This is a genomic window from Delftia tsuruhatensis NBRC 16741, from assembly GCF_001571325.1.
In the GTDB taxonomy this organism is placed as follows: domain Bacteria; phylum Pseudomonadota; class Gammaproteobacteria; order Burkholderiales; family Burkholderiaceae_C; genus Comamonas; species Comamonas tsuruhatensis.
Genome location: NZ_BCTO01000046.1, coordinates 1 through 54,020 on the forward strand (window position 1 = coordinate 1; position 54,020 = coordinate 54,020).

The 54,020-nt window shown below is 63.0% G+C and carries 49 protein-coding genes; 24 read left to right on the plus strand and 25 right to left on the minus strand.

All coding sequences use genetic code 11. The features are described from left to right. The first annotated feature begins 119 nt into the window (after window positions 1–119). The gene (locus DTS01S_RS21365; RefSeq protein ID WP_061288707.1) at window positions 120–1,073 is read left to right on the plus strand and encodes a LysR substrate-binding domain-containing protein; all 954 of its coding nucleotides are present in this window, start codon (window positions 120–122) and stop codon (window positions 1,071–1,073) included. Here the strand turns inward: DTS01S_RS21365 and DTS01S_RS29890 are convergent. From DTS01S_RS29890 to DTS01S_RS21375, 3 genes are all read right to left on the minus strand, one after another. Continuing rightward, window positions 1,054–1,386, minus strand: coding sequence for a hypothetical protein (locus DTS01S_RS29890; protein WP_074932011.1), 333 nt, complete (start codon window positions 1,384–1,386; stop codon window positions 1,054–1,056). The two genes, DTS01S_RS21365 and DTS01S_RS29890, sit on opposite strands and share 20 nt — an antisense overlap. A gap of 185 nt (window positions 1,387–1,571) precedes the next feature. Next, entirely contained in the window at window positions 1,572–2,249 is a 678-nt protein-coding gene (locus tag DTS01S_RS29895; RefSeq protein WP_241150406.1) for a hypothetical protein, read from the minus strand. Window positions 2,250–2,722: 473 nt separating this feature from the next. Then, entirely contained in the window at window positions 2,723–5,215 is a 2,493-nt protein-coding gene (locus DTS01S_RS21375; protein WP_061288709.1) for a hybrid sensor histidine kinase/response regulator, read from the minus strand. Between the two features lie 597 nt (window positions 5,216–5,812). Here DTS01S_RS21375 and DTS01S_RS21380 point away from each other — a divergent pair. The 3 genes from DTS01S_RS21380 to DTS01S_RS21390 all read left to right on the plus strand — a co-directional run bounded on the left by DTS01S_RS21380 (window position 5,813) and on the right by DTS01S_RS21390 (window position 10,893). After that, a complete protein-coding gene (locus DTS01S_RS21380; protein WP_017405727.1) occupies window positions 5,813–6,913 on the plus strand; it encodes a porin in 1,101 nt (366 codons plus the stop codon). Window positions 6,914–7,043: 130 nt separating this feature from the next. Further along, window positions 7,044–8,624 (plus strand): esterase-like activity of phytase family protein, encoded by a 1,581-nt coding sequence (locus tag DTS01S_RS21385; RefSeq protein WP_026062469.1) that lies wholly within the window; start codon window positions 7,044–7,046, stop codon window positions 8,622–8,624. A gap of 505 nt (window positions 8,625–9,129) precedes the next feature. Continuing rightward, window positions 9,130–10,893, plus strand: coding sequence for a DEAD/DEAH box helicase (locus DTS01S_RS21390; protein WP_061288711.1), 1,764 nt, complete (start codon window positions 9,130–9,132; stop codon window positions 10,891–10,893). A 28-nt stretch (window positions 10,894–10,921) separates the two neighbouring features. Here DTS01S_RS21390 and DTS01S_RS29900 read toward each other — a convergent pair whose 3' ends face one another. Continuing rightward, window positions 10,922–11,482 (minus strand): SEL1-like repeat protein, encoded by a 561-nt coding sequence (locus tag DTS01S_RS29900; protein ID WP_370671643.1) that lies wholly within the window; start codon window positions 11,480–11,482, stop codon window positions 10,922–10,924. Window positions 11,483–11,863: 381 nt separating this feature from the next. Here DTS01S_RS29900 and DTS01S_RS30635 point away from each other — a divergent pair, with 381 nt between their 5' ends. The 7 genes from DTS01S_RS30635 (at window position 11,864) to DTS01S_RS21420 (ending at window position 19,102) form a co-directional block, all read left to right on the plus strand. Beyond that, window positions 11,864–12,208: a hypothetical protein gene (locus tag DTS01S_RS30635; RefSeq protein ID WP_139223885.1), complete on the plus strand. Its 345-nt coding sequence runs from the start codon at window positions 11,864–11,866 to the stop codon at window positions 12,206–12,208. Between the two features lie 679 nt (window positions 12,209–12,887). Beyond that, window positions 12,888–14,258, plus strand: a complete 1,371-nt coding sequence (locus DTS01S_RS21395) for a hypothetical protein (protein ID WP_026062471.1) — start codon at window positions 12,888–12,890, stop codon at window positions 14,256–14,258. A gap of 3 nt (window positions 14,259–14,261) precedes the next feature. Continuing rightward, window positions 14,262–15,263, plus strand: a complete 1,002-nt coding sequence (locus DTS01S_RS21400; RefSeq protein ID WP_017405732.1) for a serine protease family protein — start codon at window positions 14,262–14,264, stop codon at window positions 15,261–15,263. A 58-nt stretch (window positions 15,264–15,321) separates the two neighbouring features. Continuing rightward, window positions 15,322–16,257 carry an integrase core domain-containing protein gene (locus DTS01S_RS21405; protein WP_017405733.1) on the plus strand — a complete coding sequence of 312 codons (936 nt, stop codon included), beginning with the start codon at window positions 15,322–15,324 and terminating at the stop codon, window positions 16,255–16,257. 395 nt (window positions 16,258–16,652) lie between these two features. Beyond that, a complete protein-coding gene (locus tag DTS01S_RS29905) occupies window positions 16,653–17,636 on the plus strand; it encodes a DGQHR domain-containing protein (protein ID WP_074932004.1) in 984 nt (327 codons plus the stop codon). Between the two features lie 92 nt (window positions 17,637–17,728). Further along, on the plus strand, window positions 17,729–18,544 hold the full coding sequence (locus DTS01S_RS30640; RefSeq protein ID WP_139223884.1) for a hypothetical protein: 816 nt from the start codon (window positions 17,729–17,731) through the stop codon (window positions 18,542–18,544). 180 nt (window positions 18,545–18,724) lie between these two features. After that, complete coding sequence (locus tag DTS01S_RS21420) at window positions 18,725–19,102, plus strand: hypothetical protein (RefSeq protein ID WP_061288713.1); 378 nt, start codon at window positions 18,725–18,727, stop codon at window positions 19,100–19,102. Window positions 19,103–19,212: 110 nt separating this feature from the next. Here DTS01S_RS21420 and DTS01S_RS21425 read toward each other — a convergent pair whose 3' ends face one another. From DTS01S_RS21425 to DTS01S_RS21465, 9 genes are all read right to left on the minus strand, one after another. Beyond that, entirely contained in the window at window positions 19,213–19,758 is a 546-nt protein-coding gene (locus DTS01S_RS21425; RefSeq protein ID WP_017407921.1) for a PepSY domain-containing protein, read from the minus strand. A gap of 142 nt (window positions 19,759–19,900) precedes the next feature. Continuing rightward, window positions 19,901–21,112 (minus strand): tryptophan synthase subunit beta, encoded by a 1,212-nt coding sequence (trpB, locus tag DTS01S_RS21430; RefSeq protein ID WP_061288715.1) that lies wholly within the window; start codon window positions 21,110–21,112, stop codon window positions 19,901–19,903. 469 nt (window positions 21,113–21,581) lie between these two features. After that, window positions 21,582–22,478, minus strand: coding sequence for a 3-hydroxyisobutyrate dehydrogenase (gene mmsB, locus DTS01S_RS21435; RefSeq protein WP_017404772.1), 897 nt, complete (start codon window positions 22,476–22,478; stop codon window positions 21,582–21,584). A 37-nt stretch (window positions 22,479–22,515) separates the two neighbouring features. Further along, window positions 22,516–22,995, minus strand: coding sequence for a DUF488 domain-containing protein (locus DTS01S_RS21440; RefSeq protein ID WP_017404773.1), 480 nt, complete (start codon window positions 22,993–22,995; stop codon window positions 22,516–22,518). A 22-nt stretch (window positions 22,996–23,017) separates the two neighbouring features. Next, the gene (locus tag DTS01S_RS21445) at window positions 23,018–23,482 is read right to left on the minus strand and encodes a TfoX/Sxy family protein (protein ID WP_017404774.1); all 465 of its coding nucleotides are present in this window, start codon (window positions 23,480–23,482) and stop codon (window positions 23,018–23,020) included. Between the two features lie 23 nt (window positions 23,483–23,505). Further along, complete coding sequence (locus DTS01S_RS21450; protein WP_016446004.1) at window positions 23,506–24,672, minus strand: acyl-CoA dehydrogenase family protein; 1,167 nt, start codon at window positions 24,670–24,672, stop codon at window positions 23,506–23,508. 84 nt (window positions 24,673–24,756) lie between these two features. After that, entirely contained in the window at window positions 24,757–25,158 is a 402-nt protein-coding gene (locus DTS01S_RS21455) for a lysozyme inhibitor LprI family protein (protein WP_026062212.1), read from the minus strand. Window positions 25,159–25,219: 61 nt separating this feature from the next. Next, a complete protein-coding gene (locus DTS01S_RS21460) occupies window positions 25,220–26,743 on the minus strand; it encodes a CoA-acylating methylmalonate-semialdehyde dehydrogenase (RefSeq protein WP_017404776.1) in 1,524 nt (507 codons plus the stop codon). Between the two features lie 203 nt (window positions 26,744–26,946). Further along, the gene (locus DTS01S_RS21465; protein ID WP_223275353.1) at window positions 26,947–27,486 is read right to left on the minus strand and encodes a MarR family winged helix-turn-helix transcriptional regulator; all 540 of its coding nucleotides are present in this window, start codon (window positions 27,484–27,486) and stop codon (window positions 26,947–26,949) included. Window positions 27,487–27,608: 122 nt separating this feature from the next. Between DTS01S_RS21465 and DTS01S_RS21470 the strand changes: the two genes are divergently transcribed. Then, window positions 27,609–28,589: a tripartite tricarboxylate transporter substrate binding protein gene (locus DTS01S_RS21470; RefSeq protein WP_016446007.1), complete on the plus strand. Its 981-nt coding sequence runs from the start codon at window positions 27,609–27,611 to the stop codon at window positions 28,587–28,589. A 50-nt stretch (window positions 28,590–28,639) separates the two neighbouring features. After that, window positions 28,640–29,878 carry a flavin-dependent oxidoreductase gene (locus tag DTS01S_RS21475; protein WP_017404779.1) on the plus strand — a complete coding sequence of 413 codons (1,239 nt, stop codon included), beginning with the start codon at window positions 28,640–28,642 and terminating at the stop codon, window positions 29,876–29,878. Between the two features lie 413 nt (window positions 29,879–30,291). On the opposite strand, the gene DTS01S_RS21480 is transcribed toward DTS01S_RS21475, so the two are convergent. The 5 genes from DTS01S_RS21480 to DTS01S_RS21500 all read right to left on the minus strand — a co-directional run bounded on the left by DTS01S_RS21480 (window position 30,292) and on the right by DTS01S_RS21500 (window position 35,115). After that, entirely contained in the window at window positions 30,292–31,329 is a 1,038-nt protein-coding gene (locus tag DTS01S_RS21480; RefSeq protein WP_017407801.1) for a Bug family tripartite tricarboxylate transporter substrate binding protein, read from the minus strand. Window positions 31,330–31,445: 116 nt separating this feature from the next. Further along, a complete protein-coding gene (gene maiA, locus DTS01S_RS21485; RefSeq protein ID WP_017407800.1) occupies window positions 31,446–32,087 on the minus strand; it encodes a maleylacetoacetate isomerase in 642 nt (213 codons plus the stop codon). A gap of 19 nt (window positions 32,088–32,106) precedes the next feature. After that, entirely contained in the window at window positions 32,107–32,814 is a 708-nt protein-coding gene (locus tag DTS01S_RS21490; protein ID WP_017407799.1) for a fumarylacetoacetate hydrolase family protein, read from the minus strand. 38 nt (window positions 32,815–32,852) lie between these two features. After that, window positions 32,853–33,890: a cupin domain-containing protein gene (locus DTS01S_RS21495; RefSeq protein ID WP_061288717.1), complete on the minus strand. Its 1,038-nt coding sequence runs from the start codon at window positions 33,888–33,890 to the stop codon at window positions 32,853–32,855. A 16-nt stretch (window positions 33,891–33,906) separates the two neighbouring features. Beyond that, window positions 33,907–35,115 carry a 3-hydroxybenzoate 6-monooxygenase gene (locus tag DTS01S_RS21500; protein WP_026063007.1) on the minus strand — a complete coding sequence of 403 codons (1,209 nt, stop codon included), beginning with the start codon at window positions 35,113–35,115 and terminating at the stop codon, window positions 33,907–33,909. Window positions 35,116–35,319: 204 nt separating this feature from the next. Here DTS01S_RS21500 and DTS01S_RS21505 point away from each other — a divergent pair, with 204 nt between their 5' ends. The 3 genes from DTS01S_RS21505 (at window position 35,320) to DTS01S_RS21515 (ending at window position 37,908) form a co-directional block, all read left to right on the plus strand. After that, window positions 35,320–35,856 carry a MarR family winged helix-turn-helix transcriptional regulator gene (locus DTS01S_RS21505; protein WP_012205532.1) on the plus strand — a complete coding sequence of 179 codons (537 nt, stop codon included), beginning with the start codon at window positions 35,320–35,322 and terminating at the stop codon, window positions 35,854–35,856. Window positions 35,857–35,870: 14 nt separating this feature from the next. Next, window positions 35,871–36,773: a LysR family transcriptional regulator gene (locus DTS01S_RS21510; protein ID WP_016446014.1), complete on the plus strand. Its 903-nt coding sequence runs from the start codon at window positions 35,871–35,873 to the stop codon at window positions 36,771–36,773. A 76-nt stretch (window positions 36,774–36,849) separates the two neighbouring features. After that, complete coding sequence (locus tag DTS01S_RS21515; RefSeq protein WP_061288719.1) at window positions 36,850–37,908, plus strand: patatin-like phospholipase family protein; 1,059 nt, start codon at window positions 36,850–36,852, stop codon at window positions 37,906–37,908. Window positions 37,909–37,929: 21 nt separating this feature from the next. Here the strand turns inward: DTS01S_RS21515 and glyA are convergent, their stop codons facing one another. Genes glyA through DTS01S_RS21535 form a run of 4 tightly spaced genes read right to left on the minus strand, consistent with a single transcriptional unit; the run spans window position 37,930 to window position 42,659 of the window. Continuing rightward, the gene (gene glyA, locus DTS01S_RS21520) at window positions 37,930–39,204 is read right to left on the minus strand and encodes a serine hydroxymethyltransferase (protein WP_061288721.1); all 1,275 of its coding nucleotides are present in this window, start codon (window positions 39,202–39,204) and stop codon (window positions 37,930–37,932) included. A gap of 46 nt (window positions 39,205–39,250) precedes the next feature. Continuing rightward, entirely contained in the window at window positions 39,251–40,489 is a 1,239-nt protein-coding gene (locus DTS01S_RS21525; protein ID WP_082774935.1) for an aspartate aminotransferase family protein, read from the minus strand. 57 nt (window positions 40,490–40,546) lie between these two features. Continuing rightward, the gene (locus DTS01S_RS21530) at window positions 40,547–41,398 is read right to left on the minus strand and encodes a YggS family pyridoxal phosphate-dependent enzyme (RefSeq protein ID WP_061288725.1); all 852 of its coding nucleotides are present in this window, start codon (window positions 41,396–41,398) and stop codon (window positions 40,547–40,549) included. Between the two features lie 4 nt (window positions 41,399–41,402). After that, the gene (locus DTS01S_RS21535) at window positions 41,403–42,659 is read right to left on the minus strand and encodes a benzoate/H(+) symporter BenE family transporter (RefSeq protein WP_061288727.1); all 1,257 of its coding nucleotides are present in this window, start codon (window positions 42,657–42,659) and stop codon (window positions 41,403–41,405) included. A 191-nt stretch (window positions 42,660–42,850) separates the two neighbouring features. Between DTS01S_RS21535 and pdxR the strand changes: the two genes are divergently transcribed. Then, on the plus strand, window positions 42,851–44,383 hold the full coding sequence (gene pdxR / locus DTS01S_RS21540) for a MocR-like pyridoxine biosynthesis transcription factor PdxR (protein WP_061288729.1): 1,533 nt from the start codon (window positions 42,851–42,853) through the stop codon (window positions 44,381–44,383). Window positions 44,384–44,413: 30 nt separating this feature from the next. Here pdxR and DTS01S_RS21545 read toward each other — a convergent pair whose 3' ends face one another. Further along, window positions 44,414–45,694 (minus strand): serine hydroxymethyltransferase, encoded by a 1,281-nt coding sequence (locus DTS01S_RS21545; RefSeq protein ID WP_174538920.1) that lies wholly within the window; start codon window positions 45,692–45,694, stop codon window positions 44,414–44,416. A 495-nt stretch (window positions 45,695–46,189) separates the two neighbouring features. Here DTS01S_RS21545 and DTS01S_RS21550 point away from each other — a divergent pair, with 495 nt between their 5' ends. The 4 genes from DTS01S_RS21550 (at window position 46,190) to DTS01S_RS21565 (ending at window position 49,447) form a co-directional block, all read left to right on the plus strand. Next, window positions 46,190–47,152, plus strand: coding sequence for an AurF N-oxygenase family protein (locus DTS01S_RS21550; protein WP_012205541.1), 963 nt, complete (start codon window positions 46,190–46,192; stop codon window positions 47,150–47,152). Next, window positions 47,149–48,228, plus strand: a complete 1,080-nt coding sequence (locus DTS01S_RS21555) for a 2Fe-2S iron-sulfur cluster-binding protein (protein WP_061288733.1) — start codon at window positions 47,149–47,151, stop codon at window positions 48,226–48,228. The genes DTS01S_RS21550 and DTS01S_RS21555 overlap by 4 nt, the downstream gene beginning before the upstream one ends. Window positions 48,229–48,279: 51 nt before the next feature. Beyond that, window positions 48,280–48,984 carry a glutamine amidotransferase gene (locus DTS01S_RS21560; RefSeq protein WP_016446024.1) on the plus strand — a complete coding sequence of 235 codons (705 nt, stop codon included), beginning with the start codon at window positions 48,280–48,282 and terminating at the stop codon, window positions 48,982–48,984. A gap of 94 nt (window positions 48,985–49,078) precedes the next feature. Beyond that, the gene (locus DTS01S_RS21565; protein WP_012205544.1) at window positions 49,079–49,447 is read left to right on the plus strand and encodes an antibiotic biosynthesis monooxygenase family protein; all 369 of its coding nucleotides are present in this window, start codon (window positions 49,079–49,081) and stop codon (window positions 49,445–49,447) included. Window positions 49,448–49,661: 214 nt separating this feature from the next. On the opposite strand, the gene DTS01S_RS21570 is transcribed toward DTS01S_RS21565, so the two are convergent. Further along, on the minus strand, window positions 49,662–50,003 hold the full coding sequence (locus DTS01S_RS21570; RefSeq protein ID WP_046238950.1) for an H-NS histone family protein: 342 nt from the start codon (window positions 50,001–50,003) through the stop codon (window positions 49,662–49,664). A gap of 96 nt (window positions 50,004–50,099) precedes the next feature. After that, the gene (locus DTS01S_RS31430; protein WP_287142377.1) at window positions 50,100–50,651 is read right to left on the minus strand and encodes an LbetaH domain-containing protein; all 552 of its coding nucleotides are present in this window, start codon (window positions 50,649–50,651) and stop codon (window positions 50,100–50,102) included. A gap of 781 nt (window positions 50,652–51,432) precedes the next feature. Between DTS01S_RS31430 and DTS01S_RS30650 the strand changes: the two genes are divergently transcribed. From DTS01S_RS30650 to DTS01S_RS21585, 3 genes are all read left to right on the plus strand, one after another. Then, window positions 51,433–51,870 (plus strand): hypothetical protein, encoded by a 438-nt coding sequence (locus DTS01S_RS30650; protein WP_139223882.1) that lies wholly within the window; start codon window positions 51,433–51,435, stop codon window positions 51,868–51,870. A gap of 115 nt (window positions 51,871–51,985) precedes the next feature. Continuing rightward, a complete protein-coding gene (locus DTS01S_RS30655) occupies window positions 51,986–53,593 on the plus strand; it encodes an RHS repeat domain-containing protein (RefSeq protein ID WP_139223881.1) in 1,608 nt (535 codons plus the stop codon). Beyond that, on the plus strand, window positions 53,487–54,020 hold a 534-nt coding region (locus DTS01S_RS21585; RefSeq protein WP_169804701.1), incomplete at its 3' end, for a hypothetical protein. The genes DTS01S_RS30655 and DTS01S_RS21585, both read left to right, overlap by 107 nt.

A 54,020-nucleotide genomic window follows, 5' to 3' on the forward strand; every position in this document is an offset into this window, starting at 1 on the left:
ACGACACCCTCGGTGCGGGGCGGCCCTTCCTCGGTGTCTCAAAGTTGAGGTGCGCGGGTTTTGTGGCTGCGAACCATCTGAAGTCCCATGATTTATCAATCTGTATTTCAGAGGTAGCCATGGTGCAAGATGCCATCTCGCTTGCTCCCCATCCGCCGCCTCTCATGAAGACCCACCTGCTGCGCTATTTCGTCGCCCTGGCCGAGGAACGTCACTTCGGCCGCGCGGCCCAGCGGCTGTGCATCACCCAGCCGCCGCTGAGCATGGCGCTCAAGACCCTGGAGCAGGACCTGGGCGCCAGCCTCATGGACCGCGACGCCAAGAACGTGCGCCTCACCCCTGCGGGCGAGGCCTTCCTGGTCGAGGCACGCAAGGTGCTCGCCCAGCTGCAGCATGCGGCCGACGTGGTGCGCGGCGTGGCCGAAGGCATGCAGGGCCGGCTGGACGTGGGCATCACCGGCTCCATGGTCTACCGCCAGGTGCCCGACTTCTGCCGCGCCTTCCGCGCAGAACGCCCCCTGGTCGAAGTCTGCCTGCATGAAATGTCCACGCGCGAGCAACTGCAGGCCATTGCCAGCGGCCAGATCGACTGCGGCTTTCTCAACATAGCGACCCCGCCAGACGGCCTGCAGACCCTGTCGATCGGCGAGGAACCCTTTGTCTGCTGCCTGCCCGCCACGCATGTGCTGGCGCAGCAGCCCGACATCGACCTGCGCGAACTGGCCCGCGACACCTTCGTCATGTTCGCCCGCGAAGTGGCCCCGGCCAACTACGACAACGTCATCGCCTGCCTGCAGCAGGCCGGCATCCACCCCCACACACGCCACGCCGCGCGCCAGTGGCTCACCGTCATGGCCCTGGTCTCGGCAGAGCAGGGCGTGGCCCTGGTGCCCAGCTGCATGCAGCGCGTGGGCATGAACGGCGTGGTGTTCGTGCCGCTGCGCGGTCCGCAGCAGGCCATGACGCCCGCCGTTATGGCCTGGCGGGCGGACCAGCCTGCGGCGGTGCTGCAGGCTTTCATTGAGAGGGTGAGGGCGATGGCCTCCACCGCCGTCAAGGGTGGTAGGGGTTGAGGGCTGTCACCTCTACAGACCCTTCGCAATAGTGCATGGCGAAAACCACCAGCTCCTTACCATTCGATTGGGTGATGGCCTCCACGTGCCAAAAAGGCACTTTTTCTCCCGGAGAAAACGTCACCTTGGTGATATCGAATACGTACTGAGGAAATTTCTCTTTCAGTTTTTTCAGTACATTCTTTCGAACCAGATTAAGGTCATGGTTTTCGCAAGCGGTTGCGTTTTTTGCGTCCCCGCATGCGGTGATCAGCAAGACTGCGCCAGCCAGCAAACTGCGCAAAAAGCTGGATCTTGTCAGAGCTTTTTTCATATCAACGGCCTGTGAAGTAATTGACCAAGGCCGTTGATGGACGAATGCCGGCTGAAATTATGCGCGGATGTGCGGTGTTGTGCGGGCACCATCATCCAAGACGGGTTGCCATGGTACTTTCTTCTGTTTTAGGCTGAAGAAGGCGCCATGGCTTCCTGGGGTCATAAACCTGGTTTACTATTGCTTCAATAGATTTCCATTATCCCATTCTCACTGGCCGAGTATTTGCTTTCCGAAACTGCTCGAGCAGAAACGGCCTTTCCCCCTGTGCCGGCCAAATGTGGGTACATGTAGCATAGAACTGCAACTTGCAGATTTGCGACTGGAATGCTACCAGCCATGGTGAAACCATTATTATAGCAATTTGGAATCCCTCGAACTCCAACGGCAAGTGAAAGATCGCCGCCTTTTGGTACAGAAAAGTCAACGCCTGCACTTGCAGATACTCTTGTGTATGAGCCAGCACGCGGGTAAGGGTCATAGCTTAGAGATAGAACAGGTCTGTAGTTCCATTGGCCACCAGGCATGTAATAGTAGTCAGATTGTTGTTTGAATGACATTTCCTTTTGAGGGGACGCTGGTTCGCAGTGAAGAGGTATATTCCTTTCATCGCTACCAATTACCATTTTTCCGGGAGATTCTGGATGCTTGTCTCCGTATATCTCGCACAGCCTCTTGTTGAATTCAATCGCTTCATCATTTTGATTGGTGGTTTCGTAGAGATATGATCCATTTGATAGCTTGACTAGATTGATGGTCACGGTACCACTCATTCCAGCCATGCTGCCAGAAATACTTCTGGCGACCATTGGCATGCCGTTCTTTTCAATTTCCTCATTCCCTATCAGAAAATCTTGAGCCATTGCAGAGATTGATACGAGAAAAAGTATAGATCCGGTCAGAATTTTACTTGGCATAGTTCCCTCTGTGCTGAAATGTTAATAGGCCTTTGCTGCCACATGGCAGTGACTGGCGCTATCAGTCTAAGTTCTTTCGAATTTTCAGATCAAGTGGAGACTGCTGTCGTTTTCTATTTTTTCTGAAAAATAAGATACTTCCTAGGAATTTGCGTGAATTGACGATCAGCGGTCTAAACACAAGCATTCGGATTCAAGATGAGCAAGGCTTTTGCTGGTTCGCAGGCTTGATGAATCCGTAAGTTTCTGGGGCCGTACATCTGAGTGCTCTTGCCGCTTTGGCAGTACCCCTGCGTCGTCGCCGATCGAGTCTGCCCACATTGCCACTACGCGGGCCGAGGGAGATGCGATGTGACGGGGTTTGAACTGCGAGACAGGCGCCCGGAATCTGCCGGTCACCACGGCCCCAGCCACACGACTCAGTCCAATGGCACAGCGTCTGTACTGCCCAGAATCTCCGCCACCTTGAGCGCCAGCGCCTCCAATGTGAACGGCTTGGTCAGAAGCTGCGTACCGGGGTGCAGGTTTTCCTGGCTGAGCGGAGATGCCTCGGTGAACCCGGTGATGAAGAGCACCGGCAGGTCGGAACGGGCCAGGCGTGCCTCGTCGGCCAGCTGCTTGCCGTTCATTCCGCCGCGAAGCCTCATGTCCGTGATCAGCATGTCCACCCGGGTTCCGGCGCGCAGTACCTGCAGTGCGGCGGCTGCATCGGCCACGGCAAGCACCGTGTAGCCCAGGTCGACAAGCGCCTCGTCGATGAGATGGCGGATCGGGGCTTCGTCATCCACGACCAGCAAGGTCCTTTGGGCAGGAACCACCACCTGCCTTGCCGCATCGACCGCGCGTTCTGCAACGGGCGCGGCGTCGCACCTGGGCAGATACAGGCAGACCGTGGTGCCCTGGCCCGGCTGGGAGAAGATCCTGACCGCTCCTCCCGATTGCCGCGCGAAGCCGTAGATCATCGACAGCCCCAACCCCGTTCCATGGCCCACCGGCTTGGTGGTGTAGAACGGCTCGAAGGCGCGCGCAATGGTCTGCTCCGACATGCCGGTGCCCGTATCGGTGACGCACAGCGACACATAGCCGCCCGGCGGAAGGTCCCACTCCCGGGCTGCCGCCTCTTCAAGCTCGATATTGGCTGTCCTGATGGTCAGCCGGCCGCCTTCGGGCATGGCATCGCGGGCGTTGATGCACAGGTTCAGGATGGCGTTCTCCAGCTGCGTCCCATCGATTTGCGCATGCCACAGATGGGCTGCCGGCACGATGTCGATGTCCACGCTGGCGCCCACCGTCCTGCGCAGCAGGTCCTCCCAGTCGGCCAGGAGCGCGGCCATATCGGTGGGCTTGGAGTCCAGAATCTGCCGGCGCGAGAACGCAAGCAGCCGCTGCGTGAGCGTGGCGGCGCGCCGCACCGCCCCCTGCGCTCCATGGATGAAGCGCGTGAGGTTGTCCACCTGGCCGCGTGCCAGCATCCGCTGCAGCAGCTCCAGATTGCCCATGACGGCCGCCAGCAGGTTGTTGAAGTCGTGTGCAAGACCGCCCGTCAACTGGCCCACGGCCTCCATCTTCTGCGACTGGCGCAGTTGCTCCTGCACCTTGGCCAGCGCTTCGGCCTTGGCCATTTCGGAGGTGATGTCGCGGCCCACTGCGTTGATGCGGCCTGCCGCCGAACGGGTGGACCAGGAGATCCAGCGGTAGCTCCCGTCCCGATGGCGATACCGGTTGTCAAACCGGGCATGCGCCATGCCTGTGGCCAGCTCTTGCGTGTCCTGGATGGTGCGCGCTAGATCCTCGGGATGGATGAGATGAAAAAGCGTGGTGCCGAGCAGCTCGTCTTCACGCCAGCCCAATACCTCGGTCCAGGCCGGGTTGACCGCAGTGATGATGCCCTCGAACGTGCAGCGCATCATGATGTCGGATGACAGCTGCCACAGCGCGTTGCGGTCGGCCGTGCGCTCTGCCACCTGTTCCTCCAGCGTGGCATTCAAGCGCTCCAGCGCGGCCTGGGCCTGCTTGCGCTCGGTGATGTCGGAGGCCGCTCCCAGCCAGCCGGTGATGGCGCCTGCGGCATCGAACAGCGGCACGGCGCGCGAGAACGCCCAGCCCACGCTGCCATCGACGCGGTTCACCCGGTGCTCGATCACGTAGTCCGTCTTCGTGCGGATGGCCCGCGCGATCTCCGCGCGCACTAGGTCGCGGTCCTCCGGGGGGATGTAGTCTTCCAGCCAGTTCGTGTTGGACGCCTGCGTGTCAGGGATGAACCCGCCGCCTGCCAGTTGGTGCAGCTCGCTCCAGTCCGCACTGATGGAGTAGCGCACCTCCGAGGAGGAGCGAACCAGCGCATCCAGCCTTTCCTCGCTCTGGCGCAACATGTCCAGCGCCCGCCGTTCCGCATCGATGTCCAAAATGGCGATGGCCGTGGCCACGACTTCCTTGTCCGCATTGCGCAGCGGCACCCCGAAAACGCGCGTCCATACCTCGAGCCCCTGGGGCGTGTCATAGACACAGTCAACGCCCGGCACCACCAACTCACCGCGGAACGCGCGGGCGGCCACAAACTGGTCGCGGGGAACGGGCTTGCCATCCTTGTCCCAACTGCGCCAGCGCCCGCGGTCTTCCTCGGCCGACAGCAGCGAAGGGATGGGGGTGTCCGGCAGGAAATGGCGGTAGGCCGGGTTGGACATCAGCACCTTGCCACCCTTGCCCACCAGGCACAGGCCTATCGGCAGATGCTCGATGAAATCCGAGAACAGCGTCTTCTGGTCCGCGACCTGCGCATCGAAAGGGTCCTGATCGCTGGCGCCCGCGCCCTGTATGGCGCTGGCATGGCCCGCCGTGGCAATCGCCAGCTGCGCCCGCAGCCTGGCGTTTTCCTCGCGAAGCAGGGCAATCTCTTCGGACTCTTGGATCATGGGGGGTGGAGCGGGGCGTTGGGTGGAGGAGAGGGGGCCGCTCGCCGCTGGCGGGGACGGCGATGCTGCCTGGGGATCATAGCTGTGACTGCTGGTGCGACCGATGTTGAGGCTGCAGTCCTCGGTGCGGCAATTCTTGTGGGACTTCGCCCCCCCAGGGACTATGGGGTTGAACTGGCTGTGCAATGGGCTGAATTTGGGTCCCCAATGACCGATGAATCGATCGACGAACGCTCGAAATGTTCCATTGAAAATATGGAAGTCGAGAACCTTATTGGGAAAATGGCAAAAGAATGCATATTTCCGCCAATTTCTCGAATATGAATCAAACAAATCGGCAATGAATGATCTGCCCCGTCGTGCAGGCCATGGCTGAAGGGTGGCGGCGATGGGGCTTCCCTGCGGGAAACGTGCCGCAGGCACCGCCGCTGCTGTGACTTTCATGTCACACAGCACAGCTGTCACGAAGAATACTTATGTGTTGCCTAGAGTTCCCGCAGCGGTGGCAGGAGGCTACCGTCATTCTCATTAATAAGTTCGGTTCGTATCTCGCCAATGAAAAATCAAAAAACGTGCTCGCGCATTCTGGGACTCGCGATGGGCACATTCTTCGCCTCTTCTTCCAGCTTGGCCCTGGCACAATCTTCCGTCACCATTTTTGGTGTGGTGGACGTCGGTGTCACCGTTGCCAAGTCCGGCAGCAACAGGCTCAATGCACTGAACTCCAGCCAAGGCAAGACCAGCTTGCTTGGCTTGCGCGGCACGGAGGACCTCGGCGGCGGCAACCGAGCTCAGCTCTGGCTTGAAGGCGGCCTCAACCCCGATGTCGGCTCTGGCGGCAGCAGCGGCTCCCTTGGCTTCGAGCGCCGCTCCACGATCGGGCTGAGCAACAATTCCTGGGGTGAAATCCGGCTGGGTCGCGACTACACCCCCAGCTACAACATCTTCACCGCTTTCGCGGGCCCCGACACCACCACCGGTGTGCAGGCCAATCTGTTCCAGACGATCCGCCAGACTGCCTATAACGCCGCCAGCCAAAGCGGCGTGGTCGACCGCACGCGCATCAGCAACGCCGTGGGCTACTTCCTGCCGAGCGACCTGGGCGGTATCTATGGCCAGTTCTCGGTTTCCTTTGGCGACGAGAACGCCTCCGGCTCTGGCGCAAGCAAGGCCCGCAGGTACATAGGCGGCAACCTGGGCTATCGCTCTGGCCCGCTGAACGTGGGTATCGGCTACGGCCGGATCGACGGTACCGCGGCCGTGGCTTCGCCCAGCGCCATCGCTGCAACCAGCGATCTCGAAGACCTGGTGCTGGGCGCCTCGTACAACTTCGGCAGTTTCCTGCTCAATGGCGGATACAACAGCCTGAAGTGGGAGCCCGTCAACGGCGCAACCTCCGGGAAGGTGGACGGCTTCTACCTGGGCGCGACCATCCCCATGGGGCCAGGCAGCTTGCGCATCAAGTACGCCAGCGCCAAGTTCAGCGGCAACGCCTCTGCCCTCACGCGCAGCGGCGGCAAGGCCGACAAGTATTCGATCGGATATGTCTACGACTTCTCCAAGCGCACCTCTCTGTACGCAGGGCTGGCGCGTGTGAACAACAAGAACGGCGCCAGCGTCGGCCTGATTGGCGGCCCTGCGGGTGTGGCCAACGCCGGCTCGACCGGTGTGGATCTGGGTATCAGCCACTCGTTCTGAGCGGCACAGCGCCTTTTCCAGAAACGAAGCCTTCAAGGTGAGGCAGGCCCTTGCCACGCAGGGCCTGCCGATCTGCCTATCTGCCGATCTACCTATCAGGCTTGCCTCTTCTTCTCAAGACCTACTCGCCATGCGCCCCCCCACTTCCTCTTCCTGCCTGATGGCAGTGATCGCCGCCGCGGCTGCCTTGCTGAGCGCCTGCGCCGACACCCGCCCGCTCCAGGTCGCCGGCTCCGAGACGGTGGCGCAGACCACCGGCGTCGGCAGCATCCGCGCCACCGTCACGCGCCAGGAAGTCCAGTTCGACGACAGGTTCTATTTCCCCTACGAAGGCCAACACCCCGCCACCAAGGCCGATTTTCCCAAGGGCTTTCTGCCAGCCTACGGTTCGGGCCTGGCCTTGAAGGGCAGGCGTGCCGACGGCACGCTGGAGTTCTACGCCATCACCGATCGCGGCCCGAACGCGACCACCGGCCCGGTCACGCAGATCACCGACGGCTCCAATCCCGCGGGCTTTGCCAGTTCCACGGTGTTTCCCTCGCCCAACTTCACTCCGTCTATCGGCGTGATCGCCCTCGGAAAGGACGGAGCCAGGCTCGTCTCCACCCTGCCGCTCAGATTCAGCGCCACACAGAACGCCAACGGCCGCGTGCAGCCACGGGGCATCACAGGCAACACGGGCGAGCAAGTCCTGGACGACACCTTCACCTATCCCGGCAAGGCCAAGGGCTACAGCGAATTCGGCCTGGACACAGAATCCGTGGTGGTGGATGCCGCACGCAATGCGCTGTGGGTGTCCGACGAATACGGACCCTTCATCGTGAAGATCGACCCGGCGACCGGCATCATCCAGAAGAAATACGGGCCCGGCACCGGCGCGGCCGATCTGCCGGCCATTCTCGCCAAGCGCCGCGCCAACCGTGGCATGGAGGGGCTGAGCATCGATGCGGCCAGCGGCAAGCTGCACGGCTTCCTGCAAAGCCCCCTGGACGACGGCAAGGCCGACTACACCACCGCTGCCGTTGCCGACGCCACTGGCAAATCGGAGAACGTGCGCGACTACGCTCGCTTTGTGCGTTGGGTGGAGTTTGACCCGACTACCGAGAAAACCCGCCTGTTTGCCTTGCCCGTGGACAGCCGCTGGTACAACCAAGGCAAGACCGGCAATGCCAAGCTGGGTGATGTGGTCTCACTGGGCAAGGGGAAATTCATCGCCATCGAGCAAGGCACGGGCAAGGACAAGAAAGTCTTCAACGACCTGGTTCTGATCGAGTTTCCGGCCAACGCCACCGATATCACCGCGCTGGGCTCCGACCTGGAAAAGAGCAGCCTGACTGGCAAGCCGGTCAATGGCTCGGACTATTCCAAGGTCGTGACGCTCAAGAAGACCCGGCTCTTCAACCTGAACGCCACCGGCTGGGTGGCCGAGAAGGCCGAAGGCCTGGCGCTGGTCGATGACTACACGCTGGCGCTGACCAACGACACCGACTTCGGTGTTTCGCTGGCCGTGCTGGACGCCAGCGGCAAGGAAATCGAAGGCTCGAACGTCACCAAATGCATGGTGGACGCCGACGGCAAGATCGTGAACGACGGCCAATGCGCCAAGGGCGCGGCGAGCCTTCGCTTCACCACCAATGACGTCAACGATCGCACGCAGCGACTGTGGACCTTTAGGTTCAGCAAGAAACTGAGCGAATACGGCGCTCCCTGAACGACTGCGACTGCTTGGCATAGGCAAGACAACGGGGCCAAGGCGATCCAGGGCGGTTCGTCCAGCGCGAAGGCGCTGCGACGGGCCGCAACGCTGATGTCGCCTCCTATGGCACCTGCACGGAGCAGCGCCGCCGTTGCGGCGAAAGTGCGGGGTTGCCGCAATGGCTGGACCTTTCGACCTCCAGCAGTCTTACGGCATTGCCCAAAGCGGTAGTCGTCGAGTGCGTAGATGGCAGGCATACGTCCGAGCCAAGCACTTTCACAATCAAATCCTCCTCTGCTTGGCCATTTCAGAAGCGCCTTCAAATTCCATGCTGGTTTCCGCGTGAGTCGAGGAAATTCAACAGAGAGCCGTTCAGAATTCAATTCCGGATTTTCGATGGCTTGGGATTGGCCAGTCATCGAATTCCTGAAGAGATAGTGCGTGCGGTATCCTCAGCCGCTCTGTAGAGGAGAAGAAAGTGGCGGTACTGATTCCTGCGATGGGCGCGTGCGTTGGGCGCATGACGCCTGGCGAGCGACGCCTGGCCGAGCGGTTGGAGCAAAAGCTCGAAGACGATTACATGCTCTGGTATGACGTACCCATCGGTCCCAAGCAGACGCATCCTGACTTCGTCGTCATTCATCCACGCAGGGGCGTTCTGATTCTTGAGACCAAGGATTGGCGGCTCGAGACGGTTCAAGAGGCTACCAAACAGGCCTGGACGCTCGTCGTGGATGGAAGGCCCAAGGTCGTCATCAATCCGGCAGCCCAGGCGCGACACTGCGCCATTCAAGTGGTCAATGCGCTGGAGCGGGATCAGCAACTCATTCACGGCGAAGGCACTCATCAGGGAAAGCTGGCATTTCCCTGGGGCAGCGGCGTGGTGTTCACCAACATCACGCGCAAGCAGTTTGAAGAATCTGCACTGGACCAGACGATTGATGCGCATCTGGTCATCTGCAAGGACGAGATGCTGGAATCCGTTGATGCGGAGGCTTTTCAGCAACGCCTGTGGAACATGTTCCCCCACGCTTTCGGCAAAGCCATGTCGGTGCCGCAGCTCGAGCGCACGCGGTGGATCATGTTCCCGCAGGTGCGTGTTCCGGTGCAAGGCAGCCTTCTGCCGGAAGACGCGGACGAGCTGCCGGACATCATGCGCGTCATGGACTTGCAGCAGGAGCAACTCGCGCGCAGCCTGGGCGATGGGCATCGCGTGATCCACGGAGTTGCCGGCTCAGGCAAGACCATGATTCTTGGCTATCGTGCTGAACACCTGGCCAAGACCGCTTCGACCAAGCCCATCCTCGTGCTCTGCTACAACGAGCCCTTGGCCGTGAAGCTCAATGCCTGGTTTGCGGCCAAGGGCCTGGCCGACCGGGTGCATGCCCGCAACTTCCACAGGTGGTGCCGCCAGCAGTTGGTGGCCTATGGCCAGACGCTACCCGCTCAGGGCCCAGGCATGTTTGATCAGATGGTGGAGTTTGTGATTCGCGGCGTGGACCGGCAACAGATTCCGTCCGGGCAATACCAGGCCGTGATGGTCGACGAGGGGCACGACTTTCAGCCTGAATGGCTCAAGCTCGTCACCCAGATGGTCGACCCTGAGACCAACAGCCTGTTGATCCTGTACGACAGCGCCCAGAACATCTATGGCAAGAGCAAGGCGCGTGGCTTCAGCTTCAAGAGCGTGGGAATCCAGGCCTCTGGGCGCACGACCATTCTCAAGATCAACTACCGCAACACCAGGCAGATTCTGCAAATCGCCAACCGCGTCGCCGCCGAGTTCCTGCAACCCAATGCCCAGGATGATGACGGTGTTCCGCTGGTGCAACCCATCAGCTGCGGCCGCGAAGGGCAGGAGCCGCTGATCGTGCACCTGCCGAGCTTGCGGGACGAGCCCGCCAAGATCGCCGAGCTGCTGGCTGCGGCGCATCAGGAAGGCCACGCCTGGGGTGACATGGCCATCCTGTGCCGCGATCACGACTCCATGAACCAGTGCGCCATGGCACTTGGCCGCCGAAGACTGCCGCATCGCGTGCGACATCGTTCAGGTGACTTCGATCCACTGGCCGACACCATCAAAGTGATGACAATGCACGCCAGCAAGGGATTGGAGTTTCCGGTCGTGGCCGTTGCAGGAGTGGGGCAGATGCCGCGTGAAGGCGAAGATGCGGCGGACGAGGCCAAACTGTTCTATGTGGCTGCGAAGCGGGCGACACAAAAACTGGTGTTGACTGTGGCGGGCGAAGGGGCGTTTGCGAAGGCGCTGGTGAATGCTGGGTGAGGACGGGCACAAGTCCGTCGTGAGGTGGTCAGTGCTCCAGGCGTGGTCTCAGTAGCGTTGTGCCCGCAGCGCATTCTTGAGGATGGCGCTGCGATCCGAAAATGATTTTGCGCATATCACCCTTCCCACTCGGATGTGCACGCCATCTTGCCACTCGGCGCATTGCACTCGGCGCATTGCGCAGGCGGTTCAGGAAATCCAGCTGGCTTTTGGCCGTTTGATTCCCTTTTGCAACGGCTTGCCGCAGCCAATGCACTGCTTCGCAGCGATCTGCTTTCACCGCGGTGCCATACAGGGTTGGGCCTGCCAGAAGAATCCATGCCAGTGTTTCCTGGGCTTGTGGCTCGCCATCCCGGGCCGCCTGGCGCAGCAACGCGAGCATGGAGGCGTAGTCACCCGCAGTCTGCGCCTCCAGGGCCAGTTGAAACCGCTGCTCGGAAGTCGTGGCCATGTCCAACGGCAGCGGTGCCGCCTGCGCCAGCGCGCCGGACAGGGCCGCTGCGATGAACAAGCCATGCCGTGCATGCCGGGCCAGCGTGGCAATTGGGGTAGCAATTGGTGTGGCAATTGGGCGGAATTCGAATCGCATTTTTGTCTCCACTTGAACTGAGTGGCCCCATCGTCTTCGCAATCCCGGTCCCTGAAAATTCGGAATTTTCAAAGGCGCCCTCAGGGCCACCCAGAGGCTGACTCGAATCGGCCGTGCAGGCCCGCGCGCACGGCTTCAGCCCATGAACCCCAGATCGATGGGATAGGCCGAGCCGCCGAAGTTGCCGATGTGCGGCAGCTGTGCGTTTGCACGGCAAGGCTCCTGAACGCTGCACCCCGGCTCAGACGCACTAGGGATGCCAAGGCCAGGCAATCTTCTGATTGTCAGTGTGTGTATGGTGAAGTCATTCGTGCACGTTACCTAAGGCTCAGGTGTTGCACTTCATATTTGAGACTGCCGTAAATCAACTGTGCAAAGACAATGACGAGAATCTTCTTTATTTTGGTGGGGATCATGATTTCTGGCACCACGTCTGCTGGTGAGAAAAATTCACCACCAATCCAAGATTTGCAAGAAATAAAGAGATCTGCAGATGAATTTTTGATGAAAGAAAAAAGGCAGAAGAGAACACAGTTAACTGCTGTTCGAATAAATCCAAAAATAATAGTCGAACAGTGCGCTGCTACACTTGAAACGAACTGGGCATCTCCAGGCAGCGGAGTTTTAGGAAAAAGAGTTCAAGTTGTCTGCAAATCGACATTGCACGACAAAAGGGGTTGGCGTTTTTTGGTGCCAGTGGCTGCGTCGGATACACATAGGAGTTAGTCGGATACACATAGGAGTTAGAGTGAAATTTTATGCGTCAGGAATGCTTGGTTGCAAGCATGGATAGCATGCTGGGGCGGGTGGCTTCATTGCTCACTGCCGGCTTGCGCGCACCCCTGTATCCCTAGCTGTATCTCAAAATGATCGGGCTGTTCGCTCATGCAGGGTTTGAAGCTCCTGCGAGCCAAGGGCACATTTTATGTGGCGAACTAAAAATGGTGGGGAATATCAGGCCGAGTGGATCCATGACGGCCGAGCTGTGCCAATTGCTCGTTGTCGGCGGTGGACCCATTGCATTCGTTCGAGCCGGTCAGGAAGATGTCTGCTGTGCAGCGAGTTATGCGGCTCACAGGTTGTGTACAGGAAACTGAAATGAGGTCGGATGGAGGCGCTCGGTATAATTTGTGAGGCTTCCGTTGTCATAGCGGACCCGTCATTGGTTGGTCTCATGTGACGCCAATACCATATAACGCCGAAATTGCGCTTGCCCCTCAGCGTCAACGCAATGGAATTCGCAGCAACTGGCAAAGTGTTGGGGTAACTACGAATATGCATTCGTTGCGTTGCAACTCATTGTTATGAATGTGCCGACTGAAAGACGGGGCTGTTTGCGTCTCAAGGTTTCGCCCGACCATTGCTTTGATCCATTCAACCAATGCTGCGATAGAGGGAGACATCTATGAAAAAACTATTTTTCCCGGCAGTCTGCTGCGCGCTGATTGTTTTGGCTGGCTGCGCCAGCGTCAAGGTCATAAAAGTGAATGAGGGCCAGCCACAGCCTGAGGGTATTCCGTTTTATCTTCCGCGGCCCTATGTTCAGGTGTACGAGCCCTTTGTCATCTCCTCCAAAGTGTTTCTGTCGGTGGGGCAACTCACGCCTGATGGACAGTACCTGTTGATCGACAACGTAAAGGGCGACTTTGGCGGAACTCTGGCCGCCGATCTCAGCAAGGAATCCTCTGTACGGTTTCCGGCCTCGGCCGTTTCGCTGGTTTCACCAGCCGTGCTGACTGCAGGGCCGCAGATGGGCGATGTAGGCGCCCAGGCCTCAACCACCGCAGCGAGCACACCAGCAACTGGGGCCAACGCTCCCAAGCCGGCCACGAGTGCCCCGGAAGCGGCAAGCAGCACGCCAGTCGGGCAGTACAACATGTCAATGACGCAATCGGCCACTCCATTTCCTACGACACTGGGCCGTCGTTTCTTCGATGTAGTTTGGATGCCGGATTTTGACGAAAAGTACGTCATCCAAGGGCAGCAGGGCTTAGGCAATACCACCGCCGGCGTCACGATGGTCCAAGGTTGGGGGCTCTATGGGCTGGACGCGCGCATCGACAACAGCGGCATTGTTCGGCCGTTGCTGGATTTTTATTCGACTGGTCTCGGCGCGCTGTCCAAGCTAGCCCAGAACAAGATTCTGCCGGCCTCCGCACTCACGGGAGCACCCCAATCTGGCGAGAGTGAGGGCGGAAAGCCGATAGAGACGGCGAAAGGGTTGGTCCCCGGGACCAGGGTTTTGGTGAAAGTAACCAAGGTGCTCGTTGCTGCACCCGGCTTGTACCCGATGCTCAAGCCAAATGAAATCGGCAGTGATGCGATTAAAGACCAAGACACTGAAAAGGCACGCTTGCTGATTCCCCAACGACCTTATACGAACCTCGCATTCAATGTCTACGAAGTCGTCGTCGTGGAGGCCGCGAAGCCAACCGGCGATACACCGATGAACCTGCAGAGGTACTTTGACGTCGATGGACAAGGCAAGACGATGTCGGCACCTGTCGCAGTAGTTGCCTCGGCAAGCACTCCCGCGTTCGACGCAGCTAAGTTCACCGCGACAGTGAACGACCTGCTGAAGACGGAGAAGGGCACCGACGGCGGATTCTGGGTCATCTCCGATGTGACTGCAGGCAAAAAGCTGATGGCCACCGCGACACTTACAGGAGGAGTACAGAAGCCAGCCAAATACGCCACCAAGGTGTCGCTCCAGCAACTGTTGTCGGTGCAGTCGAAGCAGTTTGCTACGCAAGATATCGAGATTTCTGGGATCTAAGCGATGCCAAGCCGCGTCTCGAAGGCCAAAGCGCCGTCGGCAGCCTCGTCCGCAGACCTCTGGAAGCAACTGCCATCCGAAATACAGTTGCAGGTGCTCACGCGGCTTTGTCGGAATAGGTCCAAGCTGCTCAAACAAGAGTTCCCGGAAGTGCTTTCGGTGGGCGTTGGGCACAAGATGACCGCTGGCGAGCGCTTGTCCACGCTTTGCCTAGGATTTCTGGTGCTGCACAAAGCCGATTCAGGTAAGCAACTGCCTCAAACCATCAGGACCACGATCAAGATTGATGGTCGCGGACGTCAGGTTTATGTCCCCACGGATGTCGAAGAGTTGGCCGATAGCGGCCCTCACCTTGCTACCAATGCGGCGACTGGGATCCTGGTGGTATCGGCCAGTGAATCTGCGATCCGTGGCACGGGGGCAGTCTGCTGTCTAGTTCGGGCTCAGGGGCAACCAGATCTGTTCGCGCTCAGTTGCCATCATGTGCTGACGTTGTCACCTAAGGTGGGGGGATGCCACATCGTGATAGATGCACTGGTCTCTGACCGGCAAGGTGTGCCCTTCGGTCAGTTGTTCGAGGCCGTCCCCATGGCACCCCAGCAGCCTTCCCAGATCGATGCTGCCCTCGCCCGCATCGAGGTCGGCAGCACAGTCCGATGGGTACACAGTGGCATGCAGCCCAGTAGTGTGGACATGGGCCTTTCAGAGCCGCAAGATTGCACGATCTATGCGCCTGGACGCCTTGTGAACGCGGTCTATGTGAAAACCTGGCCCGAAGTCCAGCTACCTTATCCGGGCTGCGGAGATGTCCAGATCGTGTGCGCGTACCAGTTCCAGGCTGCCACCCAACCAGGGGACAGTGGATCTCCCGTCATCGGAGTTGATGGCACCCTGTACGGCATGCATTTCTGGGGGAGCCCATTCAGCAACTTTGCGATGGCGATACCGGCTGGCTATTTGTTCGGGCCGGGCGTGTTTCATGTCGGGACTTTGGAGCTTGCTTAAGATGTACGGTCCCAGGAAGTCATGGTGCATTCTTCAGCTTGGAACAGGAGAAAGCACTATGGCAATCCGCCTGCATGGCAGCGCCCGCACGACGCCGCGTATCCGCGCAGAGCTCCAGCTAGCGACCGGTTCCCATCGGTCCTTAGCCCAGCTCTACGGCATCAACCCCAAGACCGTGGCCAAGTGGCGTGCGCGCACCTCGGTGCTCGATGAGCCCATGGGTCGTCGGGGCAGAACAAGCCAGTATCTTTCTCAAGAGCAAGAACACCTGGCAATTGTGTTGCGCAAGCAAGGGCATCTGTCGCTGGACGATCTCATGGGGCACCTTTTGGAGACGGCGCCCAAGCTCAGTCGCAGCGCCTTGCATCGATGCCTACAGCGTCACGGAATCAGCCGACAGCCCACAACGCACGTGCTACGAAGGCACGGAAAGTTTGAAGAAACGACACTCGGTTTCGTGCACAGCGACAGCGCCGAAATGAAGATCTCCAACGGCAAACAGCACATGTTTGTTGCCATGGATCGCGTCACAAAATTCACGCATGTCGCGTTCTTTGACAGGGCCACGAAAGCCAACGCAGCGCAGTTCCTTCGGCAGGTGCTTGCAGCCTTCCCTTACCGCATACATACCGTCCTGACAGACAACGGCATGGCCTTTACAGGGCAAGAGCGCTTCAGAGGCGGCGTCACCAATGGCATCGAGAAAAGGCATACCAAACCGTATCACCCCTGGACGAACGGTATGGTCGAGCGCATGAACCGGACCATCAAGGAATCCACGATCAAGGCCTACGAGTACGAGGGGCTGGAGCAGCTACGGGAGCATGTCCAGGCCTTCGTTCAAAGCTACAACTTCGGCAAGTACTTGAAGGCGCTCAGGTGGAAGACACCATTCCGGGCGATTTGCGAGGCATGGGAAAAAGATCCAAGCCGCTTTAGACTTCATCCGCACCATCTCACTGTGGGACTGAACATCTGCTTAGAGGGGGATTAGGGCACGTGATCGCGGGTTGCAGCACTGTGATCATTAACAGCTGTGAGAAGTCGAACATTGCAGTTGGTGGTGGAGTTAGCACTCATCGCCGACTTTTTGGCTCATCTCTGCAGTTTGGCATCAACTATTAGTCCACAATTTGTGACAGAATGCAGTCCACACTCAGAATTCGGAGCGAACGAGAAGTCAAGTTTGGGTGCTTGTGGGCCGTTAGTTGGACTATTTTATGAAGCGTCGTACAGCTTCGTCTTAGTATCTGTGTAGTGTGCTATGGAAAAAATGCAATGATTTTAGTTTTCTGAAAAACTTTAAGACAAATATATATAGGAGTGTGGTCGGAGTTTTCTGTTGGATTGTTGAAAATATAGCGAATTTATTGATGGTGGAAAATTTAAATGGAAATTCAAGCATTTGATCTAAGTCATGCCGGCACGGGATTTTATCTGACTGCTATGCGGGCGAGCGAACTTTTTCCACTGTGTCGAGTGGAGCGCGTATCGACTAACGCAGCTGAAGGATTTCAGCGCCAACTAGACGCTCCCCGAGCACGACGTATAGCTAAGTATTTAGAAGAGAGAGTGGTTCCCGGTGCTATTGTTTTGAGTGCGCAGCATGAATTTGCACCCTCATTTAATTCCGATAAAAAAATTTTGACGCTTCCTGATGAGCTTGGGTCGCTTCTTGTTATCGATGGACAGCACCGGCTGTATGGCGCAAAAATCGCATTTGACAATGGTGGACCAGATGTGAAGCTTCCAGTATGCATTCTTACTGGACTATCGCAAGTTGCACAGGTTCAGTACTTTGTTGATATTAATTCTTTTGCAAAAGGCGTTCCAAAAACACTTCGAATAGAGTTGACGAAATTCTTGGTCGCACAAGACTCAATTGACGACATCAGACTCCGCCTATTCCGAGAGCTTAATGTTGAGGTAGATTCGCCGCTTTGTGGAAAACTGAGCGCTGAGCAAAAAGGGCCAGGCTATCTTTCCCATGTGCCTTTTGAGGTGGCGATTAACAAGGTGCTCGCAACGGATTTGTTGAGAGATCTCGAATACGAGCAAAAGAAGATACTGCTCAAAAATTACTTGTCTGGTGTTTATGGGAATCTACTTGAGCTCGCAATTCCGGAGAAGCTCACGCAGTCAGCGTTCTTTCAAGCGATTTTTAGAGTTTTCCCGAAAGCCTGCGATAATGCACTAATGCTGCATAGAACTCTTAAGTCAGAAGCTTTTGTTTACGTTTTTGAGGCGCTTCAACTTATTAATTTCGAAATCCACACCGGTACAAACGAAGAAGCGATAACCAATCTTGAAAAAGATCTAATCGATAAGCTCGATATGGACAAGAAGCGCAAACTTTCAAATGATTTGTTCTAAATATGGGACGAGTCAGTCAAGTAATATCTGATCGTTGCTCTAGGGCGCTCAGTGACTTAGCGGGCCGCAGTGGTCCGCTTACATTGGAAACGTTGACCTTCAACGCCACTCTGAAATACTCGATTTGTCAAGACCGTAGGATTGCGGTTGATATTCTGGATGAATCTTCGTTTGAGGTCTATGAGGTTGCGCATGGGGATGCTGTTTACAACAGCAAAGTTCTTCCTGAAGCTCGACTATCTGATTTCTTTCTGGGCGCTTCGCGCGTCGAACAACAGTACAAAACAGTTCTTGAGTTGCTTCAATCAGATAATTCTGCTTGGCTTTTGGTATCTGCCTATTACAGTGCTTTTTTTGCATGCATTGAATTAACAAAAATGTTTGGACGCATTTCGTTCTCAGTTGATGAGAGTGACATGAATGATCTTAAGCTTAAGGCAACAGGCACTAGCTTTGCAGAATTCTTTAACAAAGGTCACAATAACTTTGTGGGTGTTGAGCGTGCTGGAAAATTGCGATTTAACTCTATTGGCACTAAGCCTCATTACTTTGCATGGGACAATGCGAGTAAAGTTGCTAAGGTCATTTTTCAAGACCGAAATTGGACTGATGCTATCAATTTTATGGCGATGCTTGAAAATAAAGACTGCGCGCCTAGTAATATAAGGAATACATGGAATTATAAGCGGGCTGACTATTTTGGAGTCAATGGAGAGCGACGGGCTAAGGAGTTCCGAAAGATTATCGGAAATACGGCTGGTGCCCAAGCATGGATTGAACAGAGAGGTGCCAACCCAGGCGAACTTGATCCCTGTGTGGTTGCCGTCATGGCTGAAACACTTTCTACTGCGGTAATCGTTGCTTCCCAACGGGCTAAGGAGATTGTCCGGACATTGGCTTCGAGTTGACATTTGGAATATTTGATTATCTGCATGCTTGCATCGTTGTGATGCCCCACGGCAGCTTTACAAATTTCCATCTAAAGTTGGCAGACAGCGTTCTGAAAAAACAGGAAGCTCTGCTACTTGGTCATCCAGCCTTTATTTGTGATTGAACCTGGGGACCGAGGCCCTCTCGTCAGGATACCAATGCCCCAGCCAACCCCCGCCAACACACCCCCACCCAAACTCGAAGACTTCGCCATAGACGCCGTCCTGCACATGGGCGCCGCGCTGGATGTGCTGGACCTGCTCGCTCGCCACAAGGTCACGGCCATCAATTGCGTGTGCCGGGATCTGCTGCGCATCTACTACGTGAAGGCCGATCAGGCGCAGTCGCTGGAGCCGGAAGACAGGGAACTGGTGGGCCTGCTGCACGACACGGCGGTGAACCTGGGCTATGCCATTGAGGTGGTGGAGCATCTCAATGGCGATGAGGCCGACGACCCCATTCTTTATGCCGTGAGCTATCTGCTCAGGGCGGCGCAGCGGTTTGCGGATGAGGGGGTGTCGGTGGCGTTGGCCTGAAGAGCGCAACAGGCGTGGATGGCCTGCGGGCATGGCGGGAACGACGCAAAAAATGGGCGAAAAAAAAGCGCGCCTCATGCTGAAGCGCGCTGCCGGGTGGGGGTCGTGGGTCAGTCCTTCTTGGCCCGGATGACTTCGCCGCCCACGGCGTCGATCTTGACTTCCATGAGCGTGCCGTTGGCCTGCAGCACTTCGACCTGGTAGCTGGTCTGGCCCCAGTGGGAGTCCAGTTCCGCGCTGACGGGCGTGCCCGGTGTGTGGCGGGTGGCGGCCTGGATGGCTTGCTCTATGGTGGATTTGGCCTTTTCCAGGCGCTGGCGGTCCTTGCGCTTGGCGGCGCCGTCGTTCTTGTGCTGGGCGGCCTGGCCGGTGATGGCGTTGACCCAGACTTCCACGCTGTCGCCGGCCGGGGTGATGACTTCGATTTCGTAGCGCGGGCCCGTGCCGTCGCCGTCGTCCAGCTGGGCTTCGATGGCTTTGCCGGGCACGGCCTGGGTGGCGCGGGTGATGGCCTGCTCCAGCGGGATCTTGGCCTGGCTGGTGATGGTCTGCCATTCGGCCACCGATTTGGCTGCGGCGGGCAGGGCGACGGTGGCGCAGGTCAGGGCCAGGGCGATGGAGAGGGCGGCGGTGCGTGCGAACTGGGCAGGCTTCATGGGTGTGGCTCCTTCCAGGAATGGGGTTGGGCAAGACAACGGTCGGGGCCATTGTCTCCACCGTCCCGGAGAGCGGTTGTCGGAGAGGGCGCCCTTTGCACCCTCCGGGGTGCTGCGGCTTGATCCAGCGCAAGCTCTGCGTTCAGAGGCCCAGCACCTTGGCCACGTAGTCGGCGTCCTTGTCGCCCCGGCCCGAGAGGTTGATGAGGATGTGCTGGTCCTTGGGCAGGCCGGGCGCCACGCGCATGGCCCAGGCCACGGCGTGGGCGCTTTCCAGCGCGGGGATGATGCCTTCCACGCGCGACAGCTGCATGAAGGCGTCCAGGCATTCCTTGTCGGTGACGGATTCGTACTGCACGCGGCCCAGGTCCTTGAGGTAGCTGTGCTGCGGGCCCACGCCCGGATAGTCCAGGCCCGAGGCAATGCTGTGCGCGGCAGCCGGCGTGCCGTCTGCGTTTTCCAGCACGTAGCACTTCATGCCGTGGATTTCGCCGGGCTTGCCCATGCTGAGGGTGGCTGCGTGGCGGCCGGGCTTGTCCGTGCCTTCGCCCGAGGGCTCCACGCCGACGAGCTTGACCGAGGCATCGCCCAGGAAGGCGGTGAAGATGCCCATGGCGTTGGAGCCGCCGCCCACGCAGGCAGCCACATGGTCGGGCAGCTTGCCGTGTTTGGCCTGGAATTGCTCGCGCGCCTCGCGGCCGATGATGCTCTGGAAGTCGCGCACCATCATCGGGAACGGGTGGGGGCCGACCACGGAGCCGATGGCGTAGATGTAGTCGGTGGGGTTGGTGAGGTATTCCTCGAAGGCGCTGTCCACGGCCTCCTTGAGCGTGGCCGCGCCGCGCGTCACGGGCACGAGCTTGCAGCCCAGGATGCGCATCTTGGTGACGTTGGGGTGTTCCTTCTCGATGTCCACCTGGCCCATGTGGATCTCGCAGGGAATGCCCACCAGCGCGCAGGCCGTGGCCAGGGCCACGCCGTGCTGGCCGGCGCCGGTTTCTGCGATGACCTTTTTCTTGCCCATGAACTTGGCCAGCAGCGCCTCGCCCAGGCAGTGGTTGATCTTGTGGGCGCCGGTGTGGTTGAGGTCTTCGCGCTTGAGGTGGATCTGTGCGCCGCCGAGCTGCTCCGACAGGCGCCGCGCGTGGAAGATGGGGCTGGGGCGGCCCACGTAGTCGGCGAAGAGCTGGGCCAGTTCCTGCTGGAAGTCTTGGCGTTTCGTGATTTCGGCGTAGGCGGTGTTGATGTCGTCCATGGCCTGCTTGAGGTGGGGCGGGACCAACTGGCCGCCGTAGGGGCCGAAGTAGCCTTCCTCGGTGGGCATGGGGGCGAAGTTGGGGGGTGTAGTGGTCATGGTTGCTGGCGGGTGTTCTGTGGAATGGCGGATGTTGGCGGTGGCAGCTTACGTAGGGCTGCCATGGGTCTGAAGAGAGAAAACCCCGGTCGGGGTTTCTTGTTTTTGACCCTGCCGGGTGGTTGTTTTTCGAGGCCGGGTTTCGGCCCGGCGGCCGACCTACCTTTCTTTGATTCGTCACCGGTACGCCGGCCGAAGAAAAGGATGCAAAAGAAAGACGACCCGGATGTCCGCGACCCCTTCGCTGCGCTGCGGGGCAACCTGCGTCGGGCCGCCTGCGGGGTTCGCCGCAGAACTCACTGCGCGCTGCGCGCTCCGTTCAGACAACTGCGGCGAGTCAGTTGACGAAGCAGTCCTGTCCTTCGGCAGGACTGCAACCCCGCAGACGGCCCGACGCAGGCGCGGGCATACGGGATTGGGGAGGCGGGCGCGGGTGCAGGGGCATTGTCCGCTGGTCTGAGCCTGGCGGTCAGTCGTTCTTTTGCAGGGAGCGGATGACGCTGGAGAAGTCCAGGGCGCCGTTGCCGGCGATGGAGTGCATGGCGTACATGGCGCGGGCCATGCCGCCCAGGGGCGTGGAGGCCTTGACGGCCATGGCGTTTTCCTGGGCCAGGCCCAGGTCCTTGAGCATGAGGTCGGTGCCGAAGCCGCCTGCGTAGTTCTTGGAGGCGGGGGCGTTTTCGTGGACGCCGGGGAAGGGGTTGTATTTTTCCAGGGCCCAGTTGCCGCCCGAGCTGCGGCGCATGATTTCGCTGAGGACCTTGGGGTCCAGGCCGTTGGCCACGCCCAGGGCGATGGCTTCGCTGGTGCCGATCATGAGGATGCCCAGCAGCATGTTGTTGCAGATCTTGGCGGTCTGGCCCGCGCCAACGGCGCCGGCGTGGAAGATGTTGGCGCCCATTTTTTCGAGCAGGGGGCGGGCACGCTCCAGGTCGGCGTCGCTGCCGCCCACCATGAAGGTGAGGGTGCCTGCAATGGCACCGCCCGTGCCGCCGGAGACGGGGGCGTCGATGAAGGCGATGCCTGCGGCCTGTGCGGCCTTGGCGACCTTTTGGCTGGTGGCGGCGGCGATGGTGGAGCTGTCGATGATGAGGGCGCCCTTGGCAATGCGCTGCAGCAGGCCGGCCGCGCCGTCACGGCCGAGGAAGAGGCCTTCCACATGCTGGCTGGCGGGCAGCATGGAGACCACGGCTTCTGCGCCCTGCACGGCGTCCTCGGCGCTGGCGGCAATGCTCACGCCCTCTGCAGCGACCTTGGCGCAGGCGTCTTTGGAGAGGTCGAAGGCCTTGACCGTGTGGCCGGCCTTGTGCAGGTTGATGGCCATGGGGCCGCCCATGTTGCCGAGTCCGATGAATGCGATCTGCATGTGCTTGTCTCCTGTGTTGTGAAGCTTGTGGTGTGTCTCAGTGGACCGTGTCGTCGGTGTAGTTTTCGCCGGGGTCCATGTCGCCGGTGTCCTTGTCACCGTTCGCAATGTCGGCGCCGCGTTCCTTGAGCAGGGAGCGCAGGATGCCGCGATGGCAGCGCGCCTCCTGCTCGCAGTAGCAGCCGATGGCGAAGGCGCTGTGCTGCGAGAGGGCGGCCAGCAGGTCCAGGGTGCGGCTGGCGGCGGGGTCGGCCATTTCCTTGCGGAATTTGCGCACGAATTGCTGCCAGAGCTTGTCGGCCTCGGCCTGCTGGCCGTGGTCCTGCAGGCGGTGCGATTCGAGCGCGGTGTGCATGGTGTCGGGCTGGGGCGAGAGTTCGGGGTACCAGACGTCGTAGTAGTCGCGGCTGGCGAATTCGGCCTTGGGCACGCCGCGCGGCGGGCGGCGCACGGTGCCTATGCGCAGGCCTTCATCGGCGTGGCGGGGGCTGCCTAGCTGGACGATGCGGATGGGCATGGGGCTCTCCTGCAAAGGGGGCTTACTCGTCGCCGAAGATGGGGTGCTTGCGTGTGCGGCGCCCGGCCGGGGCGGGCAGCGCTGGCGGTGTCTTGGCGTCGGCGGGCGCGGGTTCGCTGGCCTGGGGCTTGCGCTTTTTCGGCGGCGTGGCCTTGGCGTGGGGGTTGAAGGCCAGGGCCTGGGCAATCCAGTGCTGCCACTGCTGGCGCGTGGCGTAGGCGGCGGGACCGATGAAGAAGTAGCCGTCCATCTGGCCCTTGGACGAGAGCGGGCGCAGGCCCGGCGTCTCGGCCACGGCCGCGTGCTGCGAGGGCGGCAGCCGCACCAGCAGTTCGTCGTCTTCCACGCCCAGGCACAGCTTGCCGTTGACCATGAAGACATGGCAGCCGAACATGCGCTTTTCCTGCACGTCGTCGCAGCCGGCCAGGGCTTCGCGCACGGCGTCTATGAGGTGCAGCGTGGTGTCGGAAAGCGGGCGGGCGGGCATGGCGCGGGCTGGATGTGGATGAATCAGCGGATCATGTCCGGCGCATCGCCTTCCAGCATGCGCCGCGCGATGATGACGCGCATGATTTCGTTCGTGCCTTCGAGGATCTGGTGCACTCGGGCATCGCGCATGAGGCGCTCCAGCGGGTATTCGCGGATGTAGCCGTAGCCACCGTGCAGTTGCAGGGCCTCGTTGCAGACCATGAAGCCGGCATCGGTGGCAAAGCGCTTGGCCATGGCGCAGTAGGTGGAAGCGTCGCGCGCGCCGGCATCGAGCTTGGAGGCGGCCAGGCGCACCATCTGGCGCGCGGCCACGAGTTCGGTGGCCATGTCGGCCAGCTTGAACTGCAGGGCCTGGAAGCTGGCAATGGGCTTGCCGAACTGCTTGCGCTCGTGCATGTACTGCTGGGCCTGGGTGAGCGCGCCCTGGGCGGCGCCCACGGAGCAGGTGGCGATGTTGATGCGCCCTCCGTCCAGGCCCTTCATGGCGATCTTGAAGCCTTCGCCCTCGCGGCCCAGCAGGTTCTGGGCGGGAATGCGCACGTTGTCGAAGCTGATGACGCGCGTGGGCTGGCTGTTCCAGCCCATTTTTTCTTCCTTCTTGCCGTAGCTGATGCCGGGCAGGTCGGCGGGCACGGCAAAGGCGGAGATGCCGCTGGCGCCCGAGCCTGCGTCGCCCGTTCTGGCCATCAGCACCAGCATGTCGGTGCTGCCCGCGCCGCTGATGAAGGCCTTGGCGCCGTTGATGATGTATTCGTGGCCCGCCAGCTCGGCCCGGGTCTTGAGCGAGCCGGCGTCCGAGCCTGCGCCGGGCTCGGTCAGGCAGTAGCTGGCCAGCTTGCGGCCGCTGGTCAGGGCCTCGCCCCATTCGGCGCGCACGGCGTCGGTGGCCCAGGTGCCCAGCATCCAGGTGGCCATGTTGTGGATGGTGATGAAGGCGGTGGTGGAGGGATCGACGGCGGCCAGTTCCTCAAAGACCATGGTGGCGTCCAGGCGCGGCAGCTGCAGGCCGCCGGCGTTCTCGGGCGCGTACAGGCCGCAAAAGCCCAGTTCGCCCGCCTTGGCGATGGCCTCGCGCGGGAAGATGGATTCACGGTCCCAGTGCGCGGCATGGGGCGCGAGTTCGGCCTGGGCAAAGGCGCGGGCCGATTCGGCAAAGGCGCGCTGGTCGTCGTTGAGTTCGAAGTCCATGGCTGGCTTGTCTCCTGCGTTGGGCTCTGGGGCCCTTGTTGTTCTGGGGGGGGGCTGTCGGTGGCTGTGGGGGGCGTGCGGCGGTCAGTGCTGCAGCCAGCGCTCCAGTGCTTGCATGCGCTCCTGTGTCGCGGCCGTGAGGCATTCGTGGTACAGGCGCGGGCCTTCGGGCTGGGTTTCGCTGTCGCGCGTGGCGGCCTTGCAGCGCGCCGTGCGGCCCTTGATCCAGCCGTTCTGGTCGTGGCGCAGGCCCGTGCGCTTGCCCTGGGGCAGTTGCTGCATGACGTCCAGGTAGCGGATGTTGAGCGCGGTGTCGGCCTCCTGGAAGACCTGGACCGCGCAGGCATTGCGGCTGGCGGCGGCGGTGGAGGCCGGGTCGCAGGCTGCACCGGCCTGCGCGTGTAGGGTCAGGGGCAGGGCGGCCAGGATGGTCAGCAAGGCGGCACCCAGGCCCCGGGAGAGGGAGGCGGTCATTGGAAAACGCATGCCGCCATCATCCCAGAGCCGGGGCCTGCCCCGGATCAATCCAGGCCTGCCGACCCGTGCATCAGCGCAGGCTGATGGTGGTGTTCACGCCCTGGCTGGTGGTGCTGTCGTCGAACCAGCGCGCCGTGACGGTCTTGGTCTGCGTGTAGAACAGCACGACCTGCTTGCCGTAGGGGCCCAGGTCGCCCAGCTTGGAGGCGCGGCTGCCCGTGAAGGAGAACAGAGGAACCGGCACGGGAATCGGCACGTTGATGCCGACCTGGCCCACGTCGATGTCTTCCTGGAACTTGCGCGCCGCAGCGCCCGACTGCGTGAAGATGGCCGTGCCGTTGCCGTTGGGGTTGGCGTTGATGAACTCGATGGCGTCGTCCAGGCTGTCGGCAGCCGCCAGGCACAGCACGGGGCCGAAGATTTCCTGGTCATAGACGCTCATGCCGGGCTTGACGCCGCTGAACACGGTGGGGCCGACGAAGTTGCCCTTGTCGTAGCCGGCCACCTGGGGCTTGCGGCCGTCCAGCTCCAGCTTGGCGCCGTCGGCCAGGCCGCGTTCGATCAGGCTTTCCACACGCGACAGCGCCGCGCAGGACACCAGCGGGCCCACGTCGGTGCCGGGCTCGGTGCCGCCGCTGACCTTGAGGGTCTTGGACTTTTCCACCAGCTCGGGAATCCACTTCTGTGCATCGCCCACCAGCACGGCCACCGACAGCGCCATGCAGCGCTGGCCTGCCGCACCGAAGGCTGCGCCCAGCAGGGCGTTGAGCGTTTGCTCCTTGTTGGCGTCAGGCATGACGATGGCGTGGTTCTTGGCGCCCATCATGCATTGCACGCGCTTGCCGGCCAGGCTGGCACGGTTGTAGACATGGGTGCCGACCTTGGTGGAGCCCACGAAGCTGATGGCCTTGATGTCGGGGTGATCGCAGATGGCGTTGACCACGTCCTCGCCGCCGTGCACCACGTTGAGCACGCCGGGCGGAATGCCGGCTTCCAGCGCCAGCTCGCACAGGCGCATGGTGACCATGGGGTCCTGCTCGGAGGGCTTGAGCACGAAGGTGTTGCCCGTGGCAATGGCCATGGGGAACATCCACAGCGGAATCATGGCCGGGAAGTTGAAGGGGGTGATGCCCGCGCACACGCCCAGGGGCTGCAGCACGGAATAGGTGTCCACGCCGTTGGCCACGTTGTTGGCCAGCTCGCCCAGCTGCAGCGAGCCGATGTTGGCCGCATGCTCCACCACTTCCAGGCCGCGGAAGACATCGCCCTCCGCGTCAGGCAGGGTCTTGCCCTGTTCGGCGGTCAGCAGCGCGGCCAGCTCCTTCATGTTCTCGCGGATCAGCTGCTGCAGCTTCAGAAAGATGCGGGCGCGCTGGCCGATGGGCGTCTTGCGCCAGGTCTTGAAGGCTTCCTTGGCGTTGGCGACGGCGGCGTTGACCTCGTCGGGCGTGGCAAAGGGCACGCGGGCCAGTACTTCCTGCGTGGCCGGGTTGACCACATCGCGCCATTGGGTGCTTTGGGATTCGACCAGCTTGCCGTTGATCAGCAGCTTGACCGTGGGCGCCAAAACCTTGGCGGACGTGGATGCATTCATGGCTTGTCTCCTGTTGCGGTGGTGTCGGCCCGGCATGCCGTGCGCCGGGCGTTCATCGCATGGTAGCTGTGCGGTTTTTCGCAAGCAATGGAGATGTTTGCAGTATGCATGTGCGTTTTTGCACATCGGCATGCCAACTCGGCCACGCCAAAAAAACATGGCCTGCGGTGTTCGCAGGCCATGCGGGTTCAGGGCTTGAAGGCTCAGTCCGTACCGGTGGCCGGCAGGCGGTCGTCTGCAGCGGGACTGGAGTGGTGTACGGCGCGGGCGGCGGGCTTGTGCAGCGGCTCCAGCTTCACGCGGGCGCTGGCGCCCAGGCCGGACTCCAGCTTGGTCAGCAGGCGCAAAAGCTCCTGCAGTTCCTCGTCTTCCAGCGGAGAGACCAGGCGGTGATAGGCCTGGTCCACCAGCGGCACGCTGGCGGCCAGCAGGGCCCGGCCCTTTTCGGTGAGCGTGAGCTGGTGCTGGCGGCGGTCACGCGTGCTCAGCGCGCGGTGCACGTACTCGCGCTCTTCCAGCCCGCGCACCAGGCGCAGCGTGGTCACCTTGTCGAAGCCCATGGCGCGCGCCAGGGAGCTTTGGTCGGAGCCGGGGGAGGCGTCGATCAGCACCAGGGCGCCGTACTGGGGCGGCGTCAGTCCCAGGGGGCGGCATTGCTCTTCAAAAATGCCGACCGAAATCTGGTGGGCGCGCCGCAGCAAAAAGCCAGGGCGCTGATATAGCGGCAGTGGTGCAGGCGTCATCGTGTCCATATGCGTCTAGTATTCTTGCAGAGATGTCCAGTATTCATTCGATTTCCACCAATTGTGCCCATTCTGGTGCATGATTACCATGCGTTTGCATGCTAACTACAAAAGAGGTCTACATGCGAAATTTTGTTGGCAGACGGCAATTTTTGAAGACAAGCGGATTGGGAGTATTGGGTTTACCCGTAGCAGGCGCCATCGCCAGCACCGAGAGTGTGCCTCTGAAATTGATTGTGCCTTTCACTCCGGGGACTGGAATCGACACGATTGCGCGAACGATCGGGCCTTTGCTGGCCAAGCGCCAGGGCCGGCCCGTGGTGGTGGAGAACAAGCCGGGCGCCTCTGGAAATATCGGAACCGAGGCCGTTGTGCGCTCGCCCGCCAATGGCCAGACGCTTTTGGTGACAGTGAATACCCTGGTGATGAACGCATCGCTGTATCCCAAATTGCCATTCAATCCGCTGACGGACCTCGAGCCTGTAACGCTGACCAGCTGGGGACAGCTGATTTTGGTGACGCCCACGGCCTCCGCCTATCAGACGGCGGCCGATCTGGTGAAGGCCGCCAAGGCCTCGCCGGGCCGCATCAATTACGCATCGCCGGGAGTGGGCACTCCGCACCATATGGCGATGGAGCTTTTCAAGAGCACGGCGGGCGTATCGATCACGCACATCCCTTATCGCGGAACAGGGCCGGCGCTGACGGACCTGCTGGGCGGCCAGGTGGAATGCATGTTCCTGCCCATTCATGTGGCATTGACGCATGTGAAGGCCGGCAAGCTGCGCGCGCTGGGCATTGGCAGCCAGCGGCGCCACCCGCTGCTGCCCGATGTGCCCACGCTCAAGGAGGCCAAGGCGGGCGATGTGAACGTGGATATGTGGTACGGCGTGTTTGCGCCGGCCGGCATGCCGGCGGACCAGGTCGATGCCCTCAATCGCGAGATCCGCGCGATTTTGGCGTCGGAGGAAGTCCGGCATGCCTTCGCGCCCCAGGGCATGGATCCGGCCGGCAGCACGCCGGCCGAGTTCAAGGCCCTGGTGCAAAAGGACGCCCGGCGCTGGGCCGATCTGGTCAAGGCGCGGGGGATTACCGCCGAGTAGGCGGGGCGGGCGCCAACAGCGCCCCTGGAGAAAGCATGGAGAGTCAGCGGATGAAAGTAGCGATCGTGGGGGGCGGCATCGGAGGCCTGTGCCTGGCATTGGCCCTGCATCAAAGAGGCATTGCCTGCGAAGTCTTCGAGGCCGTGCCCGAGGTCCGCGAGATCGGCGCGGGCATTACCCTGCTGCCGCATGCCATGCGTGAACTCAGCGACCTGGGCCTGCAGCCGCAGCTGGAGGCGCTGGCGATCGAGAACCTGGAAAGCGTGTTCTTCAATCGCTATGGCCAGTTCGTCTACCGCGAGCCGCGCGGCCGCCATGCGGGCTACGAGCTGCCCGAGCTGGGCATCCACCGTGGCCGCCTGCACCGCGTTCTCTTCGAGGCTGCCGTGCAGCGCCTGGGCCCGGGCGCAGTGCACACGGGCCACCGCTGCGTGCGTGTGGACCAGTCGGCCCATGGCGCCACCGTGCATTTCGCGCCGGATGCCCAGGGCCATGTGCCGCCGTCGGCCACGGCCGACATCGTCGTGGCCTGCGATGGCGTCAACTCCGCCGTGCGGCGCCAGTTCTATCCGCAGGAGGAGCTGGCCTTTGGCGGCATCAACACCTGGCGCGGCGTCTCGCGCTTCAAGCCCATCCTCACGGGCAAGAGCTATCTGCGCATCGGCTCGGTCGATACCGGCAAGATGGTGATCTATCCCATCGAGGACAACGTCGATGGCCAGGGCATGCAGCGCATCAACTGGGTGGCCGAGATCCGCGACCCGCAGATGCGCATGAACGACTGGAACCGCGCAGGCCGCATGGAGGATGTGCTGGAGATTTTTGGCGGCTGGAGCTTCGACTGGCTGGATGTGCCGGCCCTGATCCGCTCGGCCGAGACCATCTTCGAGTACCCCATGGTGGACAAGGACCCCGTGGACCAGTGGAGCTTCGGCCGCGTGACCCTGCTGGGCGATGCGGCCCACCCCATGTATCCGCGCGGCTCCAACGGCTCGGCCCAGGCCATGCGCGATGCGCGGGTGCTGGCCGACCTGCTGGCCGCCGATCCGCAGGGCGACCCGCTGGCGCTGCTGGCAGCCTACGAGGCCAGCCGCCTGCCCGCCACCAGCCAGGTGGTGCTGACCAACCGCTCCACACCGCCCGACTTCATCATCATGAAGGCGGACGAGCTCAGCGGCGGCCAGCCCTTCGGCCATATCGACGAGCTGATCAGCCAGGACGAGCTGCGCGCCATTGCCCGCCATTACGAGCAGGTGGCGGGGTTTGCGAATCCGCAGTCGCAAGGGTGAAGTGGTTGGGCAATGAGCTGGCTTGGCAGGTATTCAGTATTGCATCCCGACTCTTTTTGGGTCCCTGCCCGGCGGTCGTTTTTCGAGGCCGGGTTTCGGCCCGGCGGCCGACCTCCTTTCTTGTCGCGCGACAAGAAAGGAGGCAAAGAAACGCGCCCAAATGCCCGCGTCCCCTTCGCTTCGCTAAGGGGCGACCTGCGTCGTGGCGGTCGCGGGGTTCGCCGTGAAACTCACTTCGCGCTGCGCGCTACGTTCAGACAATCACGGCCAGTCAGTTGACGAAGCAGTCCTGTCCTTCGGCAGGACTGCAACCCCGCAACCGCCACGACGCAGGCACGGGCATATGGGGAGGAGGGGCCGGGGTACGGGGGCGACAGGGCGCTACGCCCCGTTGCCTTGTCTATTCGGTGCTCTCAATCCAGGCTGATATTCGCCTTCTGGATCAGCAGCTTGTACTGGTCCGCCTTGGTCCTGGCGAATTTCTCCATCTCCGGCACTTCCCAGGTGATGGGCTGGAAGGCGAAGGTGGCGAATTTCTCGCGCACCTGCGGGTCCTGCAGCACAGCGACCACGTCGGCGTGGATCTTGTCGCGCAGGACGGTGTCCACGCCCTTGGGTGCCAGCAGGGAGACGAAGGAGTTCACGATCAGTTCGGCGGGGCCGCCCGATTCGGCCACGGTGGGCACGTCGGGCACCTGGGCGATGCGCTGGGGCGCGGCCACGGCCAGGTAGCGGATCTTGCCGGATTTGTAGATGCCCTGGCTGGAGGGGAGGCTGGCAAAGCTCCAGGCCGGATCGCCATTGGCCACCGAGGTGTAGAGCTGGCTGACCTCGCGGTAGGGCACATGGGTCATCTTGCTGCCGGTCAGGAAGTCCAGCCATTCGCCGCCCAGGTGGCCGGGGCTGCCCACGCCCCAGGAGCCGTAGCTGACCTTGCCGGGCTCGGACTTGGCCGCCTTGATCAGGTCGCCCATGCTCTTCCACGGCGAGTTCGTGGGCACGGCCACGAAAAAGGGCGTGAGGAACAGCGGCGCCACCGGGTCGAAGTGCTGCAGCGGATGGAAGTTGCGCTGCTTGTAGAGGTAGGGCAGGGCGGAGACATGTTCGCTGTCGAGCTGCAGCAGGGTGTAGCCGTCGGGCTTGGCGCGGCGTGCGGCTTCGATGGCGACAAAGCCGCCGCCGCCTGGGCGGTTGTCCACGGTCACGCCCTGCTTCCAGCGCGCGGCCAGTTTTTCGCCCACGATGCGCAGCACGGCGTCAGGGCCGCTGCCCACGGCAAAGGCCGTGATCACGGTGACGGGGCGCGTGGGAAAGCTGGCGGCGCTGCTGGAGCCTGCCTGCGCCCAGGCGCAATGCAGCGGGGCGATGGAGGCCAGCAGCAGGGCGGCGCCTGCGAGGGCCTTGCGGCGGGAGGGGGCGGTGCCGAGGCGGCTGGATGGGGATGCTTTCACAGTCTGTCTCCTGTTGGATCTGCTTTTTTCACTGCTTGCAATGCCCCGGTCCTTCTGGCGAGGACTCGGGGCGGGTTAGGGCTGCCGGCAAAGGCGCGGCGGGGTTCAGGCGAGGTTCAGCCGGCGTCAGGCTGGGCCAGGGGCGCGGCCTGTGCAAAGGCGGGCAGGGCCGCGCAGGCCCTGTCCACAGCGCTGATCAGCGGCCAGCGGTTCAGGTCCACGCCAAAGCGGCGTGCGCTTTCGATCTGGGGCACTAGGTAGACATCGGCCAGCGTGGGTGCGTGGCCGAAGCAGAAGTCGCCGCGCCGCGTGTCGCGGGCCAGCAGGGCTTCGATGGCGTCGAAGCCGTCGGCAATCCAGGTGGCGCACCAGGCATTGATGGCGGCTTCGTCCGCACCGAACTGGCGGCGCAGGGTCTGCAGGATGCGGCGGTTGTTGATGGGATGCACGTCGCAGCCCACGATGGCGGCCAGCGCGCGCACCTGGGCGCGGTCCTCGGGGTCGGCGGGCAGCAGCGGCGGCTCGGGATGGCGCTCTTCCAGCCATTCGATGATGGCCGGCGACTGGATCAGCGTGCGGCCATCGTCCAGCGTCAGCGCCGGCACCAGGCCCTGCGGGTTGACCTGCTTGAACGGCGCCTGGGCCTGCTCGTCCACGCGCAGGTCCACGGGGAAATAGTCAGGGCGCAGGCCTTTGAGGTGGAGCGCGATGCGCAGGCGGTGCGAGGTGCCGCTGCGGAAAAAGCTGTAGAGCTTCATGGTGGTGGTCTCCCCGGTCTTATTCAGGCTGGCCCACGGTGAGCGCGATCTCGCCCACGCCCTGCACATGGCCGGTGATGCGGTCGCCCGGCAGCACGGCACCCACGCCTTCGGGCGTGCCCGTGTAGATGAGGTCGCCGGGTTGCAGGTGATAGAACAGCGAGAGGTCGGCAATGATTTCGCGGATGTTCCAGATCAGCTTGTCCACGTCGGACTGCTGCCTGGTCTCGCCATTGACGGCCAGTGCAATGGCGCCGGATTCGATCACCTGGCCCGGCATGGGCACGATCTCGCTGGCTACCGAGGACTGCTCCACATCCTTGCCCAGGTCCCAGGGCCGGCCCTTGTCGCGCGCCACCAGCTGCAGGTCGCGGCGCGTCATGTCCAGGCCGCAGGCGTAGCCGTAGATGTGTTCATGCGCCTGGTCCGCCGCAATGCGAAAGCCCGCCTTGCCGATGGCCACCACCAGTTCCATCTCGAAGTGGTAGTTGTTCGTCTCGGGCGGGTAGGCCACGGTGGCACCCGAGTCGGTCAGGGTGGAGGGGGCCTTGGTGAAGTAGAAGGGGCGCTCCACGCTCTTGTCCACCGGGCGGCCCATCTCGACGGCATGGGCGTGGTAGTTGCGGCCCACGAAGAACAGGCGGTTCACGGGCAGGCGCTGCGTGCTGCCGCGCACGGGCAGGGATTGGACGGGGGGCGGGGTCCAGAGGTATTGGGGGGCGGTCATGGTATTGGCGATGGGGGAGGAAAGAGACATCGGAGGATTCAAGGCCGGACTTCGTAGAGGCCCAGCTTTCGGTGCAAAGGCGCCTCGTCGGCCAGGAAGAGGAAGGCGGGCTCGCTGGCGCTGGCATTGGCCAGCGTGGCGGGCGCCCAGCCGGGCACGCAGCAGGTGTCGGCCGGGGCCAGGTCGAAGTGGCGGTCCACGGCGGCCACGCTGGCGCCGCCCTCGATGACATGGAACACGCAGGCCGGCGAGCGCGCGGGCAGCTGCAGCGTCTGGCTCGGGCGCAGCATCAGCGCGTAGAAGCCCAGGATGTTTTCGCAGTCGGCCCCGGTCTCGGGGTTGGTGTAGGCCAGCTGCACGCAGTCCAGGTCGGGGCGGTCGGCGGCCAGCTCCAGCAGCGCGGCGCGGGCATCCTTCCACGGGTAGCGCAGCATGGGGTAGGCCTTGGCGCTGCGGGCGAACACCTGCGTGGGTGCCAGGCCGCCGCGCGCATATGCCCGGTCGCCACGGCCGGGCAGGGCGGGCTGGCGCGGGCCGTCCACGTGGTAGGTGACTTCCAGGTAGTAGGCCAGGGGCAGGTCCAGCACATCGAGCCAGACCACGGGCTCGTCGCCGTCATGGCCATGCTCGTGCCACAGGCCCGTGGGCGTGAGGATCAGGTCGCCGCGCTCCATAGGGCATTTCTCGCCGTCGACCAGGCTCCAGGCGCCCTGGCCTTCCACCACCATGCGCACGGCATTGGGCGTGTGGCGGTGCGAGGGCGACCACTCGCCGGGCAGCAGCAGCTGCATGCCCAGGTAGATGGAGGAGCTGGCCTGCATCTTCTCCAGCCCATGGCCGGGGTTGGCCAGCACCAGCACGCGGCGCTCGGCCTTTTCGATGGGCGTCAGCTCGCCGGCCTGCATCAGCAGCGGGCGGATGGCCTGGTAGGGCCAGGCAATGGGCTGGGTGCGCGGGCGCGGCGTGTGCGGCGGCATCACGTTGCGCAGGCTGGGCCACAGCGGCACCAGGTTGTTGCGCGCGAGTTCGTCGCGGTAGTCCTGGGGCAGGTCTTCCAGGCGGCCAAGTTCTTGCATGGCGGTCTCCTTGTGTTCAGTCTTCGGAGAGGCAGGTTTCGGCCTTCCAGCCGTACAGCCATTCCATGGCGTCGTAGAAACGCTGGGGCGTGCGGCCCTTCCAGAGGTCGTTGCGCACCAGGCGCTCCACGCCGCTGGCGTGGAAGATGCGGCCCATCTCGCGCGCGGACAGCACCACGCGCGCCGTGCGGGCGATGCGCGAGCGCTCGTACAGCCGCAGCGCCTGCGGCCAGTCGTTGCCGCAGCGCTTGAGCGCCTGGCCCAGCGTCACGGCGTCTTCCAGCGCCATGCAGGCGCCCTGGGCGATGTATTGCAGCGTGGGGTGTGCGGCATCGCCCAGCAGCGTGGCGCGGCCGAAGCTCCACTGGCCAATGGGCTCGCGGTCGGCCGTGGCCCAGCGCTTCCAGCTTTTGGGCAGGTCTATGAGCTGGCGTGCGCGCGGGCAGCAGTCGCGGTAGTAGCTTTGCACCTCTTGGCGGCTGCCTTCGCGCACGCCCCATTCCTCCTGCTCGCGGCTGTGGAAGGTGACGACCACGTTGTACTGCTCGCCGCCGCGCAGCGGGTAGTGCACCAGGTGGTAGTTGGGGCCGACCCAGATGCTGGCCGCGTTCCAGCGCAGGTCCTCGGGGAAGTCGTTCTTCTCCACCACGGCGCGGTACACCACGTGGCCGGAGACACGCGCCGCATCGCCCACGTACTGCTGGCGTACCACGGACTTCACGCCATCGGCGCCGATCAGGGCCTGGCCCACATGGACCTGGCCGTGCTGGTCGCGCACGGTGACGGTGTCGCCCTCCTGCTGCACGGCTTCGATGCGCGTGCCCGTCAGCGTCTCGATTTGGCCGTGGGTGCGCGCGCCTTCAAGCAGCGAGGTGTGGATGTCGGCGCGGTGGATCACCGCATACGGGTTGCCGAAGCGGGCGCGAAACGCCTCGCCTGTGGGAATGCGGCCGACCAGCCGCTCATCGAGCGCGTCGTGCATCACCATCTCGTCGGTATAGACGGCGCGGCCACGGGCCAGCTCGCCAATGCCCAGCGCGTCGAAGGCCGCGAATGCGTTGGGGCCCAGCTGTATGCCGGCGCCGATCTCGCCCAGCTGCGGCGCCTGCTCCAGCACCTTGACGGCGAATCCCTGGCGCGCCAGGGCCAGCGCGGCCGCCACGCCGCCAATGCCGCCGCCTGCCACAAGAACGGGCAGCGCCCGGGAAGAAATGCTGGTGCTCATGGATGTCCTGTGCTTCGTGGTGCATGTCGCCAGCCTGCGGGTCAGCTGCGTCGCGACTAATTAAACAGTATGCTGACGATGAGTGTAGTGTTGATTTGCATCAGGCCAGCCTGGGGTTTCCCTGGATGCAGGCAAAACGTTGGTGGACAGCATGTCCGGGTGAATCACCTGTCCGCCAGCCAACGCCAACGGAGGGCGCGGTTCATGCGAACATCTGCGCTTGCCCGCAGGGACCCGGAAAAGAGCGCAATGGCCATGGACTACCAACCCGCAGAACTAGAAAACTACCCCGGCTACCACATCCGCCGCCTGCAGCAGATCGCGGTGGCCGTCTTCATGGAAGAGACCCAGGAATTCGGCGTGACCCCCGTGCAGTACGCGGCGCTGTCGGCCGTGCTGCGCCAGCCCGGCGTGGACCAGCGCACGCTGGCGCGGATGATCGGTTTCGACACCTCCACCATTGGCAGCGTCATCGACCGGCTGGAGGCGCGCGGCCTCATGGTGCGCAACACCAGCCCGGCCGACCGGCGCGTGCGCCTGCTGTCGGTCACCGCAGAAGGCGCTGCGCTGCTGGCCGCTGCCGAGCCCTCGGTGCTGCGGGCCCAGCAGCGCATGCTGGAGCCGCTGCCGCAGGAGCAGCGGGGCCTGTTCATGGACATGATGGCCGTCCTGGTGCGGCAAAACGACGAGCTGGCGCGTGCGCCCAGCACGCTGGCCGCGCGCCGCGCCGCTGCCGACTGAGGCGGCCTCGACCCATGGACTGGGACCACCTGAGATTCTTTGGCGAGCTGGCGCGCAGCGGCAGCATGGCCGCCGCCGCGCGGCAACTGGGCGTGGAGCACACCACGGTGTCGCGCCGCATCCAAGCCCTGGAAAAGCAGCTGGGGGCCGTGCTCTTCGAGCGCGAAGCGGGCCAATGGCGGCCCACGGAGGCCGGCCGACAGCTGCTGGGCGTGGCAGACGCCATGCAGCGCGCCGCAGCCGGGCTGGAGCGCATGCCGCTGGCGGCGGAATCCACCAGCCAGGGCCCGTCCGGCCTGGTGCGCGTGGGCGCCACCGAGGGCTTCGGCACCCAACTGCTGGCCCCGCAGCTGGCCGCGCTGACGCAGCGCCATCCGCTGCTGAGCATCGACCTGCTGGCCCTGCCGCGCCTGCTGCACCTGTCGCGGCGCGAGGCCGACATCGTCATCTCGCTGGAGCGCCCCACGCGCGGCTCGGCCGTGGTCACCAAGCTCACCGACTACCGGCTGTTCCTCTACGGCCAGCGCGAATACCTTGCGCGCCGCCCGCTGGTGGCGCGCACCGAGGACCTGCGCCACCACAGCTTCATCCACTATGTGGACGACCTGCTGTTCACGCGCGAGCTGCAGCTGCTGTCCACCCTGTTCCAGCCCGAGCGCTTTGCCTTTCGCAGCACCAGCATCACCGCCCAGTACGAGGCCGTGCGCGCCGGCGCCGGCCTGGCCGTGCTGCCCGCCTTCATCGCCGACCGCGACCCCGTGCTCAGTCGCGTGCTGCCCGCCGAGGCCTGCTTCACCCGCACCTTCTGGATGAGCATGCCCTCGGATGCCCGGCAGGTTCAGCGCATCGAGGCGGTCTGGGGGTTTTTGAGGGAGGCTGTGCAGGGCATGGGCGGCTTGCTGAAGCCCAGAGCCTGAGGGCCTGCGGCGGTCAGGCCCCTGCCGCTATACTGCCCGCCCCGAATCTCGTCATCCGACAGCAGGATCTTCCGGCATGCGCCTCCAAGCCCTTTTGCGTCCACTGGTGTACCTGAGCCTGGCGGGGCTGGCCGCTTGCGGCAGCAACCCGCCCAGCCCCTCGGCGGCCACGCCCGAGTCCACGCCCACCGCGCCGGGCACACCCGTGGCGCCCATCAGGATTGGTCTGGCCCTGGGCGGCGGGGCCGTGAAGGGCTTTGCCCATATCGGCGTCATCAAGATGCTGGAAGCCAATGGCCTTGCGCCCGCGGTGGTGTCCGGCACCAGCGCGGGCAGCGTGGTGGGGGCGCTGTATGCGAGCGGCATGAACGCCTTCGAGCTGCAGGAAAAGGCCGTGGCGCTGGATGAGACCAGGATCCGCGACCTGCAGCTGTCCTCGGGCGGCCTGCTGGTGGGGCAGAAGCTCGAAGACTATGTGAACGAACAGGTGGGCCGCAAGCCGTTGGAGCAACTGGCCAAGCCCTTCGTGGCCGTGTCCACGCGGCTGGAAGACGGCGAGCGCACCGTGTTCGCGCGCGGCAATACGGGGCAGGCGGTGCGTGCCTCCAGCAGTATTCCGGGTGTGTTCCAGCCCGTGGCCATCGGCAAGTTCCACTTCGTCGATGGCGGCATCACCAGCCCCGTGCCCGTGGACGCCGCGCGCCAGCTGGGCGCCGATCTGGTGATCGCCGTGGACATCTCCAACAAGGCCCGCGGCAAGGCGCCCGAGAACATGCTGGGCGCCCTGGGCCAGTCCATTGCCATCATGGGCCAGAAGCTGGGCCAGGCCGAGCTGGCCCGCGCCGACATCACCATCCGCCCCAAGGTGCTGGACATCGGCCCGGCCGACTTCACCCAGCGCGCCAGCGCCATTCTTGAAGGCGAAAAGGCCGCCGTGGCCGCCATGCCCCAGATCCGCGAGCGCATCGCCCAGCTGCAGGCCGAGCGCGCCAAGGCCGCGAAGCTGGCCCAGCAAAAGGCGGCCGAAGCCCAGTACCAGGCCTGCCTGGACCAGCGCTCGCGCATGCAGAAGCTGGCGGAGATGGCGGGAATGGACGGCGCCTGCGCCAACCCCAACCTCAACGCCAACCCCTGATCCACCACGGCTGCGCGCGGTCTATCCGTACACCGGATAGCGGGCGCACAGCTCCGTCACCTGATCGCGCACCTGCGCCGCCACCTTGGCAAAGCGGGCGCCTTCCTGCGCGTCCAGCGCATCGAGCACATCGCACAGCCAGCCGGCCAACTGCTTGCACTGCGCCTCGCCGAAGCCGCGCGTGGTGACGGCGGGCGTGCCTATGCGCAGGCCCGAGGTCACGAAGGGCGAGCGCGGGTCGTTGGGCACGGTGTTCTTGTTGGTGGTGATGTGCGCCTCGCTGAGCGCGGCGTCGGCGTCCTTGCCGGTGTAGCTGCGGTCGGACAGGTCGATCAGCATCAGGTGGTTGTCCGTGCCGCCCGAGACGATGCGGTAGCCGCGCTGCTGGATCACGGCGGCCATGGCGCGGGCGTTGGCCAGCACCTGGCGCTGATAGGCCTTGAACCCGGGCTGCAGCGCCTCCTTGAAGGCGACGGCCTTGGCGGCGATCACATGCATCAGCGGCCCACCCTGCACGCCGGGGAACACGGCCGAGCTCAGGCGGCGGTTGAAGGTTTCGTCCTGTCCCTTGGACAGGATCAGGCCGCCGCGCGGGCCGCGTAGCGTCTTGTGCGTGGTGCTGGTGACCACATGCGCGTGGGGCAGGGGGCTGGGGTATTCGCCCGCAGCCACCAGGCCTGCGACATGGGCCATGTCCACCCAGAACACGGCGCCCACCTTGTCGGCAATGGCGCGCATGCGGGCCCAGTCCTTGTGGCGCGAGTAGGCAGAGAAGCCGCCGATGAGCATGCGGGGCCGGTGCTCCAGGGCGATGCGCTCCATCTCGTCGTAGTCGATCAGGCCCGTGGCGGGGTCCAGGCCGTAGGGGACGATGCGGTAGTGGCGGCCCGAGAAGTTGGACGGGTTGCCATGCGTCAGGTGGCCGCCCTGGGCCAGGTTCATGCCCATGACGGTGTCGCCGGGCTGGGCCAGCGCCAGGAACACGGCGGCATTGGCCTGGGCGCCGGCATGGGGCTGCACGTTGGCGTAGTCGCAGTCGAACAGCGCCATGGCGCGTTCCACGGCCAGGCGCTCGGCCACGTCCACGTTCTCGCAGCCGCTGTAGTAGCGCTTGCCGGGGTAGCCCTCGGCGTACTTGTTGGTGAAGACCGAGTTCTGCACCGCCATCACCAGCGGGCTGGCGTAGTTTTCGGAGGCGATGAGTTCCACATGGTCTTCCTGGCGGCGTTTCTCGCTCTGGATGGCCTTGGCCAGCTGCAGGTCGAAGTCGGCCAGGGTCAGGGATGCGTCGTACATGGGTGAGTGGTTCCTGTGTCGTGGCAAGGGCTGGGGGAATCGATGGTCATGCAGCTGCCAGCTGGCCTGCGGCGGGCGCGCCTGCCTGCGCGGCGCTGGCCGGCTCCAGCAGGCAGGCCAGGCGGGCGACGATGTCGTCGATCTGGCGCTCGTCGCATATCAGCGGCGGCAGCAGGCGGATGGTGGATTCGCGCGTCACCGTGATCAGCAGGCGCTGCTGGGCCAGCGCGCGACCCACCAGGTCCTGGCAGTTGCGGTTCAGCTCGATGCCCACCATCAGGCCCTGGCCGCGCACGGCCAGCACGTCGGGGTGGCCGTGCAGCGCCTGCTGCAGGCCGTTGAGCAGGCGCCGGCCCAGTTGCTTGGCGCGGCCGGGGATGTCCTCGCTCTCCATGATGTCCAGCACCGTGCAACCCACGCGGCAGGCCAGCGGGTTGCCGCCAAAGGTGGAGCCATGCTGGCCGGGCGAGATCAGGTCGGCCGCAGGCCCGCGCGCCAGGCAGGCACCGATCGGAATGCCGTTGCCCAGGGCCTTGGCCAGGGTCATCACATCGGGGGCGATGCCCGCATGCTGGTGGCCGAACCAGGCGCCGGTGCGCCCCAGGCCGGTCTGGATCTCGTCGAGCATCAGCAGCCAGCCATGCCGGTCGCACAGGCTGCGCAGCTGGCGCAGGTAGTCGGGGCTGGCCAGGCGGATGCCGCCTTCGCCCTGCACGGGCTCGATCAGCACGGCCACGATGTCCCCATGCTGGGCGGCGGCGCGGTGCACGGCCGCGATGTCGTCATAGGGCACGCGCACGAAGCCCGGCATCAGCGGCTCGAAGCCGCGCTGCTTGGCCGGGTTGCCCGTGGCCGACAGCGTGGCCAGCGTGCGGCCGTGAAAGCCGTTGTCCATCACCAGGATCTGCGGCCGCGCCACCTGCCTGCGGTGGCCGTGCAGGCGCGCCAGCTTGAGCGCGGCCTCGTTGGCCTCGGCGCCGGAGTTGCAGAAAAAGGCCGTCTCCATGCCGGCCAGGGCGCACAGGCGCTGGCCCAGGCGTTCCTGCCAGTCGATGCGGAACACGTTGGAGGTGTGCAGCAGCAGGCCGGCCTGCTCGGCGATCACGGCGGCGATCTCCGGGTGCGCGTGGCCCAGGGCGGTCACGGCCACGCCGGCAATGGCGTCCAGGTATTCGGTGCCGTGCTCGTCCCAGAGCCGGGCCCCACGGCCACGGACGAAGGAGACGGGCTGGCGGGCATAGGCCTTCATCAGGCGGGAATCAAGGGGTTGCATGGCTTTTTGCATGTCAAGGTCCTCAAGCGGGGTCAGGGTTGAATCGAAAAGGGTGGCGAGGGGGCGCGTTCAGGGCAGCGCCAGGGCGGCGGGATCAGGGCCGCCGGCGGGCCAGTAGAAGCTGTCCGGCTGGGCGCGGGCGCCGAAGATGGCCTGGCCCACGCGCACCACGGTGGCGCCTTCCTCTATGGCGATCTCGAAGTCGCCGGACATGCCCATGGACAGTTCATCCAGCGAGATGCCCGCCGGCGCGCTCTGGCGCAGCTGGTCGCGCAGGCTGCGCAGCAGCACGAAGCACTGGCGCACGCGCTCGGCCTCGCTGGAGAACAGGGCCAGCGTCATCAGGCCGCGCACGCGCAGCGCACTGAAGGCGGGCAGGGCCTGGAGGAATCCCTGCAGCTCGTCGGGCGGCAGGCCGTACTTGCTGGCCTCGCCCGAGGTGTTGACCTGCACGAACACGTCCAGCGCCCGGCCTTCGGCCTGCAGGCGGCGGTCCAGCGCCTCGGCCACGCGCAGGTTGTCCAGCGCCTGGAACTCGCTGGCAAAGCGTGCCACGAGCTTTGCCTTGTTGGTCTGCAGGTGGCCGATGACGGACCACTGCAGATCGGCCAGGTCCTGCATGGCCTCCCACTTGCCGAAGGCTTCCTGCACCTTGTTCTCGCCCAGCATGCGGCAGCCCGCCGCGTGGGCCAGGCGCAGGCTGGACTCGGGCTTGGTCTTGCTCACGGGCAGCAGGCGCACGCTGGCCGGGTCGCGCCCTGCGCGGCGGCAGGCAGCGGCCATGCGCGCGTGCACGGTGGCCAGGTTGTGCCGGAAATCGTCCACCGTCTCGGCCTGGGGGTAGCGGCCGTGCTGGTCGTGGCGCGTCAGGGTGTCGGCGGCTTGGGCGGTGCCGCCGGTGGTGTCTTGTGTCGCAAGCATGGTTTCAGCTCCTTTTGATGGCGGCATCGGCGGCGGGCACGTTGCCGGTGCCCGCCTCGCTGCGGGCGGCCCGGCGCGGCCACTGGCCGTTGAGCACGGCATGGGCCACCAGGCCGATGACCAGGCCCCAGAAGGCGCCGCCTATGCCCAGCATGGAAATGTTGGCGGCGGCGGCCAGGAAGGTGATCAGCGAGGCCTCGCGGGTTTTGGCATCGGCCAGCGCATTGGCCAGGCTGCCGCCGATGGTGCCCAGCAGCGCCAGGCCCGCCAGCGTGGTGATGAAGGTGGCCGGGAACGCCATGAACACGGCCGCCAGCGTGACGCCGAACACACCCACCAGGATGTAGAACACGCCCGCAGCGATGCCTGCGATCCAGCGCCTGGACGGCTCTTCATGCGCCTCCTTGCCCGTGCAGATGGCGGCCGTGATGGCGGCGATGTTGAAGGCGTGCGAGCCGAACGGCGCCATCAGCAGCGAGCCCAGGCCCGTGAGCGTGACGATGGGGTTGGCGCTGGTCTTGAAGCCATCGTTGCGCAGCACCAGCATGCCGGGCATGTACTGGCCAGTCAGCGTGATCAGGAACAGCGGCAGGGCCACGCTCAGCAGGGCGTTGAGCGTGAATTCCGGCCGCGTGAACACGGGCGCGGCAAAGCGCAGCTGCAGCCCGGACAGGTCCACACGGTCCTGCGCCAGCAGGAACGCCAAGCCCAGCGCCAGGATGCCGACCACCGCATAGCGCGCCGTCAGCCGCTTGAGCAGAACGTAGGCCACGATCAGCAGGCCGGCCAGCACCGGGTCCACGCTCATGCCGCCAAAGGCCTTGATGCCGAACTGCAGCAGGATGCCCGCCAGCAGGCCCGAGGCCACGCCGGGCGGAATCAGCCGGATCACGCGCTCGAACCAGCCCGACAGTCCCAGCACCACGAAGGCCGCGGCCGACACCACATAGGCGCCCACGGCCTCGGCATACGGCGTGGTGGCCAGGGCCGTCACCAGGAAGGCGGCGGCCGGCGTGGACCAGGCCGTGATGATGGGCTCGCGCGAGAGCCAGCTGAGCACCAGCCCGGTGACGCCCACGCCAATCGAAATCGACCACACCCACGAAGCCGTGAGTTCCGGGCTCAGGCCGGCCACCTTGGCGGCCTGGAACACCAGGATGAAGGTGCCGCCGTAGTTGACGATGACCGAGATCAGCCCGGCCACCACGGGGTGGATGAGGTCGCTGAAGCGAAGGGGTGAGTGTGTGTCTGATGAAGGCATGGTCTTCTCGTTTTCCTTGGGGGTTGGATTCCTGGCTGTCTGGGGAAAGGGGTATTTGAGCGCTGAAGTGGACTGAATGATCCATACACTTCGCTCTCTTGTTGCAGACCACTTTGCAATGGGCGCGCAGCATTTGCATCAGTACAATGGCCTGCCAAAGAGGTGCAATGAGATGAAAGGCGGCAGACCGCATGAGCAAGACCTTCGAGCTTGAGACCCTGAAGATCCGCATGGGAGATGCCGACCTGCGCCAGCTGGACCTGCACCAGCGGGTGCAGCGCGCCATGCGTGCGCTCATCCTGGATGGCGCGCTGCTGCCGGGCCTGAAACTGCCGGCCACGCGCTCGCTGGCCGACTCGCTGGGCATTGCCCGCGACACGGTGGAGAACGCCTACACCCAGCTGCACCGAGACGGCTTCATCGTGCGGCGCCAGGGATCGGGCAGCTATGTCTCCGAGACCATCGGCACCGAGCTGCGGGGCCGGGCGGCGCGGCGCGGCCGCTTGCCCGAGCACGAGCGCAGCGCCCATGCGGCCGGTGCTGCCGGTGCTGTCGGTGCCATAAGGGCCGGTGCCGGCCTGAGCCGGCGCGGCCAGGCCATCGTCGATGGCGGCGGCATCGCCGACCAGCAGACCATTCGGGCCTTTGCCACCGGCCTGCCCGAGACGCGCACTTTTCCCACCGATGTCTGGGAGCGGCTGCAGCGGCAGGCGCTCAAGGACTACCGGGCCAGCGTCCTGCTGCACGGCGACCCGCAGGGCGCCGAGCCGCTGCGCAAGGCCATTGCCACCTACCTCAACCTGGAGCGCGGCGCCAAGGTGGAGGCCGGGCAGATCGTGGTGCTCAGCAGCACGCGGCAGGCGCTGTTCCTGTGCGCGCAGCTGCTGGTGGATGCGGGCCGGCCCATCCTGCTGGAGAACCCGGGCTACTTCGGCGCCCGCAAGGCCTTCGAGTCGGCCGAGGCCAAGGTCCTGCCCATCGACGTGGACGCGCAAGGCATTCGCACCGACCTGCTGCACGCCGACCGCAGCGGCGCCACCTGCGTCTATGTCACGCCATCGCGCCAGTACCCCACGGGCGTCACCATGCAGCTGGAGCGGCGGCTGGACCTGATCCGCTGGGCATTCGAGCGCGGGCGCTGGATCATCGAGGACGACTACGACAGCGAATTCCACTACGACGGCATGCCCACCGCCTGCGTGCAAGGCCTGGACAAGCACGCGCGCACCATCTACATCGGCACCTTCGGCAAGACCCTGTACCCGGGCCTGCGCATGGGCTACATGGCCTTGCCGCAGGAGCTGGTGCGCGCCTTTGTCCAGGCGCGCAGCATCATGGACGGGCACACGCCCCAGATCCAGCAGCTGACGCTGGCGCGCTTCATGGAGGACGGCCACTACAACTCCCACGTGCGGGCCATGCGCAAGCTGTATGCGGGGCGGCGCGAGGTCATCCTCGAATCCATAGGCAGGCACCTGGCCGGCATCGTCACCGCGCCAAGGCCCCAGGGCGGCATGCAGGTGCCCTGCCTGCTGGAGCCCGGCTGGTCCGAGGAAGACACCATCCGCCGCGCCGCCGCGGCCGGCGTGCTGCTGCAGGGGCTCAGCCGCCTGTACGCGGGCGAGCAGCGGCAGCCGGGCTGGCTGCTGGGCTATGCCTCGCTCACGGCCTACGAGATCGAGGCCGCCGTGCTGCGCCTGGCCAACGCGCTGCGAAAACCCTGACAGGTTGGGAGAAGCCGGGCGCTGCATGCCTCAGTAGGGCAGGGGAAAGCGCCCGGTCAGGTCGGACACGCCTTCGTGGATGGACTTGAGCGTGCGCGCGTTCATGGTGCCGCTGCGTATGCCGCCCAGCGTGGCAAGAATCATGTCGCCGATCTCGCGGAACTCGTCGGCGCCCATGCCGCGCGTGGTGCAGGCCGCGCTGCCCACGCGGATGCCCGAGGTCACCAGTGGCCGCGCGCCATCGCCGGGCACGGCGTTCTTGTTGACCGTGATGCCGATCTGCTCCAGCGCCGTTTCGGCGGCCTTGCCCGTCAGCTCCCAGGGGCGCAGGTCGATCACGCCCAGATGGCAGTCCGTGCCTGCGGACACCACGGACAGCCCGCCCTGCGACAGCCGGTCGCACAGCACGCGGGCGTTGTCCACCACGGCCCGCGCATAGGTACGGAAGGCGGGCTTGAGCGCCTCGCCCAGCGCCACCGCCTTGGCCGCCACCACATGCATCAGCGGCCCGGACTGCAGGCCCGGAAACACGGCGGCGTCTATGCGCCTGGCGATCTCGGCGTCGGCCGAGAGGATCATGCCGCCGCGCGGCCCGCGCAGCGTCTTGTGCGTGGTGGTCGTGGTCACATGGGCGTGCTCCACGGGCGAGGGGAACACGCCCGCGGCCACCAGCCCCGCCACGTGCGCGATGTCGGCCATGAAGATGGCGCCCACCCGGTCGGCAATGCGCCGGAACTCGGCCCAGTCCATCTGCCGTGAATAGGCCGAGCCTCCGGCAATGATGAGCCTGGGCCGCTCCTTCAGCGCAATGCGCCGCACCTGGTCCATGTCGATGAGTTGGGAGCGGGCGTCCACCTCGTAGCTGATGGACTGGAACCACTTGCCCGACACGCTCACGCTGGAGCCATGCGTCAGGTGCCCGCCCGAGCGCAGGTCCAGCCCCATGATCTTGTCGCCGGGCTCCAGGAACGCCAGGTACACGCCCTGGTTGGCCTGGCTGCCCGAGTGCGGCTGCACGTTGGCGTGCGCGCAGCCGAACAGCGCCTTGGCACGCGCAATGGCCAGGTTCTCCACGGCATCGGCATTGGCGCAGCCGCCGTAGTAGCGCACGCCCGGATAGCCCTCGGCGTATTTGTTGGTCAGCACCGAGCCCTGCGCCTCCATCACCGCGCGGCTCACGAAGTTTTCAGAGGCAATCAATTCAATCGAACGCGCCTGCCGTGTCCGCTCGGCCGCTATGGCGTCCCAGGCCTCGCTGTCCGCGTGTTGGAGTTCCAGGGAATTGATTCTGGGGAGCGATAAATCGTCCATGTCGCATTGGCTGTCTTGGAGGCGCTGAAGCACGGGAATCGGCAGCGCCCGGATTATGGAAGGATTTGGAAACCAGGGCGCATCGGGAATGGGCAGTCTACAAAGTGCAGCGGCCTTGATTCCGACCATGTTTCAGCGGGTGAGCAGACCAATTAAGGTGGCATGCCAATGTAAACCGTTGAAAAAAGCGGTCTGGTTCATTGGCGAAAATAGGTCTGTTTGAATCCACGCTATCTCCATAGAATTCGCCGCCAGACGTTGAAAGTCATGAGATCCAATACCGCCAGGAATCATCCGCAATCTGCAGTCGGGGAGATTGATTCAAGGTGGAATATGACAGAGTGAAGAAATCCATGACAACGTATCTGCCATCTGCAGCGTCAATTGCAGTGCCATTTGCGGCGCCATTGGTGATTGCGGCAGATGGAGAAAGCGGGGGGAGGGAGTAGGCGATTTGACTCAGATCAATCAAGTTCAATCACACGGAGTTGAAAAATGAATCTCGATATCTCTCGGACAGATGACGCCGTGCGCGATGCGCTCAAAAAGCTGTCCCTGCTCTGGAAGTCAAGAGCGGCCGTGAATCAGGACCTGCCTGATTACTGCGGCTTGGCGTTCGACCCCGCCCGGCAGGACTTCACCGCCTCGCTGCTGCCGTTTCGCGATCACCAGGCATGGGTGGAGGCGCCACAGCACCTGCGCGACCAATGCCTGTCCTACGCCTGGGGCATCTACAACCTCAAGACCATCTACATCGAGTGCAACGTGGTCACGCCGGCCTGCGAGGACATCATCAAGACCCCGCCGCCCAGCGCCAACCGGGCGCTGCTGCAGGACGTCATGTCCCAGGCCCTGCTGGACGAGGCCCTGCACACCCGCATGTCCATCATGGCCTGCAACTACATCTACGAGATGCGCGGCCTGGCGCCGCTGGACTACGCGGACTTCAACCTCGTCGGCTGGCGCAACGGCGTGCTGGCGCAGTGCGGCGCGGAATGGGAACGCCGCCTGGCCCGCTTCGCCATTGCCTGCGCCAGCGAGACCCTGATCACCGACTACCTCAAGACCATGGCCGAGGACCGCTCCATCCAGCCCATCTGCCACGAGGTCACGCGCACCCACGCCGTGGACGAATGGAGCCACTCCAGCGTCTTCAGCTCGGTGGCCACCGACATCGTCCAGGGCTTGAGCAACCGCGAGCGCAGCTACCTGCGCTCCATCATCCTCAAGACCGTGCAGATGTTCGCCAACAACGAACTGGGCGCCTGGTCCACCGTCTTCACCATGGTCGGCATGCCGCATGCGCGCGACATCCTGCACGACGTGGGCGACAGCAACGAGATCGGCGTCTACACCGACTCGGTGCAAAGCCTGATCGACCGCATCGGCCTGGCGGGCCGCAACCTGGGCGGCAGCGTGGCGCTGGTGTCCTCGGTCCTCGAGGAGATGCAGGCATGAGCGCCGCCCTCCAGGCAGGCAGCATGCTCGCGCGCTGCGCCGCTGCACGGGCAGAGGCGGGCGGCGTCATGGTCTACACCCTGCGCGTGCAGGGCGCCTCGGCGCAATTCCTCGGCGGCCTGCGGCCCGGCCGGCATGTGGCCATCGAGCATGCCGACGCCAGTGGCACCATGCAGCAGCGGCTGTACTCCATCACCCGCTACGAGCCCTGCAGCGAGCACGACGGCGCCGGCCAGTTCGACATTGCCGTCAAAAGCTCGGGCCGGGGCAGCGTCTCCGACCACATGCATGCGGTGCTGCGCGCAGGCTCCACGCTGCCGCTGGGCGGCGTGGCCGGTGACATCACGGCCGACCTGGTGCTGGGCCTGGACTCCCTGGTCATGCTGGCCGGCGGCATCGGCCTGACCCTGCCGCTGGCGCTGCTGCGCGAACTGGACCGGCTGCGCCAGCAGGGCCGGCGCGTGCCCCGCACCACGCTGCTGCTGTGCTTTGCGCGCATGGCCGACATTCCGTTCCTGCAGGAGCTGCAGCAGCTGTGCGAAACGGCCCCCTGGTTCGACCTGCGTATCCACATCACGCGCGAAGACATTGCCGCCCACGGCCCCTTCGTGCCGGGCCGCCCCTCGCAGCAGTCCCTGCTGGCGCTGGGCCAGCCCCAGGCCGTCGTCATCTGTGGCGGCCACGCCTTTGCGCAGACCTTTCGCGAGCATGCGCGGGCCTGCTTTCCCGGTGCCATACAGCACATCGAGGCCTTCACGCCGCCTGCCGCATCCACCGCCCAGCCAGGCGAGACCGCGCAGGCATGCCAGCTGCAGATCGCGCACAGCGGGCAGATTGTCGAAGCCGCGTCCGGCAAAAGCCTGCTGGAGATCCTGGAAGGCGTGGGCATTGCCATCCGCAGCCAGTGCCGGGCCGGCATCTGCGGCAGCTGCCGCATCCGCATCACGGGAGGCAGTTCACGGCTGGAGGCGGACTTTTGCCTCAGCGACAGGGAAAAGGAAGCCGGCTATGCCTTGGCCTGCTGCACCTTCCCCTCGGCGGGCCATATCCACGTCGATCTCAAACCCGGCGCCTGACGGGCTCCGCACGTTCCAAGCCACCCTCCTGTATCCACCTGAGTTCCTCCCATGAAAAAAGCCATCGCGCTGCGCCACATCCACTTCGAAGACCTGGGCACCCTGCATGCCGAGTTCGCCAGCCGCGGCTACGAAGTGCAGTACGTCGATCCCAGCATCGGCGAGCTTGACACCCTGGACCTGGGCCGTGCCGACCTGCTCGTCGTGCTGGGCGGCCCCATAGGTGCCTATGACGAGGCGCTTTATCCCTTCGTCGCCCAGGAGCTGGCGGCCGTGCGCCGCTGGCTGGACAGCGGCAAGCCGCTGCTGGGCATCTGCCTGGGCGCCCAGCTCATTGCGCGCGCGCTGGGCGCCAGGGTCTACCCGCTGGGCGTCAAGGAAATCGGCTTCTCGCCGCTCACGCTCACCGACGCCGGCCTGGCCTCGCCCCTGTCCAGGCTGGACGGCGTGCCCGTGCTCCATTGGCATGGCGACCAGTTCGACATTCCCGAAGGCGCCGTGCACCTGGCCGGCACCGCCATCGGCGCCAACCAGGCCTTCGCAGTCGGACCGCAGGTGCTGGGCCTGCAATTCCATCTGGAGGCCGACGCGGCCCGGCTGGAGCGCTGGCTGGTCGGCCATGCCTGTGAGCTCGGCATGGCCAAGGTGGACCCGCGCACCCTGCGTGCCGATGCCCAGAAATACGGCGGCCTGCTGGCGCTGGCCGCGCGCGATGTGCTGGCCGCCTGGCTGGCCCACCTGGAGCGCAGCCGCTGAACCTGCGGCGCCGCCCATTCACCCATTTCCCCCACGCCGGAGCCGCCGCTGCGCGGCGCCGGAATCTCTGTTCCCGAAAAAAGGAGAGTTGAAGATGGTTGTCGTACTGTTCGAACTGCAGGCCTTGCCCGGCCAGAACCAGACCTATGTGGACCTGGTCAACAAGCTCACCCCCATGCTCAAGCCCATGGAGGGGTTCATCTCCGTGGAATGCTTCCAGAGCACGCTCAACCCCGAGAAAGTCATGTCCGTCACCACCTGGCGCGACGAGGAAGCCGTCGTCCAGTGGCGCAACGTGGAAGCCCACCTCAGCGCCCAGCGCGCCGGCCGCGACAAGATCTTCAAGGACTACCGCGTGCGCGTCACCCAGGTGCTGCGCGACTACGGCCTGAATGACCGCGCGCAGGCGCCCGCGGACAGCATCATGGGCAAGGCAGGCAGCTGCCCCGTCAGCCACGCCTGAGGGCTGGCGGTGCCGCAAAGGCCCGGCTGGTCCCCCATGCCGGAGCGCGATGCACGCCATCGAAAGATGCCGGCAGTGACTACGCTGCCGGCGCCAGGCCGGAAAAAAAGCCCGCTGAATGCTCAGAGGGCTTTTTTTCGGACGGCACAGATTCCTTCGCATCGGAACCCCACCGCACCGCACGGCATCCTGCGTGCCGCCGTGTGCAGCGCCTTCAGTTGCGAGCTGCCGCTGCCGCCATTTCTGCGAGGAACGGGCCTTGGGCCGCCTCGGGTTTGCGTTCGATGAGGAAGTCTTCGCGATCCTGGTCCTTGATCCAGTTCGGAGGCTTGCCGCGACCTGTCCACGTCGCTCCTGTAGAGGGATCGCGATACTTCGCCGGTGCGCTGGTTTTTGCTGGGATGTAGGGGAACACTTGCTGCTGGGTGAACCCGAAATCGGTCACCAGCTTCTGGACCTTGGACAGGGCTGCGTCGGCCGCCGAGGTGCGGGCCTTGGCAATTTCCATGTCCAGCGCGGCCTTGGCCGCAAGAAGTTCTTTGAGGGACTGTGTCATAGGGGTGCGAAATTTTTGAAGCCAGATTATGGGGCTGTTCGGGCGAGACATGCCTGTCTTCAGGGTCATGCCGGGCGACAAAAGGCTGTTTGCCCGTCAGAACTCTTTGCTGTGCCGAGTGGGCGCAGACCTAGGCAAGAAAACGGTCTTGTCCGCATCCGTGATCGCATGCCCGACGCGGCAGGGCACCCCTGCGGCTATCACGCTCGGCGGAATGTCCTTCGTGACCACGCTGCCCGAACCGATGATGGAAACGTCGCCAATGGTCACTCCCGGGTTCAGGTGGCAGCCCGTGCCAATCCAGACCCGGCTGGCAATCCGCACCTGCCAGGGAAAACAGCCACCTGCCGCGCTCTCGGCGGCATGGACCGAATGGTTGGGCGTGTAGATACCCCACGCCCCGGGCCAGCAGCACGTCGTTGCCGATATGGATGCCGCCGGTGTCGAGCATGATGCAGTCGAAATTGGCGTAGAAGTTTTCGCCAATTTCTTGACTCGTTTGTGACCATGGCTTTCCCTCGATTGCGACACAATCCACCTCTTGTATACCGCTGAAGGCGATGGCCTGTGACAGTGCTTCGCCAATGGTTCGAATTCTTTGAAGACTGACGTGCCGAAACCATGGCCTGCTGGATTGTCGTCGAACAAGATGTCCGAACTGGTGCAATGCCAGCCGCTATCTGCCGGGAGCCCCATTCCAGATCTCGAGAAAAGGCTTTGCCGTGCTCTGCGTGGAGTTCGGATCTCACTGTTGCGGCTCTCATCTGCAGCGCAGCTCAAGCAGTATGCTCGTGTGCTCTCCATGCGACTGATGCCTATGTAAAGGCAGTTGTCCCACTCTGGTTTTTGCAGTGCCGATGTAGCTCGCGGCCATGCAGGTACTTGGTTTCTGCCAGAAGTTCATAAAACGCTCTAGTTATCTAATATGAAATTGATTAATATTTTTATAGTGTCCTTGTCTGGTTTGATGTCGGTCCCGTTGATGGCGCAGAATTATTGCGCCACATATCCCAATGAAGCGAGTTGTTGCAACCCTGAATTTGATAATTGCGTTCCAAGGGAAATATATTTGCGATATGGACATAAGGCCGGAGATTTTTGCGTGCCTGGATATCCCTCGACCGTTTCGTGCGGTGGAACAGCATCTCATGCTGCAAATTATTCTTCTCCCGAGGAAGCTCTAAGGTGGCGCATGGGTTTTATGAGTGCTTACTGGGATAGTGGGAGCTCTAAGCAATGCAAGCCATTGAGATTGTAGGGGCCTTATGGGAATTGGTCTGGAGATATATCGGAATTGAGGCTGCATGAGATCCAATCCCAGAGTTGGGGTACGGTTGTTTCTCAAGAAGGAAGTCCTTACCCAGAGCCTGGTCCTATATCGTGTGCAACGCCAAGGGAATTGACGGATCAATTTTATATCACCAGATACTTGGTTGAAGAAGAATGCGAGGCCGGATTTTTACCTGCAAATAGAGTGCCGGATGATGTTAGGGTTTGCAGTAAGAAGGGGTTGTGGGAAATAAAGATCAGTGGGCCGGAAGTTACGCAATCACTGCCTTCTTTGGCTGGGCCTATCATGCAAGATATTTTGGTTCGACGTGGTGGTAAGCCTGCTGCCTTCACTGACGTGTCGATTAGCCTAAAAGAAGAAGGTTCTGCTTCATTTCAAAATTTCTCATTAAAAACCAATGTCAACGGTGAGGCTCAATTGTTGTATATTCCGCCATACCTAAAATCTACAACTGTGGAAATGAAGGCGGAATGCTCAAAATGCATTGAAGTGGCCAAGAAGAATATCAAAGTATTGATGAGTGATTTGAGTGTTGATGAAGGATTCCCTGCATCTTGTAGGCGGCGTGATTTCTAATGCGGGTAAGTGCCTTTGAAAGAGTTTTATTGAAAGTAATGTGAGTGAATTTTTGGTGGGTGCCGGGTGAAGTACTTGAATTGCCGTTGATGATTGTGTTATTTAAAGACAGACTATGAATAAAAATCTGAAAACTCTGCGCAAGCTGTTGATTTTTCCATTGAAGCCGTGCTCTCGCTCGTTGGTCGTCTTGGGTGTATTTTGTCTATTTTTTAACTTTGCCAAAGCGCAAAGCATTCCCTCAGGTCCCGAGAATTTCCAGGTCCAAACGGATTGGATAGATCAAAGCCCCAACCCACTCACTGTCAGCCATATCTACCGAAGTTTTGGCAGCCCTGATGAAGATGCAGATATTGGCATGGGTAAAGGCTGGGTACACTCTTGGTCGGGACGCCTCAAGTTGCCTACGGAATATAGATCAGGCCACCCTTCCAGCATCAGCATCCTGCTGCCCGATGCCAGTTCAGTGCTATTTCTGAAAGAGCCTGGCGAGCAATCTCCATGGCATGCCGCCACTGGGCCTGATTTGTTATTGGGTTCGGTGGGAGGAAGTTGGAAATACTATCGCGCCAGCGACGACAGTTGGTGGAACTTCGACAGTCAGGGTTGGCTGACTAACGTCACTTTGCGCAATGGCTGGTACTACAACATATTGCAAAATAACGGCAAGGTTCTGTCTGTGACAAATTCCTTCGGTCGACAGGTGGATTTTGGTTACCGGGCAGATGGCAAGCTAAATTCCGTTGCATTGCCTGACGGCAATACAGTGAGCTATGACTACGACGCGAAGGGAAATCTCAGTTCCGTCAAGGTCAATGGCTTTCAGACTCGAACATACAGCTACGAAAGTAGTGTTTCTCCGGGCCTCTTGACTGCCATTGGCGATTCCCAGGGTAATCAAGTGCTGGGATTTGTTTATAACTCCGATGGCTCGCTCAAACACACATCAAGGGCTGGGGTAAGCGGTGTCTACAGCGTCTCTTATTCAGGCGCTGCCAGTGTAGGAACGGCAGGCATGCTGGTGGCCCCCGGCGCTGATGATCCCAACTGGTACAAAGCCTCGGTCACCACGACAGCCCCGGATGGCAACGGCGCCACGCGCCACTACCAAGGATCGGCTGCCGGCGTGCGCTTGGTCGGGCAGAGTAAGGCCACTTTCTGGGCAAAGTTCAAGGAGGAGTTGAATGCTGATCTTCTTCCAGCCTATATCGAAGACTTTAAAGGGAACAGAACTTCCTACCAGTGGAATGCCAATCGCCAATTGATCACCAAGGTTGTGGCTGCTTCCAATCGCACGGAGGCCCAAAGCACTCAAATTGATTGGCATGACACCCTGGCCTTGCCCACTCTTATCACGGAGACCGGCCGCACGACCAAGCTCAGCTACGGCGGTGGCGGCAGACTGGTGGGCGCCGCCCTTACGGACAACGCCAGCAATACCACCTACTCAAGCGCTTGGAGCTACAACGCCCAGGGCCTGCCCGAGACCTATACCGATGCTGCCGGCCAGACCCTGTTTGGCTATGACACCCGGGGCAACCGCAACAAGGTCACCAACGCCCTGGGACATGTCCACCAGTTCGCCCATGATGGCGCGGGCCGGATCCATGACGGCCATGGCCCCTTCGGGCCTGGAGCGCAGCTACAGCTACAACCCCCGGGGGCAGTTCACGCGCGTCAGCGTCGGCGGGCAGCAAACCACGTTGACCTACCTGCCCAATGACAGGCTGGGCACGATCACCTTCGCCAACGGCCATGCCATCACCTACCAATATGACGACGCCCGGCGCATCAATCGCTGGAGCGACAACCGTGGCAACTCCGGCCAGTACGTTCTGGACCAGTGGGACAACCGCACCAGTGAGCTCATCAAGGACAGCGCGGCCCAGACAGCCCTGCAGATGCAGCGCTCCATCAACGGCATCAATCGCATCAGCAGCGAAACCATAGGCGGCAACCAAAGTACTGCTTTGACCTATGACGCCAACGGCGATCTGGCCACGGCCAGCAACGGCCTGGGGCAGACCACCACTCTGGACGTTGATGGTCTGCGCCGCCTCACCAAAATCACCGACCCTCTCAACGCAAGCGCCACACTCAGCTACAACGCCCTGGACGCCGTCACCGCCGCCCAGGACTTCAAAGGCGTT

Excerpts from the sequence above, each read along its gene's own strand:
- DTS01S_RS21465 (WP_223275353.1), bottom strand. The coding sequence starts at position 27,486 with ATGACGCCTGCACCACTGCCGCTATATCAGCGCCCTGGCTTTTTGCTG.
- DTS01S_RS21505 (WP_012205532.1), top strand. The coding sequence starts at position 35,320 with ATGCGAACATCTGCGCTTGCCCGCAGGGACCCGGAAAAGAGCGCAATG.
- DTS01S_RS21570 (WP_046238950.1), bottom strand. The coding sequence starts at position 50,003 with ATGACACAGTCCCTCAAAGAACTTCTTGCGGCCAAGGCCGCGCTGGAC.
- DTS01S_RS29900 (WP_370671643.1), bottom strand. The coding sequence starts at position 11,482 with ATGCGATTCGAATTCCGCCCAATTGCCACACCAATTGCTACCCCAATT.
- DTS01S_RS21560 (WP_016446024.1), top strand. The coding sequence starts at position 48,280 with ATGAAAAAAGCCATCGCGCTGCGCCACATCCACTTCGAAGACCTGGGC.
- mmsB (WP_017404772.1), bottom strand. The coding sequence starts at position 22,478 with ATGCAGATCGCATTCATCGGACTCGGCAACATGGGCGGCCCCATGGCC.
- DTS01S_RS21460 (WP_017404776.1), bottom strand. The coding sequence starts at position 26,743 with ATGAATGCATCCACGTCCGCCAAGGTTTTGGCGCCCACGGTCAAGCTG.
- pdxR (WP_061288729.1), top strand. The coding sequence starts at position 42,851 with ATGAGCAAGACCTTCGAGCTTGAGACCCTGAAGATCCGCATGGGAGAT.
- DTS01S_RS21515 (WP_061288719.1), top strand. The coding sequence starts at position 36,850 with ATGCGCCTCCAAGCCCTTTTGCGTCCACTGGTGTACCTGAGCCTGGCG.
- DTS01S_RS21425 (WP_017407921.1), bottom strand. The coding sequence starts at position 19,758 with ATGAAGCCTGCCCAGTTCGCACGCACCGCCGCCCTCTCCATCGCCCTG.
- DTS01S_RS21510 (WP_016446014.1), top strand. The coding sequence starts at position 35,871 with ATGGACTGGGACCACCTGAGATTCTTTGGCGAGCTGGCGCGCAGCGGC.
- DTS01S_RS21375 (WP_061288709.1), bottom strand. The coding sequence starts at position 5,215 with ATGATCCAAGAGTCCGAAGAGATTGCCCTGCTTCGCGAGGAAAACGCC.
- DTS01S_RS21450 (WP_016446004.1), bottom strand. The coding sequence starts at position 24,672 with ATGGACTTCGAACTCAACGACGACCAGCGCGCCTTTGCCGAATCGGCC.
- DTS01S_RS21455 (WP_026062212.1), bottom strand. The coding sequence starts at position 25,158 with ATGCGTTTTCCAATGACCGCCTCCCTCTCCCGGGGCCTGGGTGCCGCC.
- DTS01S_RS21495 (WP_061288717.1), bottom strand. The coding sequence starts at position 33,890 with ATGCAAGAACTTGGCCGCCTGGAAGACCTGCCCCAGGACTACCGCGAC.
- DTS01S_RS21490 (WP_017407799.1), bottom strand. The coding sequence starts at position 32,814 with ATGACCGCCCCCCAATACCTCTGGACCCCGCCCCCCGTCCAATCCCTG.
- DTS01S_RS21440 (WP_017404773.1), bottom strand. The coding sequence starts at position 22,995 with ATGCCCATCCGCATCGTCCAGCTAGGCAGCCCCCGCCACGCCGATGAA.
- DTS01S_RS30655 (WP_139223881.1), top strand. The coding sequence starts at position 51,986 with ATGAATAAAAATCTGAAAACTCTGCGCAAGCTGTTGATTTTTCCATTG.
- DTS01S_RS21380 (WP_017405727.1), top strand. The coding sequence starts at position 5,813 with ATGGGCACATTCTTCGCCTCTTCTTCCAGCTTGGCCCTGGCACAATCT.
- DTS01S_RS21445 (WP_017404774.1), bottom strand. The coding sequence starts at position 23,482 with ATGCCCGCCCGCCCGCTTTCCGACACCACGCTGCACCTCATAGACGCC.
- DTS01S_RS29895 (WP_241150406.1), bottom strand. The coding sequence starts at position 2,249 with ATGGCTCAAGATTTTCTGATAGGGAATGAGGAAATTGAAAAGAACGGC.
- DTS01S_RS21530 (WP_061288725.1), bottom strand. The coding sequence starts at position 41,398 with ATGCTTGCGACACAAGACACCACCGGCGGCACCGCCCAAGCCGCCGAC.
- DTS01S_RS21365 (WP_061288707.1), top strand. The coding sequence starts at position 120 with ATGGTGCAAGATGCCATCTCGCTTGCTCCCCATCCGCCGCCTCTCATG.
- DTS01S_RS21535 (WP_061288727.1), bottom strand. The coding sequence starts at position 42,659 with ATGCCTTCATCAGACACACACTCACCCCTTCGCTTCAGCGACCTCATC.
- DTS01S_RS21400 (WP_017405732.1), top strand. The coding sequence starts at position 14,262 with ATGCCAAGCCGCGTCTCGAAGGCCAAAGCGCCGTCGGCAGCCTCGTCC.
- DTS01S_RS21525 (WP_082774935.1), bottom strand. The coding sequence starts at position 40,489 with ATGCAAAAAGCCATGCAACCCCTTGATTCCCGCCTGATGAAGGCCTAT.
- glyA (WP_061288721.1), bottom strand. The coding sequence starts at position 39,204 with ATGTACGACGCATCCCTGACCCTGGCCGACTTCGACCTGCAGCTGGCC.
- DTS01S_RS21550 (WP_012205541.1), top strand. The coding sequence starts at position 46,190 with ATGAATCTCGATATCTCTCGGACAGATGACGCCGTGCGCGATGCGCTC.
- DTS01S_RS21395 (WP_026062471.1), top strand. The coding sequence starts at position 12,888 with ATGAAAAAACTATTTTTCCCGGCAGTCTGCTGCGCGCTGATTGTTTTG.
- DTS01S_RS21385 (WP_026062469.1), top strand. The coding sequence starts at position 7,044 with ATGCGCCCCCCCACTTCCTCTTCCTGCCTGATGGCAGTGATCGCCGCC.
- DTS01S_RS29890 (WP_074932011.1), bottom strand. The coding sequence starts at position 1,386 with ATGAAAAAAGCTCTGACAAGATCCAGCTTTTTGCGCAGTTTGCTGGCT.
- trpB (WP_061288715.1), bottom strand. The coding sequence starts at position 21,112 with ATGACCACTACACCCCCCAACTTCGCCCCCATGCCCACCGAGGAAGGC.
- DTS01S_RS21420 (WP_061288713.1), top strand. The coding sequence starts at position 18,725 with ATGCCCCAGCCAACCCCCGCCAACACACCCCCACCCAAACTCGAAGAC.
- maiA (WP_017407800.1), bottom strand. The coding sequence starts at position 32,087 with ATGAAGCTCTACAGCTTTTTCCGCAGCGGCACCTCGCACCGCCTGCGC.
- DTS01S_RS21565 (WP_012205544.1), top strand. The coding sequence starts at position 49,079 with ATGGTTGTCGTACTGTTCGAACTGCAGGCCTTGCCCGGCCAGAACCAG.
- DTS01S_RS21470 (WP_016446007.1), top strand. The coding sequence starts at position 27,609 with ATGCGAAATTTTGTTGGCAGACGGCAATTTTTGAAGACAAGCGGATTG.
- DTS01S_RS29905 (WP_074932004.1), top strand. The coding sequence starts at position 16,653 with ATGGAAATTCAAGCATTTGATCTAAGTCATGCCGGCACGGGATTTTAT.
- DTS01S_RS21475 (WP_017404779.1), top strand. The coding sequence starts at position 28,640 with ATGAAAGTAGCGATCGTGGGGGGCGGCATCGGAGGCCTGTGCCTGGCA.
- DTS01S_RS21405 (WP_017405733.1), top strand. The coding sequence starts at position 15,322 with ATGGCAATCCGCCTGCATGGCAGCGCCCGCACGACGCCGCGTATCCGC.
- DTS01S_RS30635 (WP_139223885.1), top strand. The coding sequence starts at position 11,864 with ATGACGAGAATCTTCTTTATTTTGGTGGGGATCATGATTTCTGGCACC.
- DTS01S_RS21390 (WP_061288711.1), top strand. The coding sequence starts at position 9,130 with ATGACGCCTGGCGAGCGACGCCTGGCCGAGCGGTTGGAGCAAAAGCTC.
- DTS01S_RS21500 (WP_026063007.1), bottom strand. The coding sequence starts at position 35,115 with ATGAGCACCAGCATTTCTTCCCGGGCGCTGCCCGTTCTTGTGGCAGGC.
- DTS01S_RS21555 (WP_061288733.1), top strand. The coding sequence starts at position 47,149 with ATGAGCGCCGCCCTCCAGGCAGGCAGCATGCTCGCGCGCTGCGCCGCT.
- DTS01S_RS21545 (WP_174538920.1), bottom strand. The coding sequence starts at position 45,694 with ATGGACGATTTATCGCTCCCCAGAATCAATTCCCTGGAACTCCAACAC.